Genomic DNA, 54,528 nt, shown 5'->3' with positions numbered 1-54,528 from the left:
TCGATGACCGTAGATCGCTCGTTGTCAGCGGTTAGCTGGGCGCCGCCGGGCACCTACCGCTCCTCCGCGCCCGCCCACCGGCCGGGGCAATGACCGGCCAGCAATTGCAGCTTCCGCCGGCGAAACACGGCGATCCGCCCGTCCGGCGTTGTCCCTCCCGCCGCCGGGCAGCAACAGCTCTTCCGCGCTCGCCACTGACCGGAGCAATGATCGGCCGGCGCTTGCTGAGGCAATGAGAGGCCAGCGCTCACTGCTTCCCCGGGCCGATGCTTGCCGCTCTCGCAGGCCTGACCGGGCAATTGCGCCCGGAAACCGGTTGTCGGGGGCGTAAGCCGGTTTGGGGGATTGCCGGCCCCGGTGACCGGCCCGGCCCTTGCCGCTCCCGCATACCAGACCAGGCGATCCCGCCCGGCCGGCTCAGGGACTCAGTGGTGGTGGCCGAAGCCGGTGTCGGCCAGCCGGCGGGAGCATTCGGGGTTGTCGGCGCAGGAGGCGCTGGTGCTGGCGGTGTCGCTGGCCGCGTCGTAGACCACGTTGCCGTCCTTGATGGTCTGCAGCACCTTGATGCTGTGCAGGTCGGCGTGGGCGATGGTGAGCGGATTGTCCGAGAGCACCACCAGGTCGGCGCGCTTGCCGGTTTCGATCGAGCCCTTGCTGTCCTGCTCGCCATACTGCTCGGCCGCCCACAGGGTGAGGGCTTTGAGCGCCTGCAGCGGGGTGACCCGCTGGTCCGGGCCGAGCACATAGCCGCTGCGGGTGGTGCGGTTGACGGTAGCGTCCAGCACCCGCATCGCGTCGGGAAACACCACCGGTGCGTCGTGGTGGGAGGTGAACTTCATGCCGGCATCCAGTACCCAGCCGGTGGGCGAGATGTTCTCGGCACGCGCCGGGCCCAGTACCGATTCGCGGTGCCAGTCGCCCCAGTAGTAGGTGTGCATCGGAAACAGCGAGGGAAAGATGCCGAGCCGGGCGATCTGCGGCACCTGGTCCCTGCGCAGGGTCTGGCCGTGGATCAGCACCGGCAGCAGTTTCCTGCCCGGGTGGGCTTTTTCGGCCGCGCTCACGGCGTGGATGAACTGGTCGATGGCGGCATCGCCGTTGGCGTGGGCCAGCACCTGCCAGCCGTGTTCCCAGGCGCGGTTGATCAGCTCGTCGGCCTGGGCGTTGGTGAAGATCGGGTAGCCGGCGTAGGTCTGCTTCTGGCCGTCGGGCACCTTGTAGTAGGGCTGGGTCAGCCAGGCGGTCTTGCCCTGCGGCGAGCCGTCCAGGGTGATCTTGACCCCGCCGATGCGGAAGTGGTCGGTGTACTGGCGGCTGTAGTAGGGCCCCTGCATCGCCGGGTTGCTCAGCGCCACCTCGATGTTGGGGTAGGCGACCACGTCGATTTTCAGCTTCCCGCTCTTGCCGGCCAGCGGCAGCATCGCCAGTGTGCCGGCATCGGTATTGCCGTCCTGGGCGGTGGTGTAGCCGTGCTTCATGTACAGCGCCTGGCCGGCCTCGAGCATCGCCATGGCCTCGTCCAGGCCGAGCGTCGGCATCAGCTTGGCCAGGGTGAGGTTGTGCGCGTTTTCCTCCATCACCCCGTTGGGCACCCGCGAGCCGGGTTCGCGGCGGATCACTCCGCCTTCCGGGTCGGGCGTGGCCGCGGTGATCCCGGCCACCTCCAGCGCCTTGCTGTTGTAGGCCCCCAGGTGGCCGGACTGGTGCATCAGGATCACCGGGATCTGCGTGGTGATGGCGTCCAGTTCCTCGCGGGTGGGGTGGCGCCGTTCGGCCAGTTGCGAATCGTCATAGCCGAAGCCGATCAGCACCTTGTAGCCGCCGGGAATGGCGGTGCCGGTCAGGAACTGGCGCATGATCCGCTGCAGGTCCGGGATCGAATTGCCCTCGCCATCGGGGGCGGGCAGCAGGTTGGCCGACAACGCCTGCAGGCCGGTGCCGGAGACATGGCTGTGGCCGTCGATGAAGCCGGGGGTGAGGGTATGGCCCTGCAGGTCGACCTGGCGTGCGGCGGGGCTGAAGTCCAGTGCCGCCCGGCGCGTGCCGACAAAGGCGATGCGCCCGTCGCGCACCACCACCGCTTCGACCTGCGGCTGGCGGTCGTTGACGGTGAGGATGGTGCCGCCCGAGTACAGCGTATCGGCGGCAAGGGCGCCGGCGGGCGTGCAGGCGGCGAGCACGGCGAGGGCCAGAGGCGATTTCATCGGGATATCCGAACCGGGGGCGAGGCAACAGCCTAGCGCAGCCCGGTGGATGCCGGTGTGTCGGCGGCGTGGTGCCCGGCCGGGGAGCTCAGCGCTGTGCCGTATCCACTTCCACCACCACCGACATGCCCGGGCGCAGGCGCGCGGCCAGCGGCTGGTCCGGGTCGATGGCGATGCGCACCGGCAGCCGCTGCACCACCTTGGTGAAGTTGCCGCTGGCGTTGTCCGGCTTGAGCACGGCGAACTCCGAGCCGGTGGCCGGGGCGATCTGTTCGACATGGCCGTGCAGGCGCTGGCCCTGGAAGGCGTCGACGCTGAAGGTGGCCGGCTGGCCGATGGCCATCTTCCAGGTCTGGCCTTCCTTGAAGTTGGCCACGACCCACAGGCTGTCCGGCACCAGGAACAGCAGCTGGGTGCCGGCGGTGACGTACTGGCCCAGCCGCACCGAGGCCTCGGACAGCTGGCCGTCGCGCGGGGCGCGGATGACGGTGTTGTCCAGGTCGATCCGCGCCAGCTCCAGCGCCGCCTGTGCACTGGCCACGCGCGCTTCCAGCGCCTGCCGCGCGACGCGGGTGGCGGTGAGGTTCTCCTCGGCGATGCGGATGGCCGCCTGCGACTGCGCCACCCCGGCGCTGGCCGCCTGCGCGCTGGCGCGCAGTTTGTCGCGGTCGCTGCTGGATACCAGCTGTTGCGCGGCCAGGGTTTCGTAGCGCTGGAGTTCGGTGCCGGTGCGCCGCCGCTCGGCCTGGCCGGCGGACAGGTTGGCCCGTGCCGCTGCGATCTGCGCGCGGTTCTGCGCCTGGCTCTGGTCGGAGTTGGCCAGTTGCGCGCGCGCCTCGGCCAGCGCCGCCTCGGCCTGGTCGACCTTCTGCCGGTAGCTGCGGTCGTCGATGCGCAGCAGCGGCTGCCCCTGCTTCACGTGGTCGAAGTCCTTCACCAGCACGTCGGTCACGTAGCCGCTGACCTGCGGTGCCAGCACCGTGACCTGGCCGCGCACGTAGGCGTCGTCGGTATGCACGTGGCTGCTGTTGAACGGCCACAGCTGCCAGGCGCGCAGGATCAGGGTCAGCCCGAGCAGGGCGATGGCGACCATCACCACCACGCTGGCGCGGCTGGGCGTGTTGTACTTGGAGACCGGTGCCGGCGCCGCCGCCACTTCGCCATCGCTGGCGTCGGTGATCTGCGCGTCGGCATCGCCGGGTGTCTGCTGTTTGTCGCTCATGTCGTTGGTTTCACTTGGAAGGCGTTGTGGCCGTGGCCGGCCGGATCGCCTTTTTCACGGTGGGGTTGCGGAACAGCACTTCCAGCAGCAGCCAGCCGAGGAAGCCGATCGCCAGCCAGCCGCTGAGCGCGAACACGTCGTTGAACGCGCGCACGTTGGCTTCGCGCCTGGCGGCCTGCGCCAGCGCCGCGGCGGCCTGGGCCTGGCGCTGTACCGGGTCGGTGACCAGGCGGGCGTAGCCCTGCTGCTGCGCGTGCAGGCGCTGGGCGACGACCGCATCGGTCGGATCCAGCTGGCTGACCAGCTGGCTGGAATACACGTGCTCGCGATGCAGCTGGTAGCTGCCCAGCAGTGCCGAGCCGGCCAGGCCGCCGAAGGTCTGGGTCAGCGACAGCACCACGATGAAGGACACGATGTGGTCCAGCCCGCGCGCCATGGCCTGGCGCATGCCCATCAGCATCAGTGGGCCCATGAACATGCCGCTGCCCACCGCCGCCAGGAACTGGCTGAGCGCGAAATCCATCGGCCGGTCCAGGCTGGTGCGGTGCTGGTCGAGGAAAGCGGCGCTGCCGAGCAGGATGATCGAGGCCAGCAACTGCGGTATCAGCGCCTTCGGGCCGAAGGTCAGCGCGCCGGCGGCGATGCCGGTGAGCACGCCGAGCAGGATCACCGCGAACAACGGCGCCATCTGCTCCGGGCCCATGCCCAGGGTGCGCATCATCGTGACCATGCCGTAGGACTGCTCGTTGGTCAGGAAGCGGATCAGGAACGCGCCAGCGATGAAGCGCAGCATCGTCGGCCCCATCAGCCAGCGGATCTGCAGCAGCGGGTTGCGCCGGTAGTGTTCGATCAGGAACGCCACCAGCACCAGTAGCGTCGCCGCGGCCAGCAGCCCGCCCAGCCACGGCGTGTCGAACCACCAGTGCAGGTAGCCCTGGTTGAGCACGATGACCAGCATCGCCAGCGCCGGGGCGAGGATGGCGAAGGTGACGAAGTCCAGCGGCTCGAACACCTTGATCTGGATGCCCGGCGGCAGCTTCAGGATCACCACCGCGGCGAACGCGCACAGCGCCAGCCCGGCCTCGAACAGGTACAGGTTGTGCCACTCGCCGTGGTCCAGCAGGCCCGGCGACAGCAGCCACGCCAGCGGCACCGCCAGCTGCGACAGGCCCACGCCGACCACCAGCAGGTTGCCCACGTACCTGCGTGGCAGCGCCTGCAGCATGTACAGCGTGCCCAGGGTGGTGCAGGCCGCGCCTGCGAACCCGCTGGCGGCGCGCACCAGGATCGTCGTCGCCAGCCCGCCCACCGCAAGGTGCAGCACCGCCAGCGCCGCGTAGACACCCAGGCCCAGTTCGGCGAACAGGCGGATGCCGTACTCCTGGCGGAACTTGAACACCAGCAGGTTGGCGGTGACGTTGACCATCACGTAGGACGCCACCAGCCAGTTGGCCTCACTGGGCTGCAGGCCCATCTGCCCCTGGATCCACGGCAGGTTGGCGCTGAGCAGCGCGTTGCCGAGGCCGCCGGTGATCGCCACCAGTACCGCCACCGCGGCGTAGGCCGCGCGGCGGTGCGGCGGATGCCAGGGCATCGACGCGGAGCCGGGCAGGGTGGGTTTTTCGTGTTCCTCCCAGTCCGGGATCGGCTTGAGCGGTTTCATTCGCCGGCGCCCCCGGTCGCGGCCAGCCCGGGGCGCAGCAACTGCAGTGCGCGGCTGGCGAGCCGCGCACGCTCGGCGCGGGTGCGTCCGCGCAGCGCGGCGCCGAGCATGCTCGATACCAGCGACAGGTCGGCCAGCGCCAGGTCCGGGCGACACAGGCCCGCCGCCCGCGCCCGCTCCAGGGCCGGCTCCATCAGCTTCAGGACCCGCTGGCGCGCGGCGCGGATCGGCGGGTCGTTCTGGTCCACGGCGCGCCAGTAATCGGCCAGCGCCGGCGAGTGCACGATGCGCCGGGCCATGCCCTCGAGCAGCGCGAACAGGGCGTCATCGCGCTCGCCCAGTTCAGCCACGTGCGCCTGGATCTTCTCCACCGTGCGCTGCAGCATCGCCTCGATCAGCGCGGCGCGGTCGGGGAAGTTGCGGTACAGCGTGGCGCGGCCGACGCCGGCGCGTTCCACCACCAGGTCCAGCGGCGCGGTGATGCCGTGTTCGCCGAACACGGCGTCGGCCGCGTCCAGCAGCTGGGCGCGACGCGCGGCGGCATCGGAACGGATCGAGGTCATGCGCACATGATCCGGACAAAAGTGTCCGCTTGCAATGAGGCGGCGTGAAACGCAGTGTCCGCCGGGGCGGGCGTTCACCTGCGCGGTGGTGGCGTTCGGGTGCCGTAAAAGCAGAAGGGGCCTTGCGGCCCCTTCCTTCATGCCGTCGTCGGCAGCGCGCCGGTCAGAACCAGGCGCGGATGCCGAAGGCGACGCCGCGGCCGGGCAGCGGTGCGTAGTCGCGCAGCAGCGAGGTGTGCGGGCGCACCTGGCGGTTGCCCAGGTTGCTGCCGTCCAGGAACAGCTCGTAGCTGTTGCTGCCGTTGCGGTCCCAGCGGTAGGCAAGGTGCGCGTCGACCAGGGTGTAGCCGGGGCTGGGTGCCTCGTTCGCGGCGACGTCGCGCTGGCTGCCGTAGCGGATCGCGCCCAGCGAAGCGCGCCAGCCGTCGCGGGCCCAGCGCAGGTCGGCGCCGACGCGTGCCGGCGCGATCCGCGGCAGATGGCCGCCGTTGGCGAGGTCCACGCTGTAAGCGTGGCTGTGGTCGCCATGCGGCACGGCGATGTCCGCACGGCGGCTGCCGCTGCCGTCCAGTTCGGCCTTGACGTAGTCGCCGAACACGCGCAGGTCCCAGTCGCCGCCGTCGCCTTCGACCAGATGGAACATGGCCTCGGCCTCGGCGCCCTTGAAGGTGGCGTCCTGCTGGGTCCAGACCCGGACCGGCAGGCCCTGCTCGACCACGCCGGTGTCGGCCAGATAGATGAAGTCCCTGAACTTCGTCTGGTAGACCGCGGCCGAGACGTCGATGCGGTCACTGTGCGCGTGCAGGCCCAGTTCCATGCGGTGGCCGCGCTCGGTGTCCAGGTTGGCGTCGCCGATCTCCAGCGAGCGGGTGGCGATGTGGGCGCCGGCGGCGTACAGCTCCTCGTTGGTCGGCGCGCGCTCGGAGCGGTCCACGCCGAAGCGCAGGTCGACATGGTCGTTGACCGTCCAGATGCCGGCCGCCGACAGGTTGGTGGCGCCGAAGTCGCGGTCGGGCGCGGTGCCCTCCGGGCTCAGCCGGACCCGGTCGTGGCGGCCGCCCAGTTCCAGCTTGAGCGGGCCGAACTGCTTTTCCTGCAGCACGAACAGGCCCAGGCTGCGGGTGGTGGTACCGGGGACAAAGGCCTCCTCGCCGTGCGCGCCGAAGTCGCTGTCGCCGAACTGCAGGCCGAACGCGCCGTTCCAGCCGGCCAGCGGGGTCTGCACCGCTTCCACGCGGCCTTCCACGCCCTTGTTGGTGAAGCGGGTGGACGGGGTGCCGGCGTCCAGTTCGGTGTGCTCGTAGTCGGTCCAGGCCGCGCGCACGGTGACGCTCTGCAGGAACGGCAGCGGATCGTAGACACCGCCCTTCACGTCGAAGCGGTTCTGCACCATGTCGATGCGCACGTCGTGCTCGCCAGCCGCCTCTTCGCCGTGGTCGTCGTGGTCGTGGTCATGGTCGTGATCGTCGCCGGCGTGGACATGGGCGCCGTTGGGGATGCCGTAGTTGCTGCGGTAGGTGCCCAGCGAGGCGCCGAGGAAGCCGGATTCGCCCAGCCAGGTGGCACCGACGCCGCCGGCGCGGGTGCGCATGGCGCTGTTCTCCAGGCGTCCGCGCGGACCAAGCTCGTCGCCGTGATCGGCGTGATCGGCGTGATCGTCATGGTCGTCGTCCAGCGCCGCAGGGTCGATCGCACGGCCGGGAATGCGGTAGTCGTCGCCGTTGCGCACCAGGCCATCGACGTGCAGCACCAGGTTGCCGCCGCTGACGCCATCGAGCCGGAACATGCCGCTGCGCTCGTCATTGACGCTGTTGCCGCGCAGCTCGGCGCGGCCGCTCAGGGGGCGGTCGGGCAGGTCGCGGGCGATGCGCCCGTCGACCACGTTGACCGCGCCGCCGATGGCGCCGCTGCCGAACAGCAGGGTCGCCGGGCCCTTCAGCACCTCGATCTGGTCGGCCAGGAACGGCTCGATGCTGGTGGCGTGGTCGGCGCTGACGGTGGACGCGTCCATGTTGCCGACGCCGTTGGCGACCACCGCCACGCGCGGGCCTTCCTGCCCACGGATGATCGGCCGGCCCACGCCGGGGCCGAAATTGCTGGTCTGCACCCCGGGCATGCGCGCGATGGTGTCGCCCAGGGTGGCGCCCTTGCGTGCATCCAGCTCCTCGCCGGCCAGCACCGCGACCGGCCGGGCGAGCGATTCGGCATCGCTCTGCAGCGGCGAGGCGGTGACCTTGACCGTGGACAGTTCAGTCAGGTGATGGCTCTGCCCATCGGTTTCGTCGGCGGCCTGGGCGGCGGCCGGAAGGGCGGCGACAAGCGCCACGGACAGGGCGTGGCGGGCGAGACGCGGAAAGCGGTGGGAGTGGGCGGGTCGGGTCATGGTGTTGTTACTTTGTATCAATTGAGGGGCGAGGGACGGCCGGGACGGGAAACGAGAAGCAGGGAGCTCAAGCGGGCCGATGGATAATGTTATATTATTCCATAACGCGCCACCGCCCCTGCTGGAAGTCATGCCGCTGAAATCGTCCCGCCAGTTCCTCGACCGCTTCGGTGCCGCCGGGTCGCTGCTGTGCGCGGTGCACTGTGCGGCACTGCCGGCGCTGCTGGCATTGGCGCCGTCGCTGGGCCTGTCGTTCTGGTTGAGCGACGGGGTCGAACAGGCGGTGGTGGTGTTCGTGACCTTCCTTGGCCTGTTTAGCCTGCTCTGGGGCTACCGCCGCCACCGCGCGCTGCGTGCGCTGGCGCTGCTGGTGCCGGGCCTGGCGCTGCTGTGGGCCGGGTTGCTGCATGCCGGGCTGCATCATTCGCAGCTGCCGCACGCGGTGGTGATGACGCTCGGCGGCGTGCTGGTGGGGCTGGCGCACCTGATGAACCTGCGGCTCAACCACCTGCACGTGCACGACGCCAGCTGCGCGCATTGAGGGGCGCATGGTAGGCTTTCACTTCACGCGCGGGGGCGCTGCTACAGCGGCCTCGCCGAACCCGTGTCAGTACGGGGCAATCTGATTTCACACTAAGGAGTTGACGACATGGGTAAGGGTGACCGTAAGACCGCCAAGGGCAAGCGCTACAACGCCAGCTATGGCAATGCGCGCTCGCATTCGGTGAGCAAGGTGGCCGTGGGCGCAGCTGCGCCGGTCGCCAAGAAGACTGTCGCCAAGGCACCGGCCAAGAAGGCCGTGGCCAAGAAGACGGTGGCCAAGGCCGGTTGATCCCGGCTGGCATCAGCGAAAAAGCGGCGCTTGCGCCGCTTTTTTTTTGCTTGCCTCGCGCCCTGCCTGCCGGCGCCGGTCATGGCGTGTGCTGCGCCGCGATCGAGCGGCGGCCGCCATTCAATCCTGTCCGCGCAACGCCGGCAGCAACGCCTGTGGATCGCCGTCGTTCGGCGCCGGGGTGATGCCGGTCAACCGCGCCAGCAGCGGGTAGACGTCAACGTTGTCGAAGCGGGGCAGTAGTACGCCCTGGCGGAACGCGGGGCCGCGGGCGACGAAGACCGCCTGCATCGAGGGCAGCGCCGGGTCGTATCCGTGCGAGCCGCGGTTGCCGGGCGGGCGCCGGGCGATGCTCTTGCGGGTCAGCGCATCCCAGCCTTCGTGCATCTGGCAGACGATCGGCGGAATACGCGGGTGGGTGCCGTAGTGCCAGCGTGCCGGCAGCTGTTCCTTCTTCCAGCAGTCGTAGTGCGGGTGCGCGCCGAGCAGGGCCTTTTCCGCCTCGCGTTCGCGCCCCGGCTGCGGCGCGAAGCCGATCGACTGGCCGACCGATACCTCGCGCGCGATCTCCGGGGCGACCATGTCCTCGGTGGCGATCACCTGTCCGTCCGCGACATTGGCCATGCCATGGTCGGACACGACGATCACGTTGGTCTGGTCGAGCAGGCCGTCGCGGCGCATGCCGTCCAGCAGCTCGCCGATGGCGGCGTCCACCTGCTGCAGCGCGGCGGCGTACTCGGGCGAGTCCGGACCGTAGGTGTGCCCGGCCTTGTCGACCTGCTCCATGTAGGCCGCGACCAGGCGCGGCTTGTGGCCGTCGGGCGCGCCCTGCAGCCATGACAGCACCAACTGCATGCGTTCGGGCAGCGGCACGCTTTCGTCGTAGGCGTGCCATTGGCTGGCGTGCACGCCCTGGATGGCGGCCTCGCTGCCGGGCCATGACCAGGTCGCGCTTTTGTAGCCAGCCTTCTCGACGCCGACCCAGATCGGCTCGCCACCCCACCAGGCCGGGTTGGTCACCGCCTCGCGGTTGTCCAGGCGGAAATCGCCCAGGTCCTCGGCGCGCATGCTGTTGTGGATGATGCCGTGGTGGTCCGGACGCAGCCCCGTGACCAGGGTGTAGTGGTTGGGGAAGGTCAGCGACGGGTAGGACGGGGACATGCCGACCGCACGCACGCCTTCGCGCGCCAGGCGGGCCAGGTTGGGGCTGTGGCCGCGCTCGACCATGTCCGCGCGCAGGCCGTCGATGGATAGCAGCAGGACGGTGGGCGGCGCCGTGGCGGCAGCGGGAGTAGCGGGGGTGGGGCCGGTCGAGGCGCAGGCGGCGAGCAGGCAGGCGCCGAGCAGCGCGAGGGAAGTGCGGAGTTGGATCATGCGCCAATGATAGTCCCGCCATGATGACAGCAGGCAGACGCCGGGTGCTTCGTCGTCGCGGTCTAGTCGAACAGGGCGGGCGCGGCGACCGTGTCGGGCAGCGCGCCTTCAAGCCGCAGCAGCGCGGCCTTGGTCGGCAGGCCGCCGCCGAAGCCGGTCAGCGAACCGTCGTTGCCGATCACCCGGTGGCAGGGCAGCACGATCGGCAGTGGGTTGCGGCCATTGGCCGCGCCCACCGCGCGGGTCGCACTGGGGCGGCCGATGCGCTGTGCCAGCTGGCGATAGCTCCAGGTGCCGCCGAACGGGATGTCGGCCAGCGCGTGCCAGACCTGCAGCTGGAACTCGGTGCCGACCGGGGCCAGCACCAGGTCGAAGGTGCGGCGGCGGCCATGCAGGTAGTCCAGCAATTGCCGGCGGGGTTCGGCGACGGCGTCCGGCGCGTGCTGCCACTGGTCGCGGCCCTTGGCATCGTGGCGGTTGTGCGCGAACAGGATGTGGCGCAGGCCGGCCGCGTCGGCGGCGACGGTCAGGGGGCCGATGGGGGTGTTGAAGCGATCATAGAAGAGGGTCATTGCGTCGGTTCCTTGTCGGGTTCGGCGGCCAGGTGCCACAGATGGAGGACCGCATAGGCGCGCCAGGGGCGCCAGGCCTGCGAACGGGCCTCGGTGGCGCGCTCGCTCAGGCGCTGGCCTTCGCCGAGCACCTGCTGCAGCACCAGGTCGCCGGCGGGGAAGGCGTCGGGCATGCCCAGTGCGCGCAGCGCCATGTAGTGGGCCGTCCACGGGCCGATGCCGGGCAGCGCGGTGGCCTGCTGGACGAACTGTTCCAGGGTCTGGGCGCGGCTGAACTGCAGCCGGCCTTCGCTGCAGGCCCGCGCCACCGCCCGCAGCGTGGCCGCACGGGTGCGCGGCAGGCCGATGCTTTCCAGCGGCGCCTCGGCCAATACTTCCGGGGTGGGGAATTGACGGTCCAGGCCGTCGGGCAGGTCCGCCAGCGCCTGTCCGAAGCGTTCGACCAGCCGCCGCGCCAAGGTGGTGGCCGCGGCGACGCTGACCTGCTGCCCCAGCACGGCGCGCGCGGCCACTTCGAAGCCGTCCCAGCCGCCGGGGATGCGCAGGCCGGGGCGCCGCGCGATGCCCCGCGCCAGCAGCGGCTCGCGCGCCAGGCAGGCATGCACGGTGGCCAGGTCGGCATCCAGGTCGAACACCCGCCGCACCCTGGCCACGATCGCCGGGATCGCGCGCGCGTCGGTGGTGCCGAGCTGCAGGCGCAGCTCCGGCCGCTTCGGGTCGGCACTGACCCGGATCAGGCTGGCGCGGCCATTGGCGACGATCACCCGCCGGTAGCTGTCGGCGTCGATGCGTTCGATGCCGGGGATCGCGCGCCTGCGCAGGAACTCGAGCATGGCGGGGAAATCCAGCGGCGGACGGTACGCCAGCCGCAGCACCGGCTCGCCGCCGGCCACCGCGCCATGGCGCCTGCGCAGGGCGCTGGGCGGCATGCCGCAGCCGGCGAGGAAGGCGTCGTTGAAGCGGCGCAGGCTGTTGAAGCCGGCGGCCAGCGCCACCTCGGTCACCGGCAGGTGGGTTTCGGTGAGCAGCTGCTTGGCCAGCAGCAGGCGCCGGGTCGCGTGCAACTGCGCGGGGGTGGCGCCGAGCCGGGCGACGAACAGCCGCTGCAGCTGGCGCGTGCTCAGCTCCATGGCCTGCGCCAGCGCGGCGACCGGCTGGTCCTGCAGGATGCCTTCGTCCAGCAGCGCCAACGCCCGGTGCAGGGTATGGTCCTGCATGAAACTGGCGTCGTCCGGCGACAGTTCCGGGCGGCAGCGCAGGCAGGGGCGATAGCCGGCCGCCGCGGCCGCCGCGGCGGTGGGGTAATAGCTGACGTTGTCGCGGCGCGGCGGCGGTGCCGGGCACACTGGCCGGCAGTAGATGCCGGTACTGCGCACGGCGGTGAAGAACAGCCCGTCGAAGCGCGCGTCGCGGGCCAGGCGGGCCTGTTCGCATTGGTCGTGGCTGGGCAGCGCGTGAGTGCTCATGGGGCCAGTCTAGGCCCGAAGGCGGGTCCGGACTGGCCATTTCCGGACATCAATGCGCGGCCGGGCCGCGCGGTTCAGGGCGCATTGCGGTGCCGCAGCCGATGCGGACTAGACTGTAGCCCCTGGCGCGCGGCGCCTTGCTCCGGATCCGATCGTTGTCCATGTTGCGCAGATTCTGGTGGTTGCCGTTGCTGGGTGCCGGGTTGCTCGCCTGCACCGGGGGCGACAAGGACAGGCCGGTGGCGGCCGCCGATCCGGCCGCGGCGCTGGCCGCCGATGGCGACCACATGGTGTCGATCAACGCGGCCGACGCACCGCCGCCGCCGCCGCCGGTGAAGCCGGCGCGGGACAAGGCCTGGCCGGAGGTGGTGCTGGAGAACGGCAAGGCCTGGGTCAGCTGCGATACCGACTACACCGGCGAAGCCGGCGATGGCGCCGCGCTGGAGGCGCTGGACCGCAAGACCCTGGATGCGGCGCTGGAGCCGTGCCGCGAACGCGGGCTGCTGCGGGTGCGCTATGCCGGCAAGATCAACCCGTCGTTCGCCGCGATGGTGTCGCGGCTGGCGGTGGTGGCCGACGCCAAGAAGATCGGCAAGCGGGTGCTCGACCTGGACTCCAGCGGCGGCCAGGTGGAAGCGGCGATCGTAGCCGGCGACAGCATCGGCGAATCCGGCTGGACCATCTGGGTGCGCGAGGGCTCCATCTGCCACAGCGCCTGCGTGTTCGTGCTCGCCGCCGGCGACAACCGCCTGATCTCCGGCAAGGTCGGCATCCACCGGATGATGCGCATCAGTTCCACCGCCACCTCGCGCGCCGAACTCAACAAGGAACTGCACGAGGTCTACGACAACGTGAAGGACTACCTGCAGCGCAACGGCGTGGCGGTGGGCGTGGCCGACCTGATGATGACCGTGCCCAACCGCAGCCTGCGCCTGCTCACCAGCGAAGAACTCAAGCAGTACGGCCTGGATGGCACCAACGCGGTGCAGGACGACCTGGAGCGGATCAAGCAGATGCGCAAGTGCGGCGACGACTTCGTGCGCCGCAAGGATGCGTTCCTGATCGCCTTCGACCGCCAGTGCAAGCTCGAGGGCGCCGAGCTGGACGCGGTGACCAGCTGCGGGCAGGCGCTGAAGGAGCATTTCGGCTTCCCCGACGAGGCCTGCCCGGACGAGAGCCCGTTGTCGGAAATCGACACCGCGCTGCTGGAGATGCCGGCCGACGCCGCGCCGCGGCCGCCGCTGACGCCGGCCACGGCAGGCGTGGAGCCGCGCCGCGGCGACCTGTGAACACCCGCGCCGGGGCGACCCGGGCCTGACATGATCCGGATCAAGGCCGCCGCCGGTCGCCGGCCCTAGGCTGTGCCGGACACGGAATGCGGAGGCGGAAGATGCGGGCTGTCGATGTACTGGTGGTGGGCGCGGGCCCGGCAGGGCTGTGTCTGGCACGCGGGCTGGCCGATACCGGACTGGCGGTGACCCTGGTGGAACTGCAGCCGGCCGCGGCGCTGGCCGAGCCGGCCTTCGATGGCCGCGAGATCGCGCTGACCCATGCCTCGCGGCAGATCATGCGCACCCTGGGGCTGTGGGAGCGGATCGATCCGGCGCAGGTCTCGCCGCTGCGCAGCGCCAGGGTCATGAACGGCGCATCGCCATTCGCGCTCGGCTTCGCCGCCGGCAACGAGGACGCCGATCCGCTGGGCTGGCTGGTTCCCAACCACCTGATCCGCCGCGCCGCCTGGGAGGCGGTGCAGGGCCAGGCCGGGCTGGAACTGGTGGACGGCGCCAGGGTGACCGCGATCGAGACCGGCGAGGCCACCAACACGGTGGTGCTGGACGATGGCCGCCGCCTGTCGGCGCGGCTGGTGGTCGCCGCCGACAGCCGCTTCTCGGCGACCCGGCGGATGATGGGCATCGGCGCGCAGATGCGCGATTTCGGCAAGTCGATGCTGGTATGCCGGCTTGCCCACGAGCTGCCGCACCAGCACACCGCGTGGGAATGGTTCGGCTACGGCCGCACCCTGGCCATGCTGCCGCTGCCCGGCGACCAGTGCTCGGCGGTGATCACCCTGCCGCCGCAGGGCATCCAGGAACTGATGGCGATGGACGAGGCCGCCTTCGGCGAGGCCGTCACCGGCTTCTTCGAGCAGCGCCTGGGACGGATGCGCCCGGTCGGCACGCGCCATGCCTATCCGCTGGTGGGCGTGTACGCGCACCGCTTCGCTGGGCACCGCTATGCGCTGGCCGGCGATGCCGCGGTGGGCATGCACCCGGTGACCGCGCACGGGTTCAATTTCGGGCTGCAGAGTCAGCAGCGGCTGGTCAGGGAAGTCGCGGCCGCGGCCGCGCGCGGCGCCGACATCGGCGCGGCGGCGGTGCTGGCGCGCTACGAGCGGGGGCACCGGTTGGCGACGCGGCCACTGTACGAGGCGACCAATGCCATTGCCGCGCTGTACAACGACAGCCGCCTGCCGGCACGGCTGCTGCGCGGCGCCGCGCTGCGGGCAGCGCACGGGGTGGCGCCCTTCAGGAAGATGATCGCCGCGCACCTGACCCAGCGCGCCACGGGCTGAGCGCCCGCAGCCGGCGTCAGCGCACCCGGATCCGCACGTCGCCCAGCTCCACCTGCTGGCCCGCGCGGATCTTGCAGGCCTTGCGCAGTTCGACCGCGCCGTCGACCCGGACCTGGCCCTCGCCGATGATCATCTTGGCTTCGCCGCCGCTGGCCACCAGGTCGGTCAGCTTGAGCAACTGCTTGAGTTCCACGTACTCGCGGTCCAGTTCGAAATCGATGGTCTGCATGGGGAGGCCGGCGGGGAAAGGGGGCGATTATCGCCTGCCGCGGCCGTGAACCGCTGTAACCGCGGTGGCCACCCGGCGGGCCAGCGTCCGGCGGCGGGCGCCGGCGTCACGGTGCCGCCGGTGGCCGCCTCACCCGCGCGGCGCGCCGGGGCCGGGATTCGCCCGTGCCTGGCGGGAACCGGCCGCGACAGGCACCTGCCGGTGGCTGCTGGGGAGGACAGCTGAACGGATGCCATCGGCAGCTTTCGACAGGGGGCCGCGCAAGGCGCACAATACGCCCCATTTTCCTGCCCGCTGCGTTCGCCGCGGTGCCCCCGGAGTCCCCATGTCCCAAGAATCCCCCGCGCCGCTGCTGTTCGCAGACCTCGGCCTGTCCGACGCTGTGATGAAGGCGGTGGCCGCCGTCGGCTACGAAACCCCGTCGCCGATCCAGGCCGCCACCATTCCGGCGATGCTGCAAGGCCGCGACGTGCTCGGCCAGGCGCAGACCGGTACCGGCAAGACCGGTGCCTTCGCGCTGCCGGTGCTGTCCAACATCGATCTTTCCGCCACCAAGCCGCAGGTACTGGTGCTGGCCCCGACCCGCGAGCTGGCCATCCAGGTCGCCGAGGCGTTCCAGACCTATTCGGCGTCGATGCCCGGCTTCCGGGTGCTGCCGGTGTACGGCGGCCAGCCCTATGGCCAGCAGCTCTCGGCGCTGCGCCGCGGCGTGCACGTCGTGGTCGGCACCCCCGGTCGCGTCATCGACCACCTGGACCGCGGCACCCTGGACCTGTCCGAGCTGAAGACCCTGGTGCTGGACGAAGCCGACGAAATGCTGCGCATGGGCTTCATCGACGACGTCGAGGCGGTGCTCAAGAAGCTGCCGGAGAGCCGCCAGGTCGCGCTGTTCTCGGCGACCATGCCGTCGCAGATCCGGCGCATCGCGCAGACCTACCTGCGCGAGCCGGTGGAGGTGACCATCGCCTCCAAGACCACCACCTCGGCCAACATCCGCCAGCGCTACTGGTGGGTGAGCGGCATGCACAAGCTCGATGCGCTGACCCGCATCCTGGAAGTGGAGCCGTTCGACGCGATGATCATCTTCGCGCGCACCAAGGCCGGCACCGAGGAGCTTGCCGAGAAGCTGCAGGCGCGCGGCCTGGCCGCCGCCGCCATCAACGGCGACATGCAGCAGGCCCAGCGCGAGCGCACCATCGGCCAGCTGAAGGAAGGCAAGCTCGACGTCCTGGTCGCCACCGACGTGGCCGCGCGCGGCCTGGACGTGGAGCGCATCAGCCACGTGCTGAACTACGACATCCCGTACGACACCGAGAGCTACGTGCACCGCATCGGCCGTACCGGCCGCGCCGGACGCAGCGGCGAGGCGATCCTGTTCGTCACCCCGCGCGAGAAGGGCATGCTGCGCCAGATCGAGCGCGCCACCCGGCAGCCGATCGAGGAAATGCAGCTGCCAAGCGTGGACGCGGTCAACGACCACCGCGTGGCCAAGTTCATGGAGCGCATCAGCCAGACCCTGGCCGACGGCGACACCGATTTCTACCGCGACCTGGTGCAGCGTTACGAGAACGAGCACAACGTGCCGGCGGTGGAGATCGCCGCGGCGCTGGCGCGCCTGCTGCAGGGCGACGCCCCGTTCCTGCTGGCGCCGCCGGTGCGCGAGCGCCGCGAGCCGCCGGCCGGCCGCGGCGAGCGCCCGGCGCGCGATGGCGGTTTCCCGCGCCAGCGCGAGGACCGCGGCGAACGTCCGGCGCGGTTCGAACCGCGCTTCGAGCGTGCCCCGCAGGCCGATGACGGCGAGCGCGCGGCACGTGCCGAAGGCGCCTTCGAGCCGCGCCAGCGGCGCGAAATGCCGCCGCGCGGCGCGCCGGAATTCGGCATGGAGACGTACCGCATCGAGGTCGGCCACATGCACGGCGTGAAGCCGGCCAACATCGTCGGCGCCATCGCCAACGAGGCCGGGCTGGAGAGCCGCTACATCGGCCGCATCGATATCCACGACGACCACTCGGTACTCGACCTGCCGGCGGAAATGCCCGCGGACACCCTGCAGCACCTGCAGAAGGTGTGGGTGTCCGGCCAGCAGCTGCGCATGCGCAGGGTGGAGCCGGGCGAGGCGCAGGGCGCCGCGCCGGGGTTCAAGCCGCGCTTCGGCAAGGGCCCCCGGCCTGCCGGGCGTCCCGGTGGCCCGCGCGCCCCGGGCGGTCGCCCGGGCGGCTTCAAACCGCGCGGTCCGCGCGGTGCCTGAGCCACGGCGCACGCGGCCGGCCGCCATGGCGGCGGCTGCGTGCGCGCCACTGCCGGCGGCGATTCCGGCAGCAGGAGCGGCGTGACGGCGGCGCAATGGCCGCATGCGATAATCGCCGACGCATGGGGTGTGCGCAGGGGAAGGGATGGTGATCGCGGGGTGTGGGGCGAGGGCGCGGGTGATGGCGGGACAGAGGCTGCTGTCGCTGCTGCTGTTGCTGCTGCCGCTGGCCAGCTTCGCGCAGCGCCCGCAACTCGACCATGATTACCTGCTGATCGGCGAACCGACCGCCGAACAAACACCGATCCGCGCCTGCCCGCCGGGCGTGCTGGAGCGGCTGGGCGACGGCATCCTGATTCCCGCGCCGGCCGGCGGCTGGTCCGGCGCGCCGCAGGCCGTGGACGTGTTCAACGTATTCGCCGGCGAGGTGATGATCTCCCACGGCGACCGGCAGATATGCGGCAACATGCAGGACGCGCGCACCCGCGACTCGCGTTTCCGCGCCGGCATCGGCATGGTCATGGTGCCCAAGCCCGGCGACATGGAGCCGATCCGGGTGGCCTGGGAAAAGCCGCTCAAGGCGCGCTTCATTCCCACGCTGCAGCTCGGCGCGCCCAGCCCGGTGCAGCAGATCGACACCATGCGCCTGCTGGTGCGCACCGCCTGCATCGCCATCGCCATTGCCCTGGCGCTGTCGGCGCTGATGGGTTTCTTCACCACCCGCGACCGCGATTTCCTGGTGTACACGCTGGCCACCGTCCTGCTGGTGGTGTGGCAGTCGGTGCTCAGCGGGTTGAGTGGCTACCCCGAACCCTGGCTGCCGGTGGGCAGCCTGGCCTCGTGGTGGATGGTGTCGGCTTCGGCGTTGAGCATCGGGGTGATGGGCTGGGTGCTGTGGCGGCTGTGCGGCGGACTGCAGACCTGGCCGCGCTCGCGCCCGTGGGTGCGGCGCCTGGCGCTGTTGCTGATGCTGCTGGCCCTGGTCACGCCGCTGTTGCCGTGGGCGGGGCTGGCATGGGTGGCCGCCACCCTGGACCACGCTTTCACCCTGGTCTGCGTGCTGGCGCTGGTGGCCGGTATCGCGTCGCTGCGCCGCGGCGACTACCAGGCGGTGGACGGCATCGCCGCGGTGGCGCCGTTGCTGCTGATGGCCCTGGCCGACATGGCCGGCAGCCGCGAACTGGTGCGGTTCCGGGTCGAGGCGGTGCAGTTGTCGGTGACCTGGTTCCTGATGATGTATGCCTACGGTCTCAACCGCCGGCTCGGCAACCTGCGCCAGCAGCGCGACGAGATGCGCCAGCTGGCCGACACCGATGCGCTGACCGGGCTGCCCAACCGCCGCGCCGGCCTGCGCCAGCTCGAGTGCCACATGCTGCGCGCGCGCAAGGACGACCTGCCGCTGTCGATCGGTTTTCTCGACATCGACCTGTTCAAGCAGATCAACGACCGCTTCGGCCACGAGGTCGGCGATGCGGTGCTGGTGTCGGTGGCCAACGCGCTGCTCGCCGCGGTGCGTGACCGCGACGACGTCATCCGCATGGGCGGCGAGGAGTTCCTGGTGCTGTTGCCGGGTACCCGCGCCGAGGTGGCGCTGCCGCGGCTGGAGCAGTTGCGCGAGAAGATCGCGCGGCAGGCGGCCGACCTGCGCCACGACGGCCTCGTGGTCACGGTCAGCATCGGCCTGGCGGAAATGCTCGCGCAGGGCGACGACCTGACCGCGCTGCTGCGGCGCGCCGACAATGCCATGTACCAGGCCAAGCGCGGCGGCCGCGACCGCGTGGTCGCCGCCGGCGACGATGCCGCCGCGCTGTCCGCCGCCCCGGGCGATGGCGGATAATGGGTCGATGACGACCCGACTCAACAAGCACATCGCCGAATCCGGCTTCTGTTCCCGCCGCGAGGCCGACCGCCTGATCGGCGCCCGGCGCGTGACCGTCAACGGCACGGTGGCCGGCACCGGCGCGGTGGTCGGCGAGGGCGACGAGGTACGCGTCGATGGGCAGCCGCTGCGCGCGCGCGCGGTGCAGAAGAGCACCGGCCGCAGGCACGTGTACATCGCGCTGAACAAGCCGGTGGGCATCACCTGCACCACCGAGAGCGCGGTCAAGGGCAACATCGTCGACTTCGTCGGCCACGAGCAGCGCATCTTCCCGATCGGGCGCCTGGACAAGGATTCGGAAGGCCTGATCCTGATGACCAGCAACGGCGACATCGTCAACCAGATCCTGCGTGCCGAGAACGGCCACCAGAAAGAGTACCTGGTGGCGGTGAACAAGCCGGTCACCGAGGAGTTCCTGCGCGGCATGGCGCGCGGCGTGCGCATCCACGACCAGATGACGCTGCCGTGCCGCGCCACCCGCATCGCCAAGTTCGGCTTCCGCATCGTGCTGCAGCAGGGCCTCAACCGCCAGATCCGGCTGATGGCCGCCGCCTTCGGCTACCGTGTCACCCAGCTGCGCCGGGTGCGCATCGACAACATCAAGATCGGCGCGCTCAAGCCCGGCCAGTGGCGCAACCTCACCGAGCAGGAACTGCGCGGGCTGCTGCCGCAGCAGCGGGAGTGGTGAAGTGTGACCGGTTCGCCGCGCTGACTACGGCGGGGTGAGGCTAGACTCGCCCTGTTTCCGTCACGCCCAAGGACACAGGCCCGGCCCGGATGATCAAGCCGCCCCTTCCCGCCAACGAGGCCGAGCGTCTGGCCGCGTTGCAGCGTTATCGCATCCTGGATACCCCGCGCGAACAGGCGTTCGATGACCTGGTGACCATCGCCCGCGCGATCTGTGGCACATCGATGGGCGCGGTGTCGCTGATCGACGGCGAGCGCCAGTGGTTCAAGTCGCTGCAGGGGATGGACGGCGAGCAGACCCCGCGTGAGGAGGCGTTCTGCGCCCATGCCATCCTGCGGCCGGCCGACCTGACCGTGGTCGAGGACGCGCTGCAGGACGCGCGTTTCCGTGGCAATCCCTCGGTCACCGACGACCCGTTCATCCGCTTTTACGCCGGCGCGCCGTTGTTGAGCAGCGATGGCTACGCGCTGGGCACGCTGTGCGTGTTCGATACGAACCCCGGGCAGCTCGCCGACACCCAGAAGCAGGCACTGCAGGCGTTGTCGCGGCAGGTGTCGCGGCTGCTGGAAATGCGCCGCCTGCGCCGCCGCATCGACCACCACCAGAGCGAGCACGACTGGTACGAGGCGCGCCTGGCCGAGTACTACGTGCAACTGGAGCAGCAGAACCTGGAACTGTCCGAGCAGACCCGCACCGATCCGCTGACCGCTCTGCCCAACCGCCGCGCGTTGTCCGCGGCACTGGCGGAGGCGATCGCGCGGGATGCCGGCGTGCCGCCGGCCGTGGCCATCGTCGATATCGACCACTTCAAGCAGATCAACGACATCCACGGCCACACCGAGGGCGACCGGGTGCTGGTCGAGTTGGCCGCGGTGCTGCGGGCGCAGTTCGCCGGCCGCGGCATGGCCGCGCGCTACGGGGGGGAGGAGTTCGTGATCCTGATGCCGGACACCCCGCTGGCCCAGGCCGAACTGCAGTGCCAGTACCTGCGCCAGGCGGTGGCGCACCTGCCACTGGGCTTGCCGGTCACCATCAGCATCGGGCTGGCGACGCAGCGCGCCGGCGAATCAGCCCAGGAAACGCTGCGCCGTGCCGATGCGGCGCTCTACCAGGCCAAGGCGCAGGGCCGCGACCGGGTAGTGGTCGCGGGATGAGGGCGGCTGTCACGGCTGCGCGCCGGCCGCGGGGGTGGGCCGCGCGCGGTTGAGCAGCGGGTGCAGGAACACCGCGCCGATGATGATGGCCACGCCCAGGTAGAACAGCGGCGTGAGTTCGCGCTGTTCGCCCAGGAACAGCATCGCCAGCACGATCGCGTACACCGGCTCCAGGTTGGTCACCAGCTGCACGGTGTAGGCGCTGAGGTGGCGCAGGGCCACCAGCGCCAGCGCGAACGGCAGCAGTGTGCACAGGCCCGCCAGCACCAGCAGCAGGACGCCGTCGTGCAGGCCGGGGATCACCCACAGGTCACTGGCCAGGGCGGGCAGCAGCAGTGGCAGGGCCGGTGCCAGCAGGGTCAGGGTGAGGGTGCCGGCGCCCAGCTCCAGCGCGGTGACGGTCAACGGGTCGGCATGGCTGACCAGGCGCTTGTTGAACGAGCCGAACACCGCCACCAGCAGCGCCGACAAGGCGCCCACCGCCACCCCGAGGCGCATGCCATGGGGCACGCCACCCACCACCAGCGCCACGCCCGGCAGTACCGCCAGGCCGAAGGCCAGCTCGCGCGGCTGGAACGGCCGCCGGGCGATCCATGGTTCGACGATGGCGGTGAACACCGGCGCCAGCGCGATGCAGGTGGCCGCCACCGAGGCGTTGGCCAGCTTCACCGCGCCATAGAAGGTGAGCCAGTGCAACGCCACCAATGCGCCGACGCCGCAGTAGCCCAGCGCCAGCCGCGGCGTCAGCGCCGACAGGCCGCGCCACACCCGCGGCAGCAGCGCCAGCATCGCCACCACCAGCAGCATGCGCCACCACACCAGCGGCAGCGCGGGCAGGGTGATGAGCTTGCCGAGGATGGCGGTCACGCCCCACAGCAGTACGCAGAAGTGGATCTGCAGCAGGGCCTTGCGTGTATCGGGACTGGACATTGGCGAATTGTCGCCGATGTGCGTTGCCGGCGCTGCAGTGGATGCTTCAGTTTCCGCCCAGCAGGTGCAGCAGTTGGCGTGCCGCGGCGGGATTGCGGTGCTTGGCCGCGCCGATGAAGTAGACGAACACCTCGCGTGGCGCGGAAGCGGCACCGACCGGGCTGGCGTGCGGCAGCTCGTGCGGGTCGCGGCCCTGCCGCCAGTCGCCGATGCGCCCGGCCCAGCGCGCCAGTTCCGCCGGCGGGTAACCGCTGGCGCATTCGTCGCGGCTGCGCATCAGCCGCGCGTAGACGAAGTCGGCGTACAGGTCGGCGGCGTTGGGGTGGTCCGGGGAATCGGTGAACACCAGTGCCATCCCGCGCTGCCGCGCCAGCGCCACCATTGCGGCGTCGAGGAACGCCGGGTCGCGGATCTCCAGCGCGTGGCGTTGCGTGCGTCCCTCCACCGTGGCCGGCAGCAGGTCGAGGAAGGCGGCGAAGTCGTCGCGGTCCAGCGTGCGCCCGGCCTCGAACTGCCAGACCAGCGGCCCCAGCCGGTCGCCCAGCGTGGCGATGCCGGCGATGAAGTCCTCCACCTGCGCGCCGGTGCCGGCCAGCCGCCGCGCGCCGGTGATGCGCTTGGGCGCCTTGGCCGAGAACACGAAGCCGTCCGGGGTGGCGTCGCGCCAGCCGGCGTAGATGGCCGGCTTCTGCGTGCCGTAATAGGTGCTGTTGATCTCGATGGCGGTCAGCTGGCGGCTGGCGTACTCCAGCTCGCGCCGCTGCACCAGCCCGGGCGGGTAGAACATGCCGCCGCGCCAGGGCGCGTAGGTCCAGCCGCCAATGCCGACGTGCACGCCCGGCATGGCGGCGGCCGCCCCGGGCGCGCGGGCGAACAGGTCGTCGGTGGCGGCGGGGCGGGGCGTCATCGCCGCGATTCTACCGGCACGCCGCGCCTGCATCGCGGCGCCGCGCGGCCATGCGGTCGCCGGCCTAGGTTGCCTGCGCCTTCCACGGGTCGTAGCTGCCGAACCACCACAGGTGGCCTTCCGGGTCGCGGCACGCATAGCCGCGGCCGCCATAGTCCTGGTCGGCGATGTCGATGACGATCTCCGCGCCGGCCGCGGTCGCGCGCGCGTAATGGGCGTCGGCGTCGCTGACCACCACGCAGGTGCTCTGGGTCTGCATGCCGCCGACCTCGTCGGGCTGGACCATGTGGCTGCCCCAGGCGCCGGGCTGTACCGAACCCAGCATCACCATGCCGTTGCCGAACACCAGCTGTGCATGGTGGACGCTGGCTCCGTCCTGGTAGACGGCGTGGCGCTGGAAGCCGAAGGCGCGGCACAGCCAATCGATCGCCGCCGGTGCATCGCGGTAGCGCAGGCACGGGACGAGGGTGGTGGTGGTCGCGGCGGCGAGATCCATGGCGGGGCTCCGATGGCGTGGAAGGCGAGGGTGGCGGTGGCCGCGTTACCATCGCGAGAAGGCCGGCCTGCCGGCATCGATCCCGAGGGAGAACGCATTGAACAAGTGGCTGGGGGGCGGGCTGGTGCTCGCGATGGGCATGGCGGCACAGGTGGCGGACGCACAGGAGGCGGCGATGCCGGCGGAACTGCAGCAGCTCGATGCCACGGTCGAGCGGGTGCGTCAGCAGTTCGACGTGCCGGGCGTGGCGGTGGCGGTGGTCAAGGACGGCAAGGTGGTGCTGGAGCGCGGCTGGGGCCTGCGCGAGATCGGCAGGCCCGAACCGGTACAGGCCGATACCCTGTTCGCCATCGCCTCCAACACCAAGGCCTTCACTGCCACCGCGCTGAACCTGCTGGCCGAGGAAGGCAAGCTGAAGATGAGCGACCGGGTGGTCGACCACCTGCCCGGTTTCCGCATGTCCGACCCGTACGTGACCGGCGAGATGCGCATCCGCGACCTGCTCTCGCACCGCAGCGGTTTGAGCCTGGGCGCAGGCGACCTGCTGTTCTGGCCGACCACCACCTACAGCAACGCCGAGGTGGTGGCGCGGCTGGCGCACGTGCCGCTGAAGAATGGCTTCCGCGACCGCTACGCCTACGACAACATCCTCTACGCGGTGGCGCAGCAGGTGATCGAGACGGTATCCGGCCAGTCCTTCGCCGATTTCCTGCAGCAGCGCATCTTCGACAAGGTCGGCATGGCGGGTACCCGCTACAACGCCGACCACCTCAAGCCCGGCGACAAGGCCGCCGTCGGCCACGCCAAGTTCGACTTCAGGGACCTGCGCCCGGTGGCACCGCTGACCTGGTCCAACAACGCCGGCGCCGGCGGCCTCTATTCCAGCGTGCATGACCTGGCGCTGTGGATGAACGTGCAGCTGGCCGGCGGCAGGCTGGCCGATGGCACGCCGCTGTTTTCGGAAAAGACCCAGCAGCAGATGTGGCAGATGCAGATCCCGCAGGTGGTGCCTGCGCCATCAGTGCCGGAACTGGCGCCGGCCAGGCCCAACTTCGCCGGCTACGGCGAAGGCTGGAGCCTGAGTGACTACCGCGGGCAGAAGCTGGTCTGGCATACCGGCGGCTGGCCGGGGCAGGTGTCGCGGCTGACCCTGGTGCCCGAGCAGAAGCTGGGCGTGGTGGTGCTCACCAACCAGGAATCCGGCGCGGCATTCAATGCCATCACCATGAGCGTGCTCGACGCGATGCTGGGTGCGCCCGCGCACGACTGGGTGGCCGCCTACGCCGCGGGCGTGGCCAAGGCGCAGGACAATGCCGACGCAGGCTGGCAGAAGCACCTCGCCGCGCGCGATGCGAAGAGCCGGCCATCGCTGCCGCTGCCGCGCTATGCCGGCACCTATCGCGATGCGTGGTACGGCGACGTGCACGTCGAGCAGAAGGGCGGTGCCCTGCGCCTGCGCTTCGGCGCCACCGCCGACCTGGTCGGCACCCTGGAGCACTGGCAGCACGACACCTTCATCGTGCGCTGGGACAACCGCTCGCTCAATGCCGACGCCTTCGTCAACTTCAGTCTCGACCCGGACGGCAAGGTACGCGACGTGCGCATGCAGGCGGTCTCCTCGCTCACCGACTTCAGTTTCGACTTCCAGGACCTGCTGCTGGTGCCGACGACGCCGTGATGGTCGGTGCCGGGGCGGGGCCTGCACCGTGGCATGCCGATGCGCGGCAGGGCGTGCGGGCCTGCCGCTCCCGCGTCCACTCGTGCGTACCGACGCCGGGAGGGGGCCGTGTTCGTGTGGCTTGCCGGTGATGCAGGCCATGCGCCGTGGCCGGCGCCGGGACGGTCGTGGACCGGCCCGGCGTCAGCCTGATGGCTGGCCGGGTTGCCCGGCTTCCGTCGGCGGTCGCGTTCTTCCTGCGCGCGCCTAACCGCCGCGGGTGCTGCGGTAGACCGCCACGACCTGCGACGTGGTGGGATTGGACATGCCCATGCCATTGATGAAGACCGCGGGCGCGCCCTGCTGGAACACCTCGACGGTGCGGTCCACGGCAGCGCGCTGTTCCTGGCTGGGGTTTTCGATGTTGAAGGAAAAGGAACTGCCGCGCTTCACCGGGATGCCGATGTCGGTCAGCTCGCGGATGAGGGCTTCGGCCCGCTGCGCCTGCTCGGACGGGCAGTTGGGCGGCGCCAGCACCAGCACCGTGTCACGCGGTGTGCCTGTCGGCATTTCCACCGCGACGAAGCCGTCGATGCCTGCCGTTGCCGTTGCCGGCGCGGCGCCGCCAGGCGCGCGCTGGCTCCACCAGTTGTAGCCGCCCGCCAGCCCCGCCGCGACGAGAAGCAGTGTCCACCAACGCATTGCCGTCTCCTTTCCATGAGTGTCGATTCAACTGCCGTATCCGCGGGCACCGGTGCGGCGTCGCGCATCGGCGCCGATTATCGATTCATTGCCGTCCCAGCTTCCAGCCGGCAGAGTGGAAGGCGCCATGCCATCGACATCGGGATGCGTAGTGGATGCGAAGGTGCCGTCCGCCGGCCATGCACTGCCGCAGGGCAGCGGTTCCCCGCGGTGCTGCATGCTGAACCGGTGGACGGGCCGGTTGCCCCTGCGTCCCGGCCCATTGGCGTCTGGTTGCCGCCCGCGCTGGCCAGGCATCGTCAAGGCCTGGCGGGGCACCGGCGCCCGCCCAGCCCCCTGCGCCGCGGGGATACGCGACAATGACAGGCCCCGTCCGTCCGCTGGCCCGTCTCCATGTTCCGTTGGTTCGAATCCCGCCTCGATCCGTTCCCGTCCGATCCGCCGGCGCAGCCGCCGCGCGGGCTCTATGCGTTCTGCCGGCACTACACGCGCGGCGCGGAAAAGTGGCTGGTGCTGATGGCGCTGACCACGGCCGGCATCGCCGTGGCCGAGCTGGCGCTGTATGCCTATGTCGGCGCGCTGGTGGACCGCCTCGGCGCCAGCACCCCGGCCACCTTCCTCGACGCCGAAGGCCGGCGCCTGCTGTGGATGGGGCTGCTGGTAGTGGTCGCGCTGCCGCTGCTGGTGCTGCTCAACTCACTGGTGCAGCACCAGACCCTGCTCGGCAACTTCCCCATGCGCATCCGCTGGAGCGTGCATCGTTACCTGCTGCGGCAGTCGATGGGCTACTTCCAGGATGAATTCGCCGGGCGCATCGCCACCAAGCTGATGCAGACCTCGCTGGCGGTGCGCGAGACGGTGGTCAAGCTGTTCGACATCGGCAACTACGTGCTGGTGTTCTTCATCGGCACACTGGCGGTGGCCGGCGCCGCCGACTGGCGGATGATGCTGCCGTTCGTGGCCTGGCTGGTCGGCTATGCGCTGCTGATGTGGCATTTCGTGCCGCGCATGGAGCGTATTTCGCGCGAGCAGGCCGACGCGCGCTCGGAAATGACCGGGCGCATCGTGGACAGCTACACCAACATCGCCACGGTCAAGCTGTTCTCGCATTCGCGGCGCGAGCAGGCCTACGCGCGCGAGGCGATGAGCGGCTTCCTGGACAAGGTGCACCCGCAGATGCGGCTGGCCACGCGCGTCTACTCGCTGCTGTACGCGCTGAACATGCTGCTGCTGTTCTCCGCGGTGGCGCTGGGCCTGTGGCTGTGGCATGGCGGCGCGGTGAGCGCCGGTTCCGTGGCGGTGGCGGTGGCGCTGGTGCTGCGCATGCTGGGCATGTCGCAGTGGATCATGTGGGAACTGTCGGCGCTGTTCGAGAACATCGGCACCGTGCACGACGGCATCAATTCGATCTCGCTGCCGCCCACGGTGGACGACGTGCCCGGTGCCCCGGCGCTGAGCGCGGTCGGCGGCGACATCCGTTTCGAGGGCGTGTCGTTCCACTACGGCAAGCACCACGGGGTGATCGAGGGGCTGGACCTGCACGTGCGCGCCGGCGAGAAGATCGGCCTGGTCGGGCGCTCCGGCGCGGGCAAGTCCACCCTGGTCAACCTGCTGCTGCGGTTCCACGACGTGGAGCGTGGCCGCATCCTCATCGATGGCGTGGACATCGCCACGGTGCAGCAGGACTCGCTGCGCGCGCAGGTGGGCGTGGTCACCCAGGACACCTCGCTGCTGCACCGCTCCATCCGCGAGAACCTGCTGTACGGCCGCCCCGACGCCAGCGAGGAACAGCTGCGCGCGGCCGTGGCCAAGGCGCGTGCCGCCGACTTCATCGCCGAGCTGCGCGACAGCGAGGGCCGCAGCGGCTACGACGCGCATGTCGGCGAGCGCGGGGTGAAGCTTTCCGGCGGGCAGCGCCAGCGCATCGCCATTGCCCGCGTGCTGCTCAAGGACGCACCGATCCTGGTGCTGGACGAGGCGACTTCGGCGCTGGATTCGGAGGTGGAAGCGGCGATCCAGGAAAGCCTGGACGAACTGATGGGCGGCAAGACGGTGATCGCCATCGCCCACCGCCTGTCGACCATCGCGCGCATGGACCGGCTGGTGGTGATGGACCACGGCCGCATCGTCGAGACCGGTACCCATGCCGGGCTGATCGCCGCCAACGGCCTGTACGCGCGGCTGTGGGCGCGCCAGACCGGCGGCTTCGTCGCCGCCGAGGCGTAAGCGCGCCGCTACGGCGTCGCGTCTGCCGGCGTGGGCCGCCGGCAGACGATGCCGCACATCAGCCAGGGCACCGCGGGAGGGCACCACCGCCCGCGCGGGGCGTGGCGGTGTCGTCGCCGCGCGGGCGGCTCAGCACTTGCCAGCGGCCTTCAGCAGCGCATTGCACGCGCCGTCGGTCGCGGGCTTGCCGCTCATGCCGCCCTTACCGAGCTCGGAGCAGATCGCATCGGATGCCGCGCGCCCGGTGACGGATATGCCGCCGGTGACGTAGCACGAGAACTGTTTTCCGCTGTCGGTCCTGACCAGATAGCTCGCCTTGACCCCGTCGTTGCTGCGATCGGTGATGGTGAACGTGCCCTTGGCCAGCCCGAGCGACTGGGCGGTGTTGCGCTCGATGGCATCGTCGGTGACCGAGAACGAGGCGCAGGCCGATGTCAGCGCAACGAGGGTGGCCGCCGTAGCCAGCGCGATCGGTTTGTTCATCGTGGAGCTCCTTTTCGATGCGGTTTTTGAAAGGAGACGAAGGATGTCCAGCGCCGCCGGAGTGGTTCAACCCTACTGCGGTAGGGTTCCGCCCGGGGCGGGGCGGCTACGCATAATTGGCCGCGCCTGGCGGTTGCCGACGGCCTCGCGCGTTCCCGTCATCGGCCGGATCCGGATGTGTGAATGATCGCCACGCGCTGGTTGTGGATGCCGCTGGTTGCCGCGTTGCTGCTGTGGCCGGCGCAGGCGTGGGCCTTTGCCGTGGTGCTGCAGTACGAGGGCACCGCGGATGATCGCATCGCCTACTTCGCGGATGTCCGGGTCATCGCCAATCGCACGCCGCCCGCCGACGTCGGCGGCGCACACGAGATACGCGAGATCGACGTGACGGCCGTGTACGAGAGCGCGGACAAACCCGAATTCGTGCACATGAAGCTGCAGTTCCAGTGCCCCAACGCCGCGCCGCTGGAAAAGGCCGGGGCGCGCGCGGGGGACCGCGTGCCGCCGGTGCGCGCCGGCGATGTGGTCACCTTCCGCATCGGGCCCGGCAGCTACCAGCTCAGGCGCGCGGACCTGGAAACCGAGCCGGTCGCCGCCACCGGCTGGAACAGCTCCGCCGCCCCGGCGCTCTCGCGGGCCGGCGCCATCGCCTGCAACCACATCGCCTTCGACCACGCGCTGCATGCCGCCATCAAGGCCGGCGGCACGTTCGACGCCGGCGCGTTCGGCAAGCGCATGGCCGCGCTGGGCCTGCCGGCGGACCTGCCGTTGCTGTCGGAGACGCTGCCGTCCGAGTTCCTGGCGTTCGCCTGGGAGAATTTCTGGTGGGAGAAAGTCCTCGCCGGCAGGCGTCCCGACCCGAGCGGCAAGTGGGCCACGCCGCTGTCCGAGGCCGACCGCCAGGCCGCGATGGAGAAGCTGAAGCACAAACAGCGGGAACTGGACGCGGGCACCGCGTCGATCCAGGCCGGGCTGGGCCGGGACATCGCGCAGCTGCAGGCACGGATGCAGGCCGACACGCAGGCCGCGCGCGGCGGTGGCAGGGGCGCCGACGGGCGCACGCTGACGCCGCTGGAATCCAGCCTGCTGCCGCTCTGGAAGGGCCGGCCCGAGCAGGACGTCGTCGCGCTCATGGGCAACCCGCAGTTCCACCAGGCCGGGGACACCCGTTTCCTGCGCTACACCCAGACCTGGGAGCGGGAGGCGGTGACGGCCTACGGCAGCCAGGGCGTGGTGGGCGGCGATGCCGGCGGCTTTGCGATGTGCTTCCTGGAGTTCCGGACCCGGCCTGACGCACAGGGGCAATGGCAGGTGGACGACATCCTGATCCGGTCCGATCACGAAGGCGCCGGCCTCGGACGCACCCGCAACATGTGCGAGGCGCTGGCGCGCCAGGCGGCCGGGCCTTGAGCGCGCCCGCCACGGCGCCGGGTGCGGCGGTACACGACAGTGGAAAAAGGAGGATGGCGATGATCAGGAACATGGTGCTGGCCGCAGGGCTGCTGCTGGCGAGCGTGCCGTGCGCGGCCGCCCCCGGCGTGGACGCCGCTTCGTTCGACGTGCTGGGATCGATGATGGAAACCCGGCGGGCGCAGATCAATTCGGCGGACATCCTGGAATCGAACAAGGAAGAGGCGATCCGCTACCGGGAGAAAGTCATCGCCGGCTGGTGGGAGTTCATGCAGGCCAGGTCCGGCGCGCGCCCGGGCGAGTACTGTGCGGCCTCGTTCCTGCGCGGCAAGCGGGTCAAGCGCGAACGCGTCGATGGCATCAGCAATGGCGTGGTGGTGACCCTGTTCGGGCCGGGCGGCGGCTACCGCGGCGCGCTGCTGGGCTTTTCGCCCCTGACCCAGGAGCACGCCTTTCCGCGGCTCGGCAACGGCACGCCGGTGCGCGTGACCCTCAGGCAGGGTAATCTGCAGCCGGCCACCTTGAACGCCATCTACGCGCAGACAAGCGCAACCGCGCCGCCGATGCTGCTGTTCGCGGTACCGAGCATCGAGGCGCTGTTGGCCGGGATGGAGGACGACTGGCATTTCGAGGTGATTTACCAGGGCGCGTCGATCGCCGAAATCGCCTGGCACGATGGACTCAAGGCACGCGATGCACTGAAGCGGTGCCTGGCCGGCGGGGGCGGGCATGGGTAGCCGGAGTGACCCGCGGGGCGACGGCGGGCGCCCCGGAACGCGGCGGCCGTGACAAGGGGGACGGATAGATGGCTGGCAAGCGCAGTACCCGGGCACCGCACGTGAATCGCGGCCTTCGTCCGGCCACGCCGGCATCGCGATGACGCCCTGGCACCCACCCTCGGCCGTGGTGGTGGACGATCATCCGCTGGTCGCACGCGGTATTGCCGACTATCTGCGCACGCATTGCGGGTTCGCGCGCGCCGAGGGCATCTGCGGCGCCGGTGCGCTGTGGGCCCACCTGGAGCAGGCCGGGGTGCCGACACTGGCGCTGGTGGATTTCTGGCTGCCGGACGGCACCGCGCTGCCGCTGCTGGCGCGCCTGCGCGACGCCTGCCCCGCGGTCCGCCTGCTGGTGATCAGCGGTGACGATGATCCGGCCATACGCGATAAGGTACGCCGGTTGGCCGTGGATGGCTTCCTGCTCAAGCACGCCGAGCCCGCGGTGTTTGCGTCGGCGGTCGCCGCGGTGCTGCGCGGCGATGGCTGGTTCGACGACGCATCGGTACCCGGCCGGTGGAACGGCGATGCGCGCAGCCTGCCGCTGAGTCCGGCCGAGCTGGGGCTGACCCCGCGCCAGGGGGAGGTGCTGGCGCTGATGCTCAAGGGGTTGCCGAACAAGCGCGTGGCGCAGCAGCTGTCGTTGACCGAGCAGACCGTGAAGGAGCACGTGAGCGGCATCCTGTCCCGGCTGGGCGCGCGCACCCGCGTCGAACTGATAACCCGGCTGCGCGGAAAGCGGATCGATGTCTGAGCCGGGCCAGTCCGCACCGGCCGCTGCCGACAGCCCGCCGGGCTACGCCGACATCAGCCCGGCGCGCCGGGTGGGCCTGCTCGAGGTGGCTTTCGCCCGGGTCAATTACGGTTTCGGCGCGATGGTCGTGGTCAGCCTGCCGTTCATCGCCTGGTACGCCCATCTCGGGCAGGACCCGCTGGGCCTGGTGCTGTGGTCGGCCTGGTATTTCGTCGGCTTCTGGGGCGTGCGCGGGCTGTACCGGCGCTACCAGCGCGCCTGTATCCAGGATGCACCGGAGGCAGTGCTGCGCCGCTGGTCGCCGTTGATCCATGGCGTGGCGCTGGTATACGGCAGCAGCATGGCGGTGCCGCCGCTGCTGACCGCCGCACACGCCACCTTCGAGTTCCAGCTGCTGTATCTGGTGACGATCGCGGCCATCGTGGCCAGCAACTCGGTGCATGCCTCGCCGGTGCTGTCGGTGTTCCGCTGCTTCTTCCTGTCCGGCTGGGGAAGCGTGACCCTGCTGGTGCCCTACACCTTCCCGGACCACTGGCATTACGTGATGCCGTTGGCCCTGGTCTACATCCTCACCATCCTGCGGCATTCGGCGATCTCGCTGCGCTTCTTCGTGCAGAACGTCGTGCTGCAGGAGGAGGGCGTGCGCCTGGCCGAGAACTTCCGCCGGGCCAAGGAACAGGCCGAGCAGGCGCTGTACGACAAGAACCTGTTCCTGACCACGGCCAGCCACGACCTGCGCCAGCCGGTGCATGCCATGGGCTTCCTGGTGGCGTCCATCTCGCGCAGCAACCGGGATCCGGCGCTCGACGGCGCCCTGGCGGACCTGCGCCAGAGCGTGCAGTCGGCCACGCAGATGTTCGACGCGCTGCTCGACCTGTCCCGGATCGAGAGTGGCCGGGTACAGATCAGCACCGAGGCGGTCGATCTGGCAGGCATGATCGCCAACGTCGCGACCCTGTTCCGCGAGGAGGCGCGCGATCGCGGGCTGGCATTGCGCGTGCGCCTTCCCCCGGGCCCGGCCGTGGTGATGGCCGATGGCACGCTGCTGCGCCAGGCGTTGAACAACCTGCTGCACAACGCCCTGCGCTACACGCGCCGCGGCGGCATCCTGCTGGCCGTGCGCCGGCGGGCGGGTGGCTGGCGGTGCGAAGTCTGGGATACCGGCATCGGCATCGCGATGCGCGAGGGCACCGACATCTTTTCGCCGTTCTTCCGCAACGAGCACGCCTGGGACATCGACAGCGCCGGCCACGGGCTGGGGCTGGCCGTGGTTGCCCGCTGCTGCGCCATGATGCGGGCCAGGCACGGTTTCCGCTCGCGCGAGGGCAAGGGGTCGTGTTTCTGGATCCAGCCCGACGCGGCGCAGGCGGCGGCACCGCTGGTGGTCCCGCGGTCGCTGGACCCGCCGCCACCGCGGATGCTGCCGCAATGGTCGGGCAGCTGCCTGGTCGTCGACGATGATCCGTTGGTGCGCAGCGCCTGGCAGACCCTGATGCGGTCCTGGGGGCTTGAGACGACCTGCGTCGAATCCGGCAGCCAGGCCCTGCGCCTGCTCGAGTCCGGTTTGCGGCCGGACGTGGTGTTCTGCGACCAGCGGCTGCGTTCGGGCGAGAACGGCTTCGAGCTGCTGTGCGAACTGCTCGGGCGGCTGCCGGACGCGCGCGGGGCCATGGTCAGTGGCGAGCTGGATTCGGCCGAGCTGGCCGACGCCCAGGAACAGGGCTATCTGGTGTTGCGCAAGCCGGTGGAGACTGCCGAGCTGCAGGCGGTGCTGGGCTACTGGCTGCCCGCGCCGGCAGCTGGCTCGCCTCCCTGAGCGCCTGCCAGCGTGGCGCGTACGGGGAGCGGGCCGGCCGCCGGACGATGCGCCGGCGCGCGGGTACCGCAGCCCGCGGATAGCGGCGGCGCCGCAAGGGAGCGGCGCAGGCCGGGCAGCCCCTGCGGCGCGCATGCACCGCCATCGACACGGGTGCAGGCCGCGGTCGCGGGCGCCCGGCCTGCATCAGCCGCCGGCGCGTGACATGCGCGCACTAGTGTTCGAGTTCGTGCTCGATGCGCCGGTCGGGAATCAACCACAGCAGCGCGACCAGCGCGTACAGCGCCTGGCCCAGCCGCGCATCGACCAGCGTGGCGCCGATGCCGGCGAGATAGAGCACCGGCGACAGCTTGCCTTTCCAGTCGACGCCCAGCGCGTGCCGCAGCACCGATTCACTGCCGTCGGCGGCGATGATGCGCCGTTGCAGCAGCCAGTAGGCGATGGCCGCGGCCAGCAGGACCACGCCATAGGCCACCGACGGCAGCGGCGCCAGGTGGTTGTTGCCCATCCAGCGCGTGGCGAAGGGCAGCAGCGACAGCCAGAACAGCAGGTGCAGGTTGGCCCACAGCACGCTGCCGGTGACCCGCCTGCAGGCCTGCAGCAGGTGATGGTGGTTGTTCCAGTAGATGCCCACGTAGATGAAGCTGAGCACATAGCTCAGCAACGACGGCGCCAGCGGCAGCAGCGCGTCGAGCGTGGCGCCTTCCGGGGCCTTCATCTCCAGCACCATGATGGTGATGATGATCGCCAGTACGCCGTCACTGAAGGCTTCAAGACGTCCCTTGCCCATGCGTTGTCCCCGTGGGTTGTGGTGGTGGGTGGCGCTGCCGCGGATCAGCGGGGCGCCGGGGCCGGTTCAGCCGGCGGCCCGGCGCACCGGTGCGGTCAGCACGTCGGCCCCGGCAGCGCCGAACCGGTGGATGGCGAGGGCTCTTGGCCACCGCCCGCCCTCGTCCAGTGCCGCCTGGTCGCTGAGGCCGCAGCTGGCGTAACCGGTGTCGAATCTGCCCGCGCCCTGCAGCAAGTGCCGCGCCCCGGCGTCCCGCGCCCACGTCGGCATGCCCTGCCCGGTGCGAGGCTGCAGGCCGGCTGTGGCGGCCACGACCAGCGCATGGATGCGCCGTGCCCTGTCGCGTCCGGCCGCGGGCATCCTGTCGGCCCGGGCCAGCAGCCCGGCCTCGCCCCCGGCGTTGCCGCGGACCTCGGCCCCGCGCTCCCGCCCCCGGGCTTTCATCGCCGCCGGGTCTTCGCTGGTGAAGCCGCCGGCGCGCCCTGCGGTGGCCGCCCCGCCGCGCGCGCTGCGCCGGTCGGTGATGGCGCCGGTCATGTGCGTCCCCGGCGGGAAAACCCTGGCGGTCGACGAAGGCACCGGATCAGCCACCGCGGCGCGCCAGCCACAGCGCCGCCAGCGGAGCGAGATTGAACAGCAGGATGCCGATCTTGTACGCGGCCATGCCGCCGTAATGGATGGCATCGAAGCTGGCATCGGGCAGCGCGAACCAGCGGCCATGCAACCGCCGCAGCGCGTCGCGCGCGGTCACGAAGGCAAGGAACCAGGCCAGCAGGACGGCGTAGTTGAACGCCAGCGACCACAGCAGGAAGCGGCACAGGAAATCGCTGTCCATGGGGTTCTCCGAAGCGCGTTACAGCAGGCGGGTGCCGAGCGGGACATCGTGTTCGGGCACGCATAGCGATACCTGGCCGTGGGCATTGTGGAAGCCGGTGACCAGGCATTCGGACATCAGCGGGCCGATCTGCTTGGGCGGGAAATTCACCACCGCCACCACCTGCTTGCCGACCAGCGCCTCGGGCGCATACAGGTCGGTGATCTGGGCACTGGACTTGCGCACGCCGATCTCCGGGCCGAAATCGACCTGCAGGATGTATGCCGGCCGGCGCGCCTTGGCGAACGGCTCGGCGGCCACGATGCGGCCCACGCGCAGTTCCACCTTGCTGAAGTCGTTCCAGTCGATCGTTTGCATGGCGTGCGCCGGCGGGACGAGTGCCGATCATTGGCGCCGGCGCGGGCGGGCGTCAACCGCGCCGGCGCCGGTGGCGGTCCGCGTCCGCGGCAGGGCGGCGGGCGCGGTCAGCGGGCGCGCCCGGCGCGCTTGAACAGCGCCGTCCGCAGTACCGGCGTGCCGTCCTTGAAGTAGGACTCCGTCTCGGTCATGACGTTGCCGTCGGCACTGACCGAGTACACCCGGGTGGAGCGCGGGATGCCTTCGTAGACGAACTGCATGACCAGGACGTTCGGCGCCGGCATCTTGGCGGCCAGCACGTCGACCCAGTACGTGCCCGACGCGCGGCCGGGGGTGCCGTCCAGCGCCAGGGTGGATTCGGCATGCATGATCTTGTCGTCCTGGCCGACGATCTGGACGCGCTCGTTCCAGCGGCCGTCGGGCGTGGCGGCGAACACCAGGTCCACGCGTTTCGGGCGCGCTTCCGGCGGCATCGGCAGGCTGTCCACGTCCAGCAGCCACTGGCCCACCAGCGGCGAGTCGGCCGGCACGGCGGGCGCGGCGGCCAATGCGGGGGTGGCGGTGAGGGCGGTGGACAGCAGCGCGGCAAGCATCACGTTCATGCGATCTCCTGGAGGCAGGTTGCCTGGGCCGATCATGCCCCGGCGCGGCACCGGCCTGCGTGAACACGGCGGGGTGGTGACCGGACAGGCCGGCGGTCGCGTGCAGGCCTGCGCGCGGCGCGGGCGACGCAGGCGGGCGCCGCAACGACAAAGGCCCGGGAATCCCCGGGCCTTTGCGCGTCCCCGCGCGGGGCGGTCACTCGATCGGCTGGTCCAGCATCAGCTGGCGTGCGAAGCGCACCGGCGGCGCGCCGTAGGACAGGATCTGGTCGTGGTAGGCCTTGAGCTTGAAGTCGGCGCCGAGCTTGTCCTGCACCGCCTTGCGGGTGTCGAAGTGCTCCTGCGCGCCGACGAAATAGGTCGGCAGCTGCGCCGAGGTCAGCTGCGCGCGCACCCACTTGCCCGCGGCCTCGCTCTCCTGCTGGAAGGCGTCGTGGGTCATCAGCTGCATGGCCTGCTCGCGGCTCCAGTTGTCCACGTGCACGCCCTGGTCGAGGATGGCGTTGGCGATCGTGCGCAGGTAGAACTTCAGCTGCACCAGGTGGAACAGCGGGTCGCTGTCCAGGTAGCCCTGCTCCTGCATCATGCGTTCGGTGTAGACCGCCCAGCCCTCGGCGAACAGGCCCGAGCGCAGCACCGCGCGCAGCGTCGACGGGAACTTGCCCGAGTGCCAGCCTTCCAGGTAGTGCCCGGGGGTGCCTTCGTGGATCGACAGCAGGTGGATCATGCGGCTGTTGTATTCGCGCAGGAACGAATCGACCTGCTTGTCGCTCCAGTCGTCGGGGATCGGCGAGACCGCGTAGAAGGTCTTGAGGTTCTTGTCCAGCGGGCCGGGCGAATCGCAGTAGGCTACCGCCACGCCGCGCTGGAATTCGGGCATCAGGATGATGTCGACCGGGGCGTCGGGCAGGGTCATCAGGTCATGCGTGCGCACGAATTCGGTGGACTGCGCCAGCGCGGCCTTGGCGTCGTCGACGACCTTGTCGCGGGCCGGCTTCTCGGCATAGGCCAGTTCCAGCGCGGCCTCGATCGCCTTCTGCTGCTGCTCGTCGGTCGGGTTGGCCGGCATGTCCGGCGCGCCCGGCTTGTCCTTGAGCACCACCTGGGCGATGCCGTACATGTCCTTGCGCACGCGGGTCAGTTCGGCGCGGGCGCGTTCGCCGATCTCGGCGCGCGAGAGCGAGGAGTTGAGCGAGAACTTCAGCTTCTGGTCGTACTTCTCCGCGCCGATGCGGAAGTCGCCGCGGGCGTTCGGCACCAGGGTCTTGTCCAGCCACGCCTGCTGCTCTTCGACGGCGGTGGTCAGCGTGGCGATGGCGGTCTTCAGGCGTTCCTGGTCGGCGGCTTCGAGCTGCCCGATGTTGGGGACGATGAAGGTCTCCACCAGGCTGAGGATGCCGCGGTTCTGCTTGGCCACGGTTTCGGCGTGGATCTTCGGCACGCGTGCCGGGTCGAGGTTGGCGCGCGCGGCGGCGAAGATCTGCGGGATCTTCTCGATCCGCGCGGTGGCCGACTTCAGGCGCTCGGGCAGGGGCGCGAACTCGCGCGCCATCAGGCCGTAGATGGCGCTGCCGGCCAGCCCGGTGTAGACCTGCGGGTCCCACTTCCACGACTGCAGGGTTTCGTTGCTCCAGATGTCGGACTGCAGCTGGTTGCGCAGGATCGCCGCGTCCACCTGGTTTTCGCGGCCGAGCTTGCCGGTGTCGATCCGGTCCAGCTCGGCGAGCAGCGCCTTGCTGGCCTCCAGGCCCTTCTGCTGGCCGGCGGCGCTGAGGTCATCCAGCTCGGCGTCGTAACGGTGGTCGCCGATCTGGGTGGCGCTGACCGGGGACAGCTGCATCCAGGTATCGAGTGCCTTCTTCGACAGTTCGGCGAACTGCGCGTCGGCCTGGCTCTGGCCGGCCTGTTCGGTGGTGGCGGACGGGGAGGACGGGGCGTCGCTGTTCTGGCAACCGGCCAGGCTGGCGAGCAGGGCGGCGGCGAGCAGGTGCTTGCGCATCGGGATACCTGTTGCGGAGGAAACGTCCAGCATAGGCCAGTGCCGCGGCGGACGCCCCTGCCATTGGCTTACCATGTCCGCCAGACACACCGGTGGAGGGGATGCGATGCATTACGAAGGCAGTTGCCACTGCGGGCGCATCGCGTTCGCGTTCGAGTCGGCCGAGCCGATCGCCAGCGCCGTGTCCTGCAACTGTTCGATCTGCCGGCGCCGCGGTTCGCTGCTGTGGTTCGGCCCGCGCAGCGGTTTCGAACTCCGGACCGATCCGGCGCACCTGGAGAGCTACCGCTTCAATTCCAGGCACATCGATCACCACCACTGCCACGTCTGCGGCGTTGCTCCGTTCAGCGAAGCGGTCGACCCGCGCAGTGGCCAGCCGACCGTGGCGATCAACCTGCGTTGCGTGCCGGACGTCGATCTGGAGGCGCTGGAGATCCACCCTTACGACGGCGCCAGCCGCTGACGGCTGCGCGGCCGGGCTGACCCCCTGCCACTGCCGGCCGCGGGCTGCGCCGGGCACGACGCCGTTGCGGCCGGCGTGGCCACCGGGCTGACCGCGGCGGCCACGGACCGTGCATTCCCGGCCCCGGGATACAGAGCGATCGCGCGCTGGAGACGTCCGCGGCACCTTCACCCCCGGCCTGCCGCCGTCGTGCTGCGGTGCGGTGGATTGCAGCCCCGGCGCCGTTGCCGGCGCCAGCGGCAGGGGTGAGCCGGTCGCAGGGCGCACCGGGGTGCGCCAGCGACCTCACGGCCGCCAGTAATTATTGGCCGCGGCCACCGTCTGGAAATTGAGTGCCAGCACCTGGGCGGCCGCGGTCAGCGCGTCGGTGGAGTCGGCATACTCCGGCCGCAGTTTCTGCAGGATGGACAGGTCCGGCTGGGTGTACTTGACGCTGCGGCGGCTCAACAGGACCGCGAGCTCGAAGCCTTCCTGCGGGGTGGCGGTGATCAGGGTGTCGAGCCAAAGGTCGGTCATCGCGGTGGTCTCCTGTAGCGGTGGATGGACAGCGGAATGTGCGCTGCCGCCGGCCGCGATGTCTTGACCAGGATCAAACCGCGGCGGCGCCGCGCCTGCCAGCGCCCGCCCGCGCCGTGGCGCGGCTCAGCCCTCGTCCTGCTCGTACTCGATGACCAGTCCGCGTTCGCGGGCCAGCAGTTCCACCGCCCGGCGCGCCTTGTCCGCGGTGGCCGTGTTGCCGACCTCCACTTCCAGTTCGTGGATGCCGGGGCCGATGTCGTCGGACAGGCCGGCCGAACTGGAGTCCTCGTCGTCCATGTGCGGCATCAGGTCGTCGGTCTCCTCGACGTGTTCGATGCCTTCCAGGCCGTGCAGCAGGTCGGTCACGGCCAGGGCGTCGTCGGCGTTGCCGGTGATGCGGATGCGCAGCAGGGGCATGGGGGAGCTCCGTGGGAAGGGGCCCCCAGCCTGGGCATCGGGCGGGCAAGGCAACGTGAAACGCGGCGGCGCGGGCGCGCGCTGTTTGTCAGCGGGCGCGGTTGCAGGGATGCTTGCGTTCCACCCACGGAGGGATGTCGATGGCAGGCGCGGTGCGGGCGGAAACGATGGTGAGGGAGCCGGGCCCATGAGCGGGGCGACGCCGGCGCCGGTGGCGCGCGACTGGTCCACGCCGCTGGAACTGCTGGGGCTGGGCATGGTGTGGGGCGCATCGTTCCTGTTCATGCGCATCGCGGTGCCCGACTTCGGCCCGTACGCGCTGGTGGAGGTGCGCCTGCTGCTCGGCGCGCTGGTGCTGATGCCGTTCCTGTGGCGTGCACGCGCGCTTTTCCCGGCGCGGCGCTGGCTGTGGCTGGCGCCTGTCGGCCTGGTCAATTCGGCGCTGCCGTTCGTGCTGTTCGCGTGGGCGGCCGAGCGTGCGCCGGCGGCGATCGGCGCGATCTGCAACGCGATGACGGTGCTGTTCGCCGCGCTGATCGGCTTCCTGTTCTTCGGCGAGAAGATCGGCCCGCGCCGGGCGTTCGCGCTGCTGGTCGGCTTTTCCGGCGTGGTGGTGCTGGCCACGGCCAAGGTGTCGGGCCTGGCGATCGGCGCGGCGGTGGCGGCCGGCACGGTGGCGGCGCTGCTCTACGGGCTGGGCGCCAACCTGGTCCGTCGCCACATGGGCGGACTGCCGCCGGCCGCGGCGGCGGCGGCCACGCTGGGCTGCGCTTCGCTGTGGATGCTGCCGATGGCGCTGCGCCACTGGCCGCGGCAGCCGGTGCCGGCCGCCTCGTGGGCCAGTGCCGTCGCCCTGGGCATCCTCTGCACCGGCCTGGCGTTCCTGGTGTTCTACCGCCTGATCGGCCGGATCGGAGCGTCGCGCGCGGCCACCGTCACCTACCTGATCCCGCTGTTCGGGGCGCTGTTCGCCTGGCTGTTCCTGGGCGAGCCGGTGACCCTGCAGATGCTGCTCGCCGGCGGCCTGGTCCTGGGCAGTGTGGCGGTCAGCCAGCGCTAGGCAGCGGCCGGTGACCGCAGGCGGTGGTGGCCGCTGGCGTCACCCGCATGCGGCCCGGCTCAGCGCACCGGCAGCGGGATGTTGCACAGGTCGATATGGCCGGCCGGGCGTTTGTAGAAATCGTCGCGGCGGTTACGGCGCGCCTCCACCATGTCGGCGAAGGTCCTGGAGTCGGTGCGCAGCACCCGCAGCGGCGTGCGCTGCGCGGCGGGCACGTCGCTGGCGAGGCGGATGGAACGGATCGGCGTGCGCTGCGCGGGGTCTTCGTAGAAGCCCATCGGCTCGGGTCCGCGTTTGATCGTGCTGAGCAGTTCCATGCCCTTGAGCACGCGCCCGACCAGGGTGATGTTGCGGTCGAGCTGGCGCGGCGACTGCCCGGTGACCACGTACAGCTCGGCGCCGATGCTGCTGTCCTCGTCGTTGTTGCGGCCGGCACCGACCGCGCCGTAGCAGTGCGCCAGCCAGGTGTGTTCGCCGTCGCCGGCAACGGCGAAGTCGCCGACGAAGCCGGTCTTCGCGGCCCAGCCGTCGCGGTCGGGCAGCGCGGTGAACGCCAGTCCCCGGGACGGCCGCTGGAACTCGGCCGGCAGATGGGTCTTCGCGCTGCCCAGCGGCCGCGCCCGGGCCGGGTCGTCGGCATCGGCGTCGCCGAACTGGACCACGAAGTTGTCCTGCGAACGGTAGATGCTGGTGCCGTTCCAGAAGCCCTCGCGCGCCAGGGTACGGATGTTGCCGGCGTGTTCGGGGGCGAATTCAGGGGCCAGTTCGATGATGACGCGGCCGCCGTCCAGGTCCATGTACAGCAGGTTGTCGGCGGCGGGCACGTGCCAGTCGCTGTCGGGCGAGGCAGCGAGGATCTCCTGCGCGCTGCGGTACCTGGCCGGCGCGTCGGCGGCCAGCGCCGGCAGCGGGGGCAGCATCAGGGCCAGGGCCAGCAGGGTCGGGCGTAGCGTCATCGGGCGCGTTCCGTGATCGGGTGTGGGCCGATTCTGGCGGATCGCCCGGGGCTGCCGCCAGACCATGCCGGGAGTGGGGTGACTACCGGCACATCCACTATAGCGAAGTGAGTAATAGTGTTGGCTTCAGGCTAGTTGGCAGGAGCGGGGCGATGGGTGATTTCGAGGCCCAACTGCGCAAATTCCAGAAGGAACTCAGCGCCGGCACGGTGTCGCTTGCACTGCTGGCGGTGCTGGCCAAGGCCGGGGAGCCGCTGTACGGGTACCTGATCGCCAAGGAACTGGAGCGCACCGGTGATGGCGTGCTCAGTGGCAAGCAGAGCGCGCTGTACCCGGTACTGCGCAACCTGGAAGGCGCCGGCCTGCTGGAAAGCCATGTCGAGCCGTCGGTGGCCGGGCCACCACGGCGCTACTACCGCATCAATGACGAGGGACGCGCCGTGCTGAAGCAGTGGATCGCGGCCTGGAATGCCACCCGGGACTCGCTGGAGTCCGTACTGGAGGGAGTCGAACGATGAACAACGAGACCAATCCACGGCCGCTGCCGACCACGATTCCCGAATACCTGGAGCAGCTGCGCGCCGCGCTGGCCGGTGCCGACCCGGCGATGGTCCAGGACGCGCTGTACGACGCCGAGGAGTACCTGCGCTCGGAGCTGGCCGAGCAGCCCGGCAAGAGCGAGGCCGAGGTGATCGCCGGTGTCGCCGGCAGCTACGGCGCGCCGGAGGAGGTGGCCGAGATCTACCGCGAGACCGAGGTGACGGTGAACCGCGCGCTGCGCACGCCACTGCCGGGTCGCCGGCCGCCAACGCCGCCGCTCGCCACGCCCGCGGCGGGCGTGGCCGTCACCGCCCCGGCCGCGCCCAACGCCAGGCCGCGCCCGGCGGCCGCACGCTTCTTCGGCGTGGTGCTGGACCCGCATACCTATGGCGCGCTGTTCTACATGCTGCTGTCGCTGGTCACCGGCGTGTTCTTCTTCACCTGGGTGGTGACCGGGCTGTCGCTGTCGGTGTCGCTGCTGATCCTGATCATCGGCATCCCGGTGCTGTTGCTGTTCCTGGGGTCGGTACGGGTGCTGTCGCTGGTGGAGGGGCGCATCATCGAGGCGCTGCTGGGCGTGCGCATGCCGCGCCGGCCGATGTACACCGACCGTAGCCAGGGCTGGCTGGCGCGGATCGGCGCGATGTTCACCGACGTACGCACCTGGCTGACCATGCTGTATTTCGTGCTGATGCTGCCGCTGGGCGTGGTCTATTTCAGCGTCGCCACGACCCTGCTCTCGACCTCGCTGGCACTGGTGTTCGCGCCGCTGGCCGACGTGGCGCTGGACCAGCCCGTCGGCATCTGGATCAACGATGTCAACCTGGGCGGCGGCCTGTGGGTATGGCCGCTGTCGGTGGCCGTGGGGCTGGTGCTGCTGTTGGCGACCCTGCACCTGGCGCGTGCCATCGGCCGGCTGCACGGGGCCATCGCCAAGCACCTGCTGGTGCGGCTGTAGGCGGACCGGCGGGGCGACGAACGACGGGGCACCTGGGTGCCCCGTTTTTTTGTCGGCAGCGCTGCCCGCGGTTCGCCCGGTTCGCGGGCGCGTACGGGCCGGGCGCGGTGGCTCAGCGCTGCGCGCGGCGGCGCAGCGGGGTGACGTTGCTGGCGGCGGCCTTGCGCGGCTTCTTCGCCGCCGCCGGCTGCGATTGCGCGATGAAGAAGTCGCGCACCTTCGGGTACACCACCTCGCGCCAGCGGCGGCCGCTGAAGATGCCATAGTGGCCGGCGCCCTCGACGATGAAGTGGCTGCGGCGCGCGGCCGGGATGCCGGTGCACAGCGCCTGCGCGGCTTCGGTCTGGCCGAGGCCGGCGATGTCGTCCAGTTCGCCTTCGATGCTCAGCAGCGCGGTGTCGCGGATCGCCGACGGGTCCACGCGTTCGCCACGCACGTGCCACTGCCCGCGCGGCAGCAGGAACTCCTGGAACACCACGCGGATGGTGTCCAGGTAGAAGCGCGCGGGCATGTCCAGCACCGCGTTGTACTCGTCGTAGAAACGACGGTGGGCGTTGGCGTCGTCCAGGTCGCCCTTGACCAGGTCGGTGTAGAAATCCCAGTGCGACATCAGGTGGCGGCTGGGGTTCATCGCCACGAAGCCGGCGTGCTGCAGGAAGCCCGGGTACACGCGCCGGCCTTGGCCCGGGTAGGGGGCGGGCACGGTGTGGATGACGTTGTTCTCGAACCACGACAGCGGGTTGCGCGTGGCCAGATTGTTGACCGCGGTGGGGCTGCGGCGGGCATCGATCGGCCCGCCCATCATCACCAGCGAGCGCGGCGTGGTTTCGCCGCGGGCGGCCATCAGCGACACCGCGCCCAGCACCGGCACGGTCGGCTGGCAGACGCTGACCACGTGCAGGTTGGCGGCGCCGAGGTGGCGGATGAACGCCTGCACGTACTCGACATAATCGTCCAGCCCGAACTCGCCCTGTTCCACCGGCACCATGCGCGCGTCGATCCAGTCGGTGACATACACGCGGTGGTCGCGCAGCAGGGTGCGCACGGTGTCGCGCAGCAGGGTGGCGTGGTGGCCGGACAACGGCGCCACCACCAGCACCGCGGGCTGGGCAAGCAGGGCTTCGACACGGGCGCCGTCGTTGCTGTGGCGCTTGAAGCGCAGCAGGCGGCAGAACGGCTTTTCCAGTTCGGTGAGCTGGGCCACGGGCACGACTTCGCCATCGAGCTCGAGCTCGTGGATGTCCCACTCCGGCTTCTCGTAATCCTTGCCGAGGCGGTGGAACAGTTCGTTCATCGCCGCCAGCCGGTCGGCCCCGGGCATGGACGACCACCAGTGGCCCGGCGTGTTGAAGAACGCCGCGTTGGCCTGCGCCTGGTGGACCCAGGGCGCGAGCAGATTGCGGGTCATCTCATGCAGTTGATAGAGCATGCCGGGCAATATGTATGGTCATATGGTGCCTTGCAGCATAACGCAAACAGGCGGGTGCGGCGTTAAGCGGAGAATGACGGGCGCGGCGCCGGCCGGATCCGGCCGGTGCGCGGAGTGGGGCCCTGCAGGACCGGCGGGGCGGCAGAGCCCCGTACCTGCGGAACGTGTCCGGAGAAAAGCCCGCCTGAATCAGGGGCGCGCCGCAAGCCGCGGGGTGTGGCAGGGCGAAAGACGGGGCCGGCGGTGTGCGGTGCAGGCCGTGGGGCGACCGCGCGACGCGATGGCGTGGCGCGGGTTCAGCCGCCGCGCTCCAGCGCTGCCATGTCGTCGGCGCAGTGCGGCCCCAGCCAGCAGTGCGAGCCGGCGGCGCGGAAGCCGGCCTGCGCCAGCTGGCGGCGGTACCAGCGCGCCGGGCGCGGCTGGAATCCCTGGTGATCGCCATGGAACTCGTCGTCGGCGGTGAAGGTTTCCAGGAACGCCACGCCGCCGCACAGCTCGGCCAGCCCGGGCAGGCCTTGGCGCAGTTCGCGGCTGGGTACGTAGTGCATGACGTCGGCGCAGACCAGCAGGTCCACCGGCGCGCACGGGCGCAGCCACTGGAAATCGCCGAAGCGGGCTAGGTGCAGGTTGCGGGTGCGGCCGTAGCGCTGCACCGCGTACTCGCTGCCGTCGAAGCCCATGTACTGCAGCTTCGGCCGCAGCTTGAGCAGCGGCGCGCGCCACGCGCCTTCGCCGCAGCCGATGTCGAGCACGCTGCGGATCGGCCGCTCCAGGTAGTACTCGGCGGTGGCCACGGCCAGCTGCACCTTGCGTGCCAGCCGCGCCGGTCCGCCGATGTCGCCGCGGCGGTACCAGTGTTGGAAATAGGCGGCGTCGTAGTGCTTTTCCTGCATGTGCGTGTCGGCGGCGGATGGGCGAAAATGCGGCCATCCTACGCCGCCGATGGAGCCAGCGCATGCAGTCGTATTTCTGGGTGAAGACCTTCCACCTCGTGTTCGTGGTGGCGTGGATGGCCGCGGTGTTCTACCTGCCGCGGATCCTGGTCAACCTGGCCGAGGCCGCCGGCCAGGCGCAGGTCGGGCAGCGCCTGCAGCTGATGGGGCGGCGGCTGTACCGCTTCGGCCACGTCATGTTCGGCCTGGCCTTCGTGCTGGGGTTGGTGCTGTGGCTGGGCTACCGGGTGCTGCCGGATTTCCCGACCATGGTCGCGCCCGGCGCCGCCGGCTGGCTGCACGCCAAGCTCGGCCTGGTGGTGCTGCTGTTGGTGTATTTCATCTTCACCGGGCGCTGGCTCAAGGGCGTGGATGCCGGCCGCGCGCTGCCGTCGGCGCGCGCGCTGCGCTGGTTCAACGAACTGCCGCTGGTGCTGTTCATCGCCATCGTCTACCTGGTGCTGGCCAAGCCGTTCTGACCCGCCGGGATTGCACACCGCGCTGAAAACGAAAAAGGCCGGCGGATGCCGGCCTTTTCGCGCGCGCCGCCGGAACCGGCTCAAGCGGCCTCGTAGGCACCATAGCCGCGCAGCCGCGCGTAGCGCTTGGCCAGCAGCGCGTCGACCGGCAGCTTTTCCAGCGCGTCCAGTTCGTTGAGCAGGACCGCCTTCAGGCGCCGGCCCATCTGCTTCGGATTGCGGTGGGCGCCGCCGATCGGCTCGCGCACGACCTTGTCGATCAGGCCCAGTTGCTTGAGCCGCGGTGCGGTCATGCCCAGCTGCTCGGCCGCTTCCTTGTTCTTGCCGGCGTCCTTCCACAGGATCGAGGCGCAGCCTTCCGGGCTGATGGTCGAGTAGACGCTGTATTCCAGCATCACCGTGCGGTCGCCCACGCCCAGCGCCAGCGCGCCACCGGAGCCACCCTCGCCGATCACGGTGCAGATCACCGGCACCTTCAGTTCGGCCATTTCCATCAGGTTGCGGGCGATGGCCTCGGACTGGCCGCGCTCCTCGGCGTCGATGCCCGGCCAGGCGCCGGCGGTGTCGATCAGGGTCAGCACCGGCAGCCCGAAGCGTTCGGCCATCTTCATCAACCGCAGCGCCTTGCGGTAGCCCTCGGGCTTGGGCATGCCGAAGTTGCGCTTGATCTTTTCCTTGGTGTCGCGGCCCTTCTGGTGGCCGATCAGCATCACCGGGCGGCCGCCGATGCGGGCCAGGCCGCCGACGATGGCCTTGTCGTCGGCGAACGCACGGTCGCCGGCCAGCTCCTGGAACTCGTCGCAGAAGATGCCGATGTAATCCAGGGTGTAGGGGCGCGAGGGGTGGCGTGCCACCTGCAGCACCTGCCAGGACGAGAGGTTGCGGAAGATCTGCGCGGTACGCAGGCGCAGCTTGTCCTGCAGTGCCCGGACCTCGGCCTCGACATTGACCGCCGGGCCCGCGCTGGCGCTGCGCAGCTCCTGGATCTTGGCTTCCAGATCGGCGATGGGCTGCTCGAAATCGAGGTAATTCGGGTTCATCGGAAACCGTCTTGAATGAAAGTGGGGAAGTGTAGCCGAACGCGTCGGGTGCACCCGTACGCGGCCGTCCGGACCTTCAGCTGGCCCAGGGCGGGCTGTAGGCGAGCTTGACCCGGCGCACCGCCGGGTCCTCGCGCAGGGCGTCGAGCAGCTGCGTGCTGACCCGCACCGCGCCGGCGCCGCCGAGGTCGAGCATGCCGGCCACGCCGCCGCCGTCCTTGCCCTTCAGCAGCAGGTCCAGGCGGATCGGGGTGCGCCCGGGGCGGTGCGTGGCCAGCAGCGGTTCGATGCGCTGCCATACCGGGCCGCCGCGGCCGTCCACGCGCAGCGACAGGCGCACCGCGTGGTCGGCGCACAGTTGTTCGAAATCCCAGCACTGGCGGATGCGCAGCGCGTAGCCGCCGTTGAATTCGTCCTCGCGCAGGCCGCCCTTGACCACCAGGATGCGGTCCTTGGTCATCAGGTGGCCGAACTCGGCCAGGCCGTCGGAGAAGGCGCTGCACTCGACCCGGCCCTTGCCGTCCTCCAGCTGCACGAACACCTGGCTGTCGCCCTTGCGGCGCATGCCCACGACCATGCCGGCCAGGATCACCTGCGCTTCCTGGCGCCAGCCGCGTTTCTCGCCGTCGCGCGGCGGCGGGGCCGGTGCGACCAGCTTGTCCAGCGCGCCCAGGTCGGTGCCGACCAGCTCCCTGACGTCATCGGCATACGGGTCGAACGGATGCCCGCTGAGGTAGAAGCCCAGGGTCTCGCGTTCGCCGCCCAGCAGCTGCGCCACCGGCCATTCGCGGCTTTCCGGCAGGTCCAGCTGCGCGGCGGCGTTGACCGGATCGGGCGCGCCGAACAACGAGTTCTGGCCCGATGCCTTCTCGCGCGCCATCTGGTCGGTGGCCTTGAGCACCTCGGGCAGCTGCAGCATCAGCGAGGCGCGGTTGCGGCCAAGGCCGTCGAGCGCGCCGCACTGGATCATCGCTTCCAGGGTGCGGCGGTTGAGCTTGGCCGATTCCACCCGCGCGCAGAAATCCAGCAGCGTGGTGTACTCGCCGCCGCGCAGGCGCTCGGCCACCACCGCTTCGCAGGCGCCCTGGCCGACGCCCTTGATCGCGCCCAGGCCGTAGCGGATGGTGTCGGCGGAGGACGCCTCGAACATGTACGCCGATTCGTTGACCCGCGGCGGCTCCACCCGCAGGCCGAGGTTGCGCACCTCGGCCAGGAAGCCGACCACCTTGTCGGTGTTGTCCATGTCCGAGGACAGCGTCGCGGCCATGAACTCGGCCGGGTAGTGGCGCTTGAGCCAGGCGGTCTGGTAGCTGACCAGCGCGTAGGCGGCGGCGTGCGACTTGTTGAAGCCGTAGCCGGCGAACTTCTCCATCAGGTCGAAGATCTCGTCGGCCTTGGGGCCGTCGACGCCGCCCTTGGCCGCGCCCTCGCGGAAGATCTCGCGGTGCTTGGCCATTTCCGCCGGCACCTTCTTGCCCATCGCGCGGCGCAGCAGGTCGGCGCCGCCCAGCGAGTAGCCGCCGACGATCTGCGCCATCTGCATCACCTGCTCCTGGTACACCATGATGCCGTAGGTGTCCTTGAGGATGGCTTCGGTGCGCGGATCGGGATAGATGATCTCTTCCTGGCCGTGCTTGCGCGCGTTGAACGAGGGAATCAGGTCCATCGGGCCGGGGCGGTACAGCGACACCAGCGCGATCAGGTCCTCAAAGCGGTCCGGGCGCGCGTCCTTCAGCAGCCGGCGCATGCCCGAGGATTCGAACTGGAACACCGCGCCGGTGTTGCCGTTGGCGAAGATGTCCTTGTAGGTGGGCGCGTCGTCGAGCGGGATCGCGGCGATGTCCACCGGCGGGATGCCGGCGCGCGCATGGCGCTTGTTGATCGCCTTCACCGCCCAGTCGATGATGGTCAGCGTGCGCAGGCCGAGGAAGTCGAACTTCACCAGGCCCACTTCCTCCACGTCGTTCTTGTCGAACTGGGTGACCGGGTTCTTGCCCAGGCTGCCTTCGTCGTGTTCGGCGTACAGCGGGCAGAACTCGGACAGCGGCTCGGGCCCGATGACCACGCCACCGGCGTGCTTGCCGGCGTTGCGGGTCAGGTCTTCCAGCTGCAGCGCCAGGTCGATCAGGTCGCGGACGTCGTCTTCGTTCTGGTAGCGCTGGATCAGCTCGGCCGAGGCCATTTCCGAATCCGGCCCTTCCTTGCCCTTGCCCAGCGCGTCCTTCAGGCCGATGCCCAGGATGTTGGGGATCAGCTTGGACACGCCGTCGACCAGGCCGTACGGGAAGCCGAGCACGCGCCCGGAATCGCGCACCACCGCCTTGGCGGCCATGGTGCCGTAGGTGATGATCTGGCTGACCCGCTCGCGGCCGTACTTGCGGGCGACGTAGTCGATCACCTCGTCGCGGCGGTCCATGCAGAAGTCGATGTCGAAGTCGGGCATCGACACGCGTTCCGGGTTGAGGAAGCGCTCGAACAGCAGGTTGTACGGCAGCGGATCCAGGTCGGTGATCTTCAGCGCCCAGGCCACCAGCGAGCCGGCGCCCGAACCACGCCCCGGGCCGATCGGGATGCCCTGGTTCTTGCCCCACTGGATGAAGTCGGCCACGATCAGGAAGTAGCCGGGGAAGCCCATCTTGATGATGGTGTCGAGCTCGAACTCGAGGCGCTCGAAGTAGTCCTCGCGGGTCTTGCCCGGCGCCAGCGGGTTCTTCTGCAGGCGTTCTTCCAGGCCGTCGCGCGACTGCTTCTGGATCCAGGTGTCCAGGGTCTCGTCGTCGGGCACCGGGTAGTTGGGCAGGAAGTAGGTGCCCAGCCGCATCTCCAGGTTGCAGCGCTGCGCCAGCGCCAGCGTGTTGTCGATGGCGTCGGGGATGTCGGCGAACAGCTCGCACATCTGCTCCGGCGACTTCAGGTACTGCTCGCGGCTGTACTCGCGCGGGCGCTTGGGGTCGTCGAGTACGCGCCCGGTGGAGATGCACACCCGCGCCTCGTGCGCGTCGAAGTCCTGCGGCGACAGGAAGCGCACGTCGTTGCTGGCGATCACCGGCAGGCCGCGCTGGCCGGCGGCCATCAGCGCGAACTGGTTGAAGGCTTCCTCGCCGTCACGACCGGTACGGGTCAGTTCCAGGTGCAGGCCATCGCCGAACACGCGCTGCCAGTCGGCCAGCTGCTGTTCGGCCAGGTCATGGCGGCCTTCGCCGGCCAGGCGCCCGGCCAGGCTCTGGCGCCCGGCCAGCGCGAACAGGTTGTGGCAGCCGTCCTTGAGCCATTGCGGGTGGATGGCGACGCCGCCCTCGGGGCGGTGGCCCTCCAGCCAGGCGCGGCTGAGCAGCCGCGACAGGCTCAGGTAGCCGTCGCGGTCGCGGCACAACAGGGTCATGCGCCACGGGTCGTGGCCGTCCTCGGCGATCAGCACGTCGGCGCCGGCGATCGGCTTGATGCCCACGCCTTCGGCGGCCTTGTAGAACTTCACCAGCGCGAACATGTTGTTCAGGTCGGTGACCGCAAGCGCCGGCGCCTGCATTTCCACCGAACGGCTGAGGAGGTTGGCCTGCTTGGCCTTCTTCGGATCGGCCTGGTCCGGCTTGGCCGGGACGCGGATGGTGGAGTCCACCATCGAGAATTCGGTGTGGACGTGGAGGTGGACGAAGCGGGGAGTGCTCATGCCGGATCACTGCGGTGAACGGGCAGGGTAGCGGCGGGGGCGGGAGCGGACAAGGCTTGACGGGCGGCCAATGCACCCGCGGCCGTGGCTAGGTCACGGCCAGGGCGTCGCGCACCGGTGCGAAACTGCGGCGGTGCTCGGGGCACGGGCCATGCGCGCGCAGCGCGGCCAGGTGGGCCGGGGTGCCGTAGCCCTTGTGCTGGTCGAAGCCGTATTCGGGATGGCGCAGGTGCAGGTCCAGCATGTAGCGGTCGCGGCTGACCTTGGCCAGGATCGAGGCGGCCATGATCGCGCGGTCCAGGGCGTCGCCGCCGACCAGCGCCTCGGCCGGGCACGGCAGGCCCTTGGGCACCTTGTTGCCGTCGATGCGCGCGAACTGCGCCACGTGCGCCACGCCCTGCACGGCCCGGCGCATGCCCTGCATGGTGGCCTGGAAGATATTGATGCCGTCGATCTCGGCCACGTCCACCAGCACGATGCTGTAGGCCAGGGCGCGTTCGACGATGCGCTCGAAAAGCTGTTCGCGGCGCGCGGCGGTGAGTGCCTTGGAGTCGTCCAGGCCGTTGATGCGCGGCCGCTGCGGGTCGAACACCACCGCGGCCACGGCCACCGGGCCGGCCAGGGGGCCGCGCCCGGCCTCGTCCACGCCGGCGGTCAGGCGCGGTCCCTGGCGGGCGGCCAGCAGGCCGTCGTCGAACAGTGCCAGCGTTGCGGCCGGGGGCTGGCTCATGCGGGTCGCGCCAGCAGCTCCGCCACCGCGTCGGCAGCGCGGGCCGACGCGTCCTGGCGCAGCTCCAGGTGCAGGCGCCGGTAGTCGTCCTGCAGCCCCGGCACGTGGCCGGGATGCTGGAACCAGCGCAGCACGGCCGCGGCCAGGCGCTCCGGCGTGCAGTCGTGCTGGATCAGTTCCGGCGCCAGGTCGCGCCTGGCCAGCACGTTGGGCAGGGCGTAGCGGTCGACCTTGACCAGCTTCAGTGCGCGGGCGATGCGGTAGGTCAGCTCCGACACGCGGTAGCCGACCACCATCGGCCGCTTGACCAGCATGGTTTCCAGCGTGGCGGTACCCGACGCCAGCAGCACCACGTCGGCGGCGGTCAGCGCGTCGCGGGCCTGGCCGTCGAGCACGTGCAGGCGCGCGGCCGGCAGCGCCGAGGCGGCGATCTGCTGGTCGATCAGCTGCCGGCAGCGGGCATTGGCCGCCGGGACCACGATGTGCAGGCCGGGCATGCGCTCGGCCACCTGCCAGGCGGCCTCGAAGAACGCCGGGCCGAGCCGCCCGATCTCGCCCAGGCGACTGCCCGGCAGCACCGCCAGGATCGGCGCGGTGGCGGGCAGTGCGAGCCGGGTGCGGGCATCGGCGCGGTCGCTGTCCAATGGGATCGCATCGGCCATGGGGTGGCCGACGAAGCGTGCGTCCACGCCATGCCGCGCGTAGATCGGCGGCTCCATCGGGAACAGGCACAGCACCCGGTCGGCGCTGGCGCCGATCTTCTCGGCGCGCTTCTCACGCCAGGCCCAGACCGAGGGGCTGACGTAGTGCACCGTGCGGATGCCGCGCTGCTTGAGCCAGCGTTCGACGCCAAGGTTGAAGTCGGGCGCGTCGATGCCGATGAACACGTCCGGGCGCCAGTCGAGCACGCGCTCGCGGAACGCGCGGCGCAGCTTCAGCAGGCGCGGCAGGTGGCGCAGGATCTCGGCCAGGCCCATCAGCGCCAGCTCGCTGGCGTCGAACCAGGTCTGGCAGCCGGCGCCGCGCATGGCATCGCCGCCGATGCCGGCGAATTCGGCGTCGGGGAAGTGCCGGCGCAGTTCGGCGATGAGGCCGGCGCCGAGCTGGTCGCCGGAGGTTTCCCCGGCCACCAGCGCGATGCGCGGGCCGCGCGCCACGCGCTCACGGGCGACGGCGATGGGTGCCCCGTCGCCGCCGTCCCCGGGCCCCGCGTGCCCGTTCCCGGTGCTGCCTTCGGCGCTCATCGCTGCAGCGGACGGTCCGCGTGTTCGATGAAGTCCAGCATCTGCCGCACGTCGTCGCTGTCCCGCGCCTGCTCGGCCAGCTGCTGCTTGGCCTCGGCCAGCGGAATGCCGGCCACGTACAGGGTACGGTAGGCGCGCTTGATCGCGCCGATACGCGCGGTATCGAAGCCGCGGCGCTTGAGGCCTTCGCTGTTGATGCCGCGCGGACGGCCGTGGCCGTCGATGCCGACCATGGTGAACGGCGGGATGTCGCCGGTCACCAGCGCGCCCATGCCGAGGAAGGCGTGGTCGCCAATGCGGCAGAACTGGTGGGCGCCGGCAAAGCCGCTGATGATCACCCAGTTGCCGACGCTGACGTGGCCGGCCAGGGTGGTGTTGTTGGAGAACACGCAGTGGTCGCCGACCTGGCAGTCGTGGGCGACGTGGGTGTAGGCCAGCAGCCAGTTGTCGTTGCCGATGCGGGTGATGCCGCCGCCGCCGCCGGTGCCGCGGTTGACGGTGACGAACTCGCGGACCACGTTGCGGTCGCCGATCACCAGCTCGGTGCGCTCGCCGGCGTACTTCTTGTCCTGCGGCTCGCCGCCGATGGCGGCGTGGCCGATGAAGCGGTTGTCGCGGCCGATCCGGGTCGGGCCGTGGATGCTGCAGTGCGGGCCGACCACGGTGCCGGCGCCGATCTCGACGTCGGCGCCGATCAGGCAGAACGCGCCCACGCGGACGTCGTCGGCCAGCCGTGCCGACGGGTCGATGACCGCGGTGGGGTGGATCAGGGGGGCGCTGTCGTTCATGCGCGGGCTCCGGTCGGGATCATTCGCGGGTGCCGGCGCACAGCACCTCGGCATGCGCCACCACTTCGCCGTCCACCTTGGCCTCGCCGTAGTAGACGGCCATGTTGCGGATCACCCGCTTGACCTGCACGTGCAGCTCCAGCACGTCGCCGGGCACCACCTGCTTCATGAAGCGCACGTTGTCCACCTTGACCAGGTAGAACAGCTTGGACTGCGCGTCGCGGCCGAGGCTGAGCTGGGTCAGCACGCCGCCGGCCTGCGCCAGCGCCTCGATGATCAGCACCCCCGGCATGATCGGCTGGCCGGGGAAATGCCCCTGGAAGAACGGCTCGTTGATGGTGACGTTCTTGTGCGCGACGATCGTCCTTGCCTCGGTATCCAGCGCGACCACCTTGTCCACCAGCAGGAACGGGTAGCGGTGGGGGATCAGCGTGCGGATCGTGTTGACGTCGATGGGCAACGGCAGCGGTGAGTTCATTCCTTCTCCTTGCTCACAGCCAGGACCCGGCGCGCCAGGCTGTCCAGCTGCTTGAAGCGCGCGGCGTTCTTGCGCCACGTGCGGTTGTCGGTCAATGGGGTGCCGGACGAGTACTCGCCCGGTTCGGTAATGGAATTGCGCACGACCGACTTGCCGGTGACGACCACGTGGTCGCAGATCTCCAGGTGGCCGACCACTCCGACCGCGCCGCCGAGCAGGCAGTAGCGGCCGATCCGGGCGCTGCCGGCGATGCCGGTGCAGCCGGCGATCGCGCTGTGCGCGCCGATGTGGCAGTTGTGGGCGATCTGCACCAGGTTGTCCAGGCGCACGTCTTCTTCCAGCACGGTGTCTTCCAGTGCGCCGCGGTCCACGCAGGTGTTGGCGCCGATCTCGCAGTCGTCGCCGATGCGCACCCCGCCCAGCTGCGGCACCTTGATCCAGTGGCCGGCGTCCATCGCCAGGCCGAAACCGTCGGCGCCGAGCACGGCGCCGGGGTGGACGCGCACGCGCTTGCCCAGGCGCACGCGGGTGACCAGGGTGACGCGGGCGACCAGCTCGCAGCCGGCGTCCAGCGAACAGTCCTCGCCGATGATGCTGCCGGCGCCGACGATGCAGTTCTCGCCGACCACGCTGCGCGCGCCGATGCTGACGAACGGGCCGATATGGGCGCTGGCGGCCACCCGCGCGGACGGGTCGATCACCGCGCTGGGATGGACGCAGGGTTCGCGCAGCGGCACCGCCTCGAACAGCGCGCCGATCTTGGCGAACGTGGTGTACGGGTCCTTGGCGACCAGGGCGGTGCCGGGGGCGGCCTCGGCGTCGTCGGCGCGCAGCACCACGATGCCGGCCCTGCTCTCGGCCAGCTGCGCGCGGTAGCGCGGATTGGCCAGGAAGGTCAGTTGTCCGGGGCCGGCATGGGCCAGCGTGGCCACGCCGTGGATCGCGGTGGACGGATCGCCGTGCACCTGCAGCCCGAAACGGTCGGCCAGTTCCTGTGCGGTATGGGTCGGAGTATTCACGCCGGGAGTTTAGCGTCTGG

Annotated in this window: 51 protein-coding genes; 19 read left to right on the top strand and 32 right to left on the bottom strand. The window is 70.5% G+C overall.

The window, feature by feature from the left end; translation table 11 throughout:
- Positions 1-425 precede the first annotated feature (425 nt).
- The 5 genes from ACJ7VY_RS11375 to ACJ7VY_RS11355 form a co-directional block, all read right to left on the bottom strand.
- Entirely contained in the window at positions 426-2,204 is a 1,779-nt protein-coding gene (locus tag ACJ7VY_RS11375; RefSeq protein ID WP_409475636.1) for an amidohydrolase, read from the bottom strand.
- A gap of 88 nt (positions 2,205-2,292) precedes the next feature.
- On the bottom strand, positions 2,293-3,426 hold the full coding sequence (locus ACJ7VY_RS11370) for an HlyD family secretion protein (protein WP_104939248.1): 1,134 nt from the start codon (positions 3,424-3,426) through the stop codon (positions 2,293-2,295).
- A 10-nt stretch (positions 3,427-3,436) separates the two neighbouring features.
- Positions 3,437-5,089, bottom strand: coding sequence for an MFS transporter (locus ACJ7VY_RS11365; RefSeq protein WP_313253599.1), 1,653 nt, complete (start codon positions 5,087-5,089; stop codon positions 3,437-3,439).
- Positions 5,086-5,652, bottom strand: coding sequence for a TetR/AcrR family transcriptional regulator (locus ACJ7VY_RS11360; protein ID WP_104940230.1), 567 nt, complete (start codon positions 5,650-5,652; stop codon positions 5,086-5,088). Before ACJ7VY_RS11360 ends, ACJ7VY_RS11365 begins: the two co-directional genes overlap by 4 nt.
- 163 nt (positions 5,653-5,815) lie before the next feature.
- On the bottom strand, positions 5,816-8,035 hold the full coding sequence (locus tag ACJ7VY_RS11355) for a TonB-dependent receptor (protein ID WP_409475635.1): 2,220 nt from the start codon (positions 8,033-8,035) through the stop codon (positions 5,816-5,818).
- A 130-nt stretch (positions 8,036-8,165) separates the two neighbouring features.
- Between ACJ7VY_RS11355 and ACJ7VY_RS11350 the strand changes: the two genes are divergently transcribed.
- Both ACJ7VY_RS11350 and ACJ7VY_RS11345 read left to right on the top strand, forming a co-directional pair.
- A complete protein-coding gene (locus tag ACJ7VY_RS11350; RefSeq protein WP_104939245.1) occupies positions 8,166-8,576 on the top strand; it encodes a MerC domain-containing protein in 411 nt (136 codons plus the stop codon).
- 108 nt (positions 8,577-8,684) lie between these two features.
- Positions 8,685-8,867, top strand: coding sequence for a 30S ribosomal protein THX (locus tag ACJ7VY_RS11345; protein ID WP_054666917.1), 183 nt, complete (start codon positions 8,685-8,687; stop codon positions 8,865-8,867).
- Between the two features lie 120 nt (positions 8,868-8,987).
- On the opposite strand, the gene ACJ7VY_RS11340 is transcribed toward ACJ7VY_RS11345, so the two are convergent.
- The 3 genes from ACJ7VY_RS11340 to ACJ7VY_RS11330 form a co-directional block, all read right to left on the bottom strand.
- Entirely contained in the window at positions 8,988-10,241 is a 1,254-nt protein-coding gene (locus ACJ7VY_RS11340) for an ectonucleotide pyrophosphatase/phosphodiesterase (RefSeq protein WP_313247839.1), read from the bottom strand.
- Positions 10,242-10,303: 62 nt separating this feature from the next.
- Positions 10,304-10,813 carry a methylated-DNA--[protein]-cysteine S-methyltransferase gene (locus ACJ7VY_RS11335; RefSeq protein ID WP_313247841.1) on the bottom strand — a complete coding sequence of 170 codons (510 nt, stop codon included), beginning with the start codon at positions 10,811-10,813 and terminating at the stop codon, positions 10,304-10,306.
- Complete coding sequence (locus ACJ7VY_RS11330) at positions 10,810-12,279, bottom strand: AlkA N-terminal domain-containing protein (protein WP_313247843.1); 1,470 nt, start codon at positions 12,277-12,279, stop codon at positions 10,810-10,812. The genes ACJ7VY_RS11335 and ACJ7VY_RS11330 overlap by 4 nt, the downstream gene beginning before the upstream one ends.
- 161 nt (positions 12,280-12,440) lie before the next feature.
- Between ACJ7VY_RS11330 and ACJ7VY_RS11325 the strand changes: the two genes are divergently transcribed.
- Both ACJ7VY_RS11325 and ubiM read left to right on the top strand, forming a co-directional pair.
- On the top strand, positions 12,441-13,568 hold the full coding sequence (locus ACJ7VY_RS11325; RefSeq protein ID WP_104939240.1) for a hypothetical protein: 1,128 nt from the start codon (positions 12,441-12,443) through the stop codon (positions 13,566-13,568).
- A gap of 101 nt (positions 13,569-13,669) precedes the next feature.
- The gene (gene ubiM / locus ACJ7VY_RS11320; RefSeq protein WP_409475634.1) at positions 13,670-14,851 is read left to right on the top strand and encodes a 5-demethoxyubiquinol-8 5-hydroxylase UbiM; all 1,182 of its coding nucleotides are present in this window, start codon (positions 13,670-13,672) and stop codon (positions 14,849-14,851) included.
- A gap of 16 nt (positions 14,852-14,867) precedes the next feature.
- Here ubiM and ACJ7VY_RS11315 read toward each other — a convergent pair whose 3' ends face one another.
- Positions 14,868-15,080 (bottom strand): RNA-binding S4 domain-containing protein, encoded by a 213-nt coding sequence (locus tag ACJ7VY_RS11315; RefSeq protein WP_104939238.1) that lies wholly within the window; start codon positions 15,078-15,080, stop codon positions 14,868-14,870.
- 325 nt (positions 15,081-15,405) lie between these two features.
- On the opposite strand from ACJ7VY_RS11315, the gene ACJ7VY_RS11310 reads away from it, so the two are divergent.
- The 4 genes from ACJ7VY_RS11310 (at position 15,406) to ACJ7VY_RS11295 (ending at position 21,049) form a co-directional block, all read left to right on the top strand.
- Complete coding sequence (locus ACJ7VY_RS11310) at positions 15,406-17,328, top strand: DEAD/DEAH box helicase (protein ID WP_240212095.1); 1,923 nt, start codon at positions 15,406-15,408, stop codon at positions 17,326-17,328.
- Positions 17,329-17,509: 181 nt separating this feature from the next.
- Complete coding sequence (locus ACJ7VY_RS11305) at positions 17,510-19,165, top strand: diguanylate cyclase (RefSeq protein WP_409475633.1); 1,656 nt, start codon at positions 17,510-17,512, stop codon at positions 19,163-19,165.
- Positions 19,166-19,172: 7 nt separating this feature from the next.
- Complete coding sequence (locus tag ACJ7VY_RS11300; RefSeq protein WP_104939235.1) at positions 19,173-19,895, top strand: pseudouridine synthase; 723 nt, start codon at positions 19,173-19,175, stop codon at positions 19,893-19,895.
- Positions 19,896-19,984: 89 nt separating this feature from the next.
- Positions 19,985-21,049 carry a diguanylate cyclase gene (locus tag ACJ7VY_RS11295; RefSeq protein ID WP_409475632.1) on the top strand — a complete coding sequence of 355 codons (1,065 nt, stop codon included), beginning with the start codon at positions 19,985-19,987 and terminating at the stop codon, positions 21,047-21,049.
- Positions 21,050-21,058: 9 nt separating this feature from the next.
- Here ACJ7VY_RS11295 and ACJ7VY_RS11290 read toward each other — a convergent pair whose 3' ends face one another.
- The 3 genes from ACJ7VY_RS11290 to ACJ7VY_RS11280 form a co-directional block, all read right to left on the bottom strand.
- Positions 21,059-21,979 carry a DMT family transporter gene (locus ACJ7VY_RS11290; protein ID WP_409475631.1) on the bottom strand — a complete coding sequence of 307 codons (921 nt, stop codon included), beginning with the start codon at positions 21,977-21,979 and terminating at the stop codon, positions 21,059-21,061.
- A 46-nt stretch (positions 21,980-22,025) separates the two neighbouring features.
- Complete coding sequence (locus ACJ7VY_RS11285) at positions 22,026-22,886, bottom strand: DUF72 domain-containing protein (RefSeq protein WP_313247852.1); 861 nt, start codon at positions 22,884-22,886, stop codon at positions 22,026-22,028.
- A 64-nt stretch (positions 22,887-22,950) separates the two neighbouring features.
- Positions 22,951-23,382 carry a VOC family protein gene (locus ACJ7VY_RS11280; RefSeq protein ID WP_313247854.1) on the bottom strand — a complete coding sequence of 144 codons (432 nt, stop codon included), beginning with the start codon at positions 23,380-23,382 and terminating at the stop codon, positions 22,951-22,953.
- Between ACJ7VY_RS11280 and ACJ7VY_RS11275 the strand changes: the two genes are divergently transcribed.
- The gene (locus ACJ7VY_RS11275) at positions 23,381-25,060 is read left to right on the top strand and encodes a serine hydrolase (RefSeq protein ID WP_409475630.1); all 1,680 of its coding nucleotides are present in this window, start codon (positions 23,381-23,383) and stop codon (positions 25,058-25,060) included. The genes ACJ7VY_RS11280 and ACJ7VY_RS11275 overlap by 2 nt on opposite strands.
- 246 nt (positions 25,061-25,306) lie before the next feature.
- On the opposite strand, the gene ACJ7VY_RS11270 is transcribed toward ACJ7VY_RS11275, so the two are convergent.
- Positions 25,307-25,741 carry a hypothetical protein gene (locus tag ACJ7VY_RS11270; RefSeq protein ID WP_313247856.1) on the bottom strand — a complete coding sequence of 145 codons (435 nt, stop codon included), beginning with the start codon at positions 25,739-25,741 and terminating at the stop codon, positions 25,307-25,309.
- Between the two features lie 393 nt (positions 25,742-26,134).
- On the opposite strand from ACJ7VY_RS11270, the gene ACJ7VY_RS11265 reads away from it, so the two are divergent.
- Complete coding sequence (locus ACJ7VY_RS11265; protein WP_240212088.1) at positions 26,135-27,967, top strand: ABC transporter ATP-binding protein; 1,833 nt, start codon at positions 26,135-26,137, stop codon at positions 27,965-27,967.
- A gap of 129 nt (positions 27,968-28,096) precedes the next feature.
- Here ACJ7VY_RS11265 and ACJ7VY_RS11260 read toward each other — a convergent pair whose 3' ends face one another.
- Positions 28,097-28,450 (bottom strand): hypothetical protein, encoded by a 354-nt coding sequence (locus ACJ7VY_RS11260; protein WP_240212087.1) that lies wholly within the window; start codon positions 28,448-28,450, stop codon positions 28,097-28,099.
- Positions 28,451-28,633: 183 nt separating this feature from the next.
- On the opposite strand from ACJ7VY_RS11260, the gene ACJ7VY_RS11255 reads away from it, so the two are divergent.
- From ACJ7VY_RS11255 to ACJ7VY_RS11240, 4 genes are all read left to right on the top strand, one after another.
- Entirely contained in the window at positions 28,634-29,860 is a 1,227-nt protein-coding gene (locus ACJ7VY_RS11255; protein WP_409475629.1) for a hypothetical protein, read from the top strand.
- Positions 29,857-30,597 carry a hypothetical protein gene (locus ACJ7VY_RS11250; RefSeq protein ID WP_409475628.1) on the top strand — a complete coding sequence of 247 codons (741 nt, stop codon included), beginning with the start codon at positions 29,857-29,859 and terminating at the stop codon, positions 30,595-30,597. Before ACJ7VY_RS11255 ends, ACJ7VY_RS11250 begins: the two co-directional genes overlap by 4 nt.
- A 139-nt stretch (positions 30,598-30,736) precedes the next feature.
- Entirely contained in the window at positions 30,737-31,390 is a 654-nt protein-coding gene (locus tag ACJ7VY_RS11245; protein WP_312346206.1) for a response regulator transcription factor, read from the top strand.
- A complete protein-coding gene (locus ACJ7VY_RS11240) occupies positions 31,383-33,206 on the top strand; it encodes a hybrid sensor histidine kinase/response regulator (RefSeq protein ID WP_409475627.1) in 1,824 nt (607 codons plus the stop codon). The genes ACJ7VY_RS11245 and ACJ7VY_RS11240 overlap by 8 nt, the downstream gene beginning before the upstream one ends.
- 214 nt (positions 33,207-33,420) lie before the next feature.
- Here ACJ7VY_RS11240 and ACJ7VY_RS11235 read toward each other — a convergent pair whose 3' ends face one another.
- The 6 genes from ACJ7VY_RS11235 to ACJ7VY_RS11210 all read right to left on the bottom strand — a co-directional run bounded on the left by ACJ7VY_RS11235 (position 33,421) and on the right by ACJ7VY_RS11210 (position 37,789).
- A complete protein-coding gene (locus tag ACJ7VY_RS11235; protein ID WP_104939225.1) occupies positions 33,421-33,996 on the bottom strand; it encodes a TMEM175 family protein in 576 nt (191 codons plus the stop codon).
- 66 nt (positions 33,997-34,062) lie between these two features.
- Positions 34,063-34,533, bottom strand: coding sequence for a hypothetical protein (locus ACJ7VY_RS11230; RefSeq protein WP_409475626.1), 471 nt, complete (start codon positions 34,531-34,533; stop codon positions 34,063-34,065).
- Between the two features lie 46 nt (positions 34,534-34,579).
- Complete coding sequence (locus ACJ7VY_RS11225) at positions 34,580-34,831, bottom strand: DUF6868 family protein (protein WP_104939223.1); 252 nt, start codon at positions 34,829-34,831, stop codon at positions 34,580-34,582.
- An 18-nt stretch (positions 34,832-34,849) separates the two neighbouring features.
- Entirely contained in the window at positions 34,850-35,188 is a 339-nt protein-coding gene (locus ACJ7VY_RS11220; protein WP_240212082.1) for a tRNA-binding protein, read from the bottom strand.
- Positions 35,189-35,295: 107 nt separating this feature from the next.
- Positions 35,296-35,769, bottom strand: coding sequence for a LuxR family transcriptional regulator (locus tag ACJ7VY_RS11215; RefSeq protein ID WP_409476809.1), 474 nt, complete (start codon positions 35,767-35,769; stop codon positions 35,296-35,298).
- Between the two features lie 217 nt (positions 35,770-35,986).
- The gene (locus ACJ7VY_RS11210; protein ID WP_409475625.1) at positions 35,987-37,789 is read right to left on the bottom strand and encodes a DUF885 domain-containing protein; all 1,803 of its coding nucleotides are present in this window, start codon (positions 37,787-37,789) and stop codon (positions 35,987-35,989) included.
- A 106-nt stretch (positions 37,790-37,895) separates the two neighbouring features.
- On the opposite strand from ACJ7VY_RS11210, the gene ACJ7VY_RS11205 reads away from it, so the two are divergent.
- On the top strand, positions 37,896-38,252 hold the full coding sequence (locus ACJ7VY_RS11205; RefSeq protein WP_104939219.1) for a GFA family protein: 357 nt from the start codon (positions 37,896-37,898) through the stop codon (positions 38,250-38,252).
- A 285-nt stretch (positions 38,253-38,537) separates the two neighbouring features.
- On the opposite strand, the gene ACJ7VY_RS11200 is transcribed toward ACJ7VY_RS11205, so the two are convergent.
- On the bottom strand, positions 38,538-38,768 hold the full coding sequence (locus tag ACJ7VY_RS11200) for a hexameric tyrosine-coordinated heme protein (RefSeq protein ID WP_104939218.1): 231 nt from the start codon (positions 38,766-38,768) through the stop codon (positions 38,538-38,540).
- A gap of 126 nt (positions 38,769-38,894) precedes the next feature.
- Positions 38,895-39,188, bottom strand: coding sequence for a hypothetical protein (locus ACJ7VY_RS11195; RefSeq protein ID WP_240212079.1), 294 nt, complete (start codon positions 39,186-39,188; stop codon positions 38,895-38,897).
- Between the two features lie 187 nt (positions 39,189-39,375).
- Between ACJ7VY_RS11195 and ACJ7VY_RS11190 the strand changes: the two genes are divergently transcribed.
- Positions 39,376-40,248, top strand: coding sequence for a DMT family transporter (locus ACJ7VY_RS11190; RefSeq protein WP_312346221.1), 873 nt, complete (start codon positions 39,376-39,378; stop codon positions 40,246-40,248).
- A gap of 59 nt (positions 40,249-40,307) precedes the next feature.
- Here the strand turns inward: ACJ7VY_RS11190 and ACJ7VY_RS11185 are convergent, their stop codons facing one another.
- The gene (locus ACJ7VY_RS11185; RefSeq protein ID WP_313231430.1) at positions 40,308-41,204 is read right to left on the bottom strand and encodes a peptidylprolyl isomerase; all 897 of its coding nucleotides are present in this window, start codon (positions 41,202-41,204) and stop codon (positions 40,308-40,310) included.
- A 152-nt stretch (positions 41,205-41,356) separates the two neighbouring features.
- Here ACJ7VY_RS11185 and ACJ7VY_RS11180 point away from each other — a divergent pair, with 152 nt between their 5' ends.
- Together ACJ7VY_RS11180 and ACJ7VY_RS11175 are read left to right on the top strand one after the other, a co-directional pair.
- Entirely contained in the window at positions 41,357-41,722 is a 366-nt protein-coding gene (locus ACJ7VY_RS11180) for a PadR family transcriptional regulator (RefSeq protein WP_104939213.1), read from the top strand.
- Entirely contained in the window at positions 41,719-42,702 is a 984-nt protein-coding gene (locus ACJ7VY_RS11175; RefSeq protein WP_313253549.1) for a sensor domain-containing protein, read from the top strand. Before ACJ7VY_RS11180 ends, ACJ7VY_RS11175 begins: the two co-directional genes overlap by 4 nt.
- 112 nt (positions 42,703-42,814) lie before the next feature.
- Here ACJ7VY_RS11175 and ACJ7VY_RS11170 read toward each other — a convergent pair whose 3' ends face one another.
- Complete coding sequence (locus ACJ7VY_RS11170; protein WP_161614667.1) at positions 42,815-44,131, bottom strand: polyhydroxyalkanoate depolymerase; 1,317 nt, start codon at positions 44,129-44,131, stop codon at positions 42,815-42,817.
- 296 nt (positions 44,132-44,427) lie between these two features.
- Positions 44,428-45,024 carry a class I SAM-dependent methyltransferase gene (locus tag ACJ7VY_RS11165; protein ID WP_161614666.1) on the bottom strand — a complete coding sequence of 199 codons (597 nt, stop codon included), beginning with the start codon at positions 45,022-45,024 and terminating at the stop codon, positions 44,428-44,430.
- 62 nt (positions 45,025-45,086) lie between these two features.
- Between ACJ7VY_RS11165 and ACJ7VY_RS11160 the strand changes: the two genes are divergently transcribed.
- On the top strand, positions 45,087-45,542 hold the full coding sequence (locus ACJ7VY_RS11160; RefSeq protein WP_104939209.1) for a CopD family protein: 456 nt from the start codon (positions 45,087-45,089) through the stop codon (positions 45,540-45,542).
- Between the two features lie 80 nt (positions 45,543-45,622).
- Here the strand turns inward: ACJ7VY_RS11160 and ACJ7VY_RS11155 are convergent, their stop codons facing one another.
- From ACJ7VY_RS11155 to lpxD, 7 genes are all read right to left on the bottom strand, one after another.
- A complete protein-coding gene (locus tag ACJ7VY_RS11155) occupies positions 45,623-46,582 on the bottom strand; it encodes an acetyl-CoA carboxylase carboxyltransferase subunit alpha (RefSeq protein ID WP_104939208.1) in 960 nt (319 codons plus the stop codon).
- Positions 46,583-46,658: 76 nt separating this feature from the next.
- Positions 46,659-50,249 carry a DNA polymerase III subunit alpha gene (gene dnaE, locus ACJ7VY_RS11150; RefSeq protein WP_161614665.1) on the bottom strand — a complete coding sequence of 1,197 codons (3,591 nt, stop codon included), beginning with the start codon at positions 50,247-50,249 and terminating at the stop codon, positions 46,659-46,661.
- An 88-nt stretch (positions 50,250-50,337) separates the two neighbouring features.
- Complete coding sequence (locus tag ACJ7VY_RS11145) at positions 50,338-50,979, bottom strand: ribonuclease HII (RefSeq protein WP_321989046.1); 642 nt, start codon at positions 50,977-50,979, stop codon at positions 50,338-50,340.
- A complete protein-coding gene (gene lpxB, locus ACJ7VY_RS11140; RefSeq protein WP_409475624.1) occupies positions 50,976-52,223 on the bottom strand; it encodes a lipid-A-disaccharide synthase in 1,248 nt (415 codons plus the stop codon). The genes ACJ7VY_RS11145 and lpxB overlap by 4 nt, the downstream gene beginning before the upstream one ends.
- Entirely contained in the window at positions 52,220-53,011 is a 792-nt protein-coding gene (gene lpxA / locus ACJ7VY_RS11135; RefSeq protein ID WP_161614663.1) for an acyl-ACP--UDP-N-acetylglucosamine O-acyltransferase, read from the bottom strand. Before lpxA ends, lpxB begins: the two co-directional genes overlap by 4 nt.
- A 19-nt stretch (positions 53,012-53,030) precedes the next feature.
- Complete coding sequence (fabZ, locus tag ACJ7VY_RS11130) at positions 53,031-53,489, bottom strand: 3-hydroxyacyl-ACP dehydratase FabZ (protein WP_104939203.1); 459 nt, start codon at positions 53,487-53,489, stop codon at positions 53,031-53,033.
- Positions 53,486-54,508 carry a UDP-3-O-(3-hydroxymyristoyl)glucosamine N-acyltransferase gene (lpxD, locus tag ACJ7VY_RS11125; RefSeq protein ID WP_409475623.1) on the bottom strand — a complete coding sequence of 341 codons (1,023 nt, stop codon included), beginning with the start codon at positions 54,506-54,508 and terminating at the stop codon, positions 53,486-53,488. Before lpxD ends, fabZ begins: the two co-directional genes overlap by 4 nt.
- Between the last annotated feature and the right edge of the window lie 20 nt (positions 54,509-54,528).

Origin of the sequence: Stenotrophomonas sp. Y-13, from assembly GCF_046267925.1 — a bacterium.
Classification (GTDB): Bacteria; Pseudomonadota; Gammaproteobacteria; order Xanthomonadales; family Xanthomonadaceae; genus Stenotrophomonas; species Stenotrophomonas acidaminiphila_A.
Note: the sequence above shows the minus strand (reverse complement) of the source record. Positions and strands in the feature narration are given on the sequence as shown.

Bases quoted from the DNA above. Each gene is read 5' to 3' on its own strand.
- ACJ7VY_RS11375 (WP_409475636.1), bottom strand. From the start codon at position 2,204: ATGAAATCGCCTCTGGCCCTCGCCGTGCTCGCCGCCTGCACGCCCGCC.
- ACJ7VY_RS11370 (WP_104939248.1), bottom strand. From the start codon at position 3,426: ATGAGCGACAAACAGCAGACACCCGGCGATGCCGACGCGCAGATCACC.
- ACJ7VY_RS11365 (WP_313253599.1), bottom strand. From the start codon at position 5,089: ATGAAACCGCTCAAGCCGATCCCGGACTGGGAGGAACACGAAAAACCC.
- ACJ7VY_RS11360 (WP_104940230.1), bottom strand. From the start codon at position 5,652: ATGACCTCGATCCGTTCCGATGCCGCCGCGCGTCGCGCCCAGCTGCTG.
- ACJ7VY_RS11355 (WP_409475635.1), bottom strand. From the start codon at position 8,035: ATGACCCGACCCGCCCACTCCCACCGCTTTCCGCGTCTCGCCCGCCAC.
- ACJ7VY_RS11350 (WP_104939245.1), top strand. From the start codon at position 8,166: ATGCCGCTGAAATCGTCCCGCCAGTTCCTCGACCGCTTCGGTGCCGCC.
- ACJ7VY_RS11345 (WP_054666917.1), top strand. From the start codon at position 8,685: ATGGGTAAGGGTGACCGTAAGACCGCCAAGGGCAAGCGCTACAACGCC.
- ACJ7VY_RS11340 (WP_313247839.1), bottom strand. From the start codon at position 10,241: ATGATCCAACTCCGCACTTCCCTCGCGCTGCTCGGCGCCTGCCTGCTC.
- ACJ7VY_RS11335 (WP_313247841.1), bottom strand. From the start codon at position 10,813: ATGACCCTCTTCTATGATCGCTTCAACACCCCCATCGGCCCCCTGACC.
- ACJ7VY_RS11330 (WP_313247843.1), bottom strand. From the start codon at position 12,279: ATGAGCACTCACGCGCTGCCCAGCCACGACCAATGCGAACAGGCCCGC.
- ACJ7VY_RS11325 (WP_104939240.1), top strand. From the start codon at position 12,441: ATGTTGCGCAGATTCTGGTGGTTGCCGTTGCTGGGTGCCGGGTTGCTC.
- ubiM (WP_409475634.1), top strand. From the start codon at position 13,670: ATGCGGGCTGTCGATGTACTGGTGGTGGGCGCGGGCCCGGCAGGGCTG.
- ACJ7VY_RS11315 (WP_104939238.1), bottom strand. From the start codon at position 15,080: ATGCAGACCATCGATTTCGAACTGGACCGCGAGTACGTGGAACTCAAG.
- ACJ7VY_RS11310 (WP_240212095.1), top strand. From the start codon at position 15,406: ATGTCCCAAGAATCCCCCGCGCCGCTGCTGTTCGCAGACCTCGGCCTG.
- ACJ7VY_RS11305 (WP_409475633.1), top strand. From the start codon at position 17,510: ATGGCGGGACAGAGGCTGCTGTCGCTGCTGCTGTTGCTGCTGCCGCTG.
- ACJ7VY_RS11300 (WP_104939235.1), top strand. From the start codon at position 19,173: ATGACGACCCGACTCAACAAGCACATCGCCGAATCCGGCTTCTGTTCC.
- ACJ7VY_RS11295 (WP_409475632.1), top strand. From the start codon at position 19,985: ATGATCAAGCCGCCCCTTCCCGCCAACGAGGCCGAGCGTCTGGCCGCG.
- ACJ7VY_RS11290 (WP_409475631.1), bottom strand. From the start codon at position 21,979: ATGTCCAGTCCCGATACACGCAAGGCCCTGCTGCAGATCCACTTCTGC.
- ACJ7VY_RS11285 (WP_313247852.1), bottom strand. From the start codon at position 22,886: ATGACGCCCCGCCCCGCCGCCACCGACGACCTGTTCGCCCGCGCGCCC.
- ACJ7VY_RS11275 (WP_409475630.1), top strand. From the start codon at position 23,381: ATGGCGGGGCTCCGATGGCGTGGAAGGCGAGGGTGGCGGTGGCCGCGT.
- ACJ7VY_RS11280 (WP_313247854.1), bottom strand. From the start codon at position 23,382: ATGGATCTCGCCGCCGCGACCACCACCACCCTCGTCCCGTGCCTGCGC.
- ACJ7VY_RS11270 (WP_313247856.1), bottom strand. From the start codon at position 25,741: ATGCGTTGGTGGACACTGCTTCTCGTCGCGGCGGGGCTGGCGGGCGGC.
- ACJ7VY_RS11265 (WP_240212088.1), top strand. From the start codon at position 26,135: ATGTTCCGTTGGTTCGAATCCCGCCTCGATCCGTTCCCGTCCGATCCG.
- ACJ7VY_RS11260 (WP_240212087.1), bottom strand. From the start codon at position 28,450: ATGAACAAACCGATCGCGCTGGCTACGGCGGCCACCCTCGTTGCGCTG.
- ACJ7VY_RS11255 (WP_409475629.1), top strand. From the start codon at position 28,634: ATGATCGCCACGCGCTGGTTGTGGATGCCGCTGGTTGCCGCGTTGCTG.
- ACJ7VY_RS11245 (WP_312346206.1), top strand. From the start codon at position 30,737: ATGACGCCCTGGCACCCACCCTCGGCCGTGGTGGTGGACGATCATCCG.
- ACJ7VY_RS11240 (WP_409475627.1), top strand. From the start codon at position 31,383: ATGTCTGAGCCGGGCCAGTCCGCACCGGCCGCTGCCGACAGCCCGCCG.
- ACJ7VY_RS11235 (WP_104939225.1), bottom strand. From the start codon at position 33,996: ATGGGCAAGGGACGTCTTGAAGCCTTCAGTGACGGCGTACTGGCGATC.
- ACJ7VY_RS11230 (WP_409475626.1), bottom strand. From the start codon at position 34,533: ATGACCGGCGCCATCACCGACCGGCGCAGCGCGCGCGGCGGGGCGGCC.
- ACJ7VY_RS11225 (WP_104939223.1), bottom strand. From the start codon at position 34,831: ATGGACAGCGATTTCCTGTGCCGCTTCCTGCTGTGGTCGCTGGCGTTC.
- ACJ7VY_RS11220 (WP_240212082.1), bottom strand. From the start codon at position 35,188: ATGCAAACGATCGACTGGAACGACTTCAGCAAGGTGGAACTGCGCGTG.
- ACJ7VY_RS11210 (WP_409475625.1), bottom strand. From the start codon at position 37,789: ATGCGCAAGCACCTGCTCGCCGCCGCCCTGCTCGCCAGCCTGGCCGGT.
- ACJ7VY_RS11205 (WP_104939219.1), top strand. From the start codon at position 37,896: ATGCATTACGAAGGCAGTTGCCACTGCGGGCGCATCGCGTTCGCGTTC.
- ACJ7VY_RS11200 (WP_104939218.1), bottom strand. From the start codon at position 38,768: ATGACCGACCTTTGGCTCGACACCCTGATCACCGCCACCCCGCAGGAA.
- ACJ7VY_RS11195 (WP_240212079.1), bottom strand. From the start codon at position 39,188: ATGCCCCTGCTGCGCATCCGCATCACCGGCAACGCCGACGACGCCCTG.
- ACJ7VY_RS11190 (WP_312346221.1), top strand. From the start codon at position 39,376: ATGAGCGGGGCGACGCCGGCGCCGGTGGCGCGCGACTGGTCCACGCCG.
- ACJ7VY_RS11185 (WP_313231430.1), bottom strand. From the start codon at position 41,204: ATGACGCTACGCCCGACCCTGCTGGCCCTGGCCCTGATGCTGCCCCCG.
- ACJ7VY_RS11180 (WP_104939213.1), top strand. From the start codon at position 41,357: ATGGGTGATTTCGAGGCCCAACTGCGCAAATTCCAGAAGGAACTCAGC.
- ACJ7VY_RS11175 (WP_313253549.1), top strand. From the start codon at position 41,719: ATGAACAACGAGACCAATCCACGGCCGCTGCCGACCACGATTCCCGAA.
- ACJ7VY_RS11170 (WP_161614667.1), bottom strand. From the start codon at position 44,131: ATGCTCTATCAACTGCATGAGATGACCCGCAATCTGCTCGCGCCCTGG.
- ACJ7VY_RS11165 (WP_161614666.1), bottom strand. From the start codon at position 45,024: ATGCAGGAAAAGCACTACGACGCCGCCTATTTCCAACACTGGTACCGC.
- ACJ7VY_RS11160 (WP_104939209.1), top strand. From the start codon at position 45,087: ATGCAGTCGTATTTCTGGGTGAAGACCTTCCACCTCGTGTTCGTGGTG.
- ACJ7VY_RS11155 (WP_104939208.1), bottom strand. From the start codon at position 46,582: ATGAACCCGAATTACCTCGATTTCGAGCAGCCCATCGCCGATCTGGAA.
- dnaE (WP_161614665.1), bottom strand. From the start codon at position 50,249: ATGAGCACTCCCCGCTTCGTCCACCTCCACGTCCACACCGAATTCTCG.
- ACJ7VY_RS11145 (WP_321989046.1), bottom strand. From the start codon at position 50,979: ATGAGCCAGCCCCCGGCCGCAACGCTGGCACTGTTCGACGACGGCCTG.
- lpxB (WP_409475624.1), bottom strand. From the start codon at position 52,223: ATGAGCGCCGAAGGCAGCACCGGGAACGGGCACGCGGGGCCCGGGGAC.
- lpxA (WP_161614663.1), bottom strand. From the start codon at position 53,011: ATGAACGACAGCGCCCCCCTGATCCACCCCACCGCGGTCATCGACCCG.
- fabZ (WP_104939203.1), bottom strand. From the start codon at position 53,489: ATGAACTCACCGCTGCCGTTGCCCATCGACGTCAACACGATCCGCACG.